The organism is Candidatus Limnocylindria bacterium, assembly GCA_036523395.1.
Lineage (GTDB): Bacteria > Chloroflexota > Limnocylindria > P2-11E > P2-11E > CF-39.
On record DATDEH010000083.1, the window covers coordinates 1 to 56764 of the forward strand.

60 protein-coding genes, 1 tRNA gene, 2 pseudogenes and 1 riboswitch (1 of these 64 cut by a window edge) are annotated in these 56764 nt (G+C 66.3%); of the genes and pseudogenes, 43 read left to right on the forward strand and 20 right to left on the reverse strand.

Annotated elements, in window-relative coordinates; translation table 11 throughout:
• Nucleotides 1-261, forward strand: a 261-nt coding sequence (locus VI056_10580; protein ID HEY6203477.1) for an NUDIX hydrolase, incomplete at its 5' end; no start/stop codon positions are given.
• Between the two features lie 77 nt (nt 262-338).
• Here VI056_10580 and VI056_10585 read toward each other — a convergent pair.
• From VI056_10585 to VI056_10595, 3 genes are read right to left on the reverse strand one after another with little or no spacing between them, the layout of a single operon-like run.
• Nucleotides 339-1424 (reverse strand): ABC transporter permease, encoded by a 1086-nt coding sequence (locus tag VI056_10585; GenBank protein ID HEY6203478.1) that lies wholly within the window; start codon nt 1422-1424, stop codon nt 339-341.
• Nucleotides 1424-2182: an ABC transporter ATP-binding protein gene (locus VI056_10590; GenBank protein ID HEY6203479.1), complete on the reverse strand. Its 759-nt coding sequence runs from the start codon at nt 2180-2182 to the stop codon at nt 1424-1426. The genes VI056_10585 and VI056_10590 overlap by 1 nt, the downstream gene beginning before the upstream one ends.
• Nucleotides 2183-2219: 37 nt before the next feature.
• A complete protein-coding gene (locus VI056_10595) occupies nt 2220-2708 on the reverse strand; it encodes a hypothetical protein (GenBank protein ID HEY6203480.1) in 489 nt (162 codons plus the stop codon).
• Between the two features lie 30 nt (nt 2709-2738).
• Between VI056_10595 and VI056_10600 the strand changes: the two genes are divergently transcribed.
• Nucleotides 2739-4328 carry an LCP family protein gene (locus VI056_10600; protein HEY6203481.1) on the forward strand — a complete coding sequence of 530 codons (1590 nt, stop codon included), beginning with the start codon at nt 2739-2741 and terminating at the stop codon, nt 4326-4328.
• On the opposite strand, the gene VI056_10605 is transcribed toward VI056_10600, so the two are convergent.
• Nucleotides 4317-5291 carry a branched-chain amino acid transaminase gene (locus VI056_10605; GenBank protein ID HEY6203482.1) on the reverse strand — a complete coding sequence of 325 codons (975 nt, stop codon included), beginning with the start codon at nt 5289-5291 and terminating at the stop codon, nt 4317-4319. The two genes, VI056_10600 and VI056_10605, sit on opposite strands and share 12 nt — an antisense overlap.
• Nucleotides 5292-5500: 209 nt before the next feature.
• On the opposite strand from VI056_10605, the gene VI056_10610 reads away from it, so the two are divergent.
• From VI056_10610 to VI056_10685, 16 genes are all read left to right on the forward strand, one after another.
• The gene (locus VI056_10610) at nt 5501-6535 is read left to right on the forward strand and encodes a tripartite tricarboxylate transporter substrate-binding protein (GenBank protein ID HEY6203483.1); all 1035 of its coding nucleotides are present in this window, start codon (nt 5501-5503) and stop codon (nt 6533-6535) included.
• A 10-nt stretch (nt 6536-6545) separates the two neighbouring features.
• Nucleotides 6546-7028 (forward strand): tripartite tricarboxylate transporter TctB family protein, encoded by a 483-nt coding sequence (locus VI056_10615; GenBank protein ID HEY6203484.1) that lies wholly within the window; start codon nt 6546-6548, stop codon nt 7026-7028.
• A 12-nt stretch (nt 7029-7040) separates the two neighbouring features.
• Nucleotides 7041-8606, forward strand: coding sequence for a tripartite tricarboxylate transporter permease (locus tag VI056_10620; protein ID HEY6203485.1), 1566 nt, complete (start codon nt 7041-7043; stop codon nt 8604-8606).
• Nucleotides 8603-9688, forward strand: coding sequence for a sodium:calcium antiporter (locus tag VI056_10625; protein ID HEY6203486.1), 1086 nt, complete (start codon nt 8603-8605; stop codon nt 9686-9688). The genes VI056_10620 and VI056_10625 overlap by 4 nt, the downstream gene beginning before the upstream one ends.
• Before the next feature lie 87 nt (nt 9689-9775).
• A complete protein-coding gene (locus tag VI056_10630; protein ID HEY6203487.1) occupies nt 9776-10765 on the forward strand; it encodes a BMP family ABC transporter substrate-binding protein in 990 nt (329 codons plus the stop codon).
• A gap of 85 nt (nt 10766-10850) precedes the next feature.
• Complete coding sequence (locus VI056_10635; GenBank protein ID HEY6203488.1) at nt 10851-12362, forward strand: ABC transporter ATP-binding protein; 1512 nt, start codon at nt 10851-10853, stop codon at nt 12360-12362.
• Nucleotides 12359-13504: an ABC transporter permease gene (locus tag VI056_10640; protein ID HEY6203489.1), complete on the forward strand. Its 1146-nt coding sequence runs from the start codon at nt 12359-12361 to the stop codon at nt 13502-13504. The genes VI056_10635 and VI056_10640 overlap by 4 nt, the downstream gene beginning before the upstream one ends.
• Nucleotides 13504-14538: an ABC transporter permease gene (locus tag VI056_10645; protein ID HEY6203490.1), complete on the forward strand. Its 1035-nt coding sequence runs from the start codon at nt 13504-13506 to the stop codon at nt 14536-14538. Before VI056_10640 ends, VI056_10645 begins: the two co-directional genes overlap by 1 nt.
• 77 nt (nt 14539-14615) lie before the next feature.
• On the forward strand, nt 14616-15332 hold the full coding sequence (locus tag VI056_10650) for a FadR/GntR family transcriptional regulator (GenBank protein HEY6203491.1): 717 nt from the start codon (nt 14616-14618) through the stop codon (nt 15330-15332).
• Nucleotides 15332-16510, forward strand: coding sequence for a 4Fe-4S dicluster-binding protein (locus tag VI056_10655; protein HEY6203492.1), 1179 nt, complete (start codon nt 15332-15334; stop codon nt 16508-16510). The genes VI056_10650 and VI056_10655 overlap by 1 nt, the downstream gene beginning before the upstream one ends.
• Nucleotides 16510-17745, forward strand: coding sequence for a pyruvate ferredoxin oxidoreductase (locus VI056_10660; protein HEY6203493.1), 1236 nt, complete (start codon nt 16510-16512; stop codon nt 17743-17745). The genes VI056_10655 and VI056_10660 overlap by 1 nt, the downstream gene beginning before the upstream one ends.
• Before the next feature lie 3 nt (nt 17746-17748).
• Nucleotides 17749-18804 carry a thiamine pyrophosphate-dependent enzyme gene (locus tag VI056_10665; protein HEY6203494.1) on the forward strand — a complete coding sequence of 352 codons (1056 nt, stop codon included), beginning with the start codon at nt 17749-17751 and terminating at the stop codon, nt 18802-18804.
• Between the two features lie 125 nt (nt 18805-18929).
• Complete coding sequence (locus VI056_10670; GenBank protein ID HEY6203495.1) at nt 18930-19151, forward strand: hypothetical protein; 222 nt, start codon at nt 18930-18932, stop codon at nt 19149-19151.
• A gap of 432 nt (nt 19152-19583) precedes the next feature.
• Nucleotides 19584-20216 carry a hypothetical protein gene (locus VI056_10675; GenBank protein HEY6203496.1) on the forward strand — a complete coding sequence of 211 codons (633 nt, stop codon included), beginning with the start codon at nt 19584-19586 and terminating at the stop codon, nt 20214-20216.
• 154 nt (nt 20217-20370) lie between these two features.
• Entirely contained in the window at nt 20371-20601 is a 231-nt protein-coding gene (locus VI056_10680; GenBank protein ID HEY6203497.1) for a hypothetical protein, read from the forward strand.
• A gap of 79 nt (nt 20602-20680) precedes the next feature.
• The gene (locus tag VI056_10685) at nt 20681-21304 is read left to right on the forward strand and encodes a hypothetical protein (GenBank protein ID HEY6203498.1); all 624 of its coding nucleotides are present in this window, start codon (nt 20681-20683) and stop codon (nt 21302-21304) included.
• Between the two features lie 5 nt (nt 21305-21309).
• Here VI056_10685 and rpsR read toward each other — a convergent pair whose 3' ends face one another.
• The 3 genes from rpsR to rpsF are packed head-to-tail and all read right to left on the reverse strand — an operon-like array spanning nt 21310 to nt 22721.
• The gene (rpsR, locus tag VI056_10690; GenBank protein ID HEY6203499.1) at nt 21310-21993 is read right to left on the reverse strand and encodes a 30S ribosomal protein S18; all 684 of its coding nucleotides are present in this window, start codon (nt 21991-21993) and stop codon (nt 21310-21312) included.
• Nucleotides 21994-22005: 12 nt separating this feature from the next.
• On the reverse strand, nt 22006-22431 hold the full coding sequence (locus tag VI056_10695) for a single-stranded DNA-binding protein (GenBank protein HEY6203500.1): 426 nt from the start codon (nt 22429-22431) through the stop codon (nt 22006-22008).
• A 2-nt stretch (nt 22432-22433) separates the two neighbouring features.
• Nucleotides 22434-22721, reverse strand: coding sequence for a 30S ribosomal protein S6 (rpsF, locus tag VI056_10700; GenBank protein ID HEY6203501.1), 288 nt, complete (start codon nt 22719-22721; stop codon nt 22434-22436).
• A 155-nt stretch (nt 22722-22876) separates the two neighbouring features.
• Between rpsF and VI056_10705 the strand changes: the two genes are divergently transcribed.
• Together VI056_10705 and VI056_10710 are read left to right on the forward strand one after the other, a co-directional pair.
• Nucleotides 22877-23110, forward strand: coding sequence for a hypothetical protein (locus VI056_10705; GenBank protein HEY6203502.1), 234 nt, complete (start codon nt 22877-22879; stop codon nt 23108-23110).
• A gap of 32 nt (nt 23111-23142) precedes the next feature.
• A complete protein-coding gene (locus tag VI056_10710; GenBank protein ID HEY6203503.1) occupies nt 23143-23475 on the forward strand; it encodes a cupin domain-containing protein in 333 nt (110 codons plus the stop codon).
• On the opposite strand, the gene VI056_10715 is transcribed toward VI056_10710, so the two are convergent.
• The 4 genes from VI056_10715 to VI056_10730 all read right to left on the reverse strand — a co-directional run bounded on the left by VI056_10715 (nt 23436) and on the right by VI056_10730 (nt 25116).
• Nucleotides 23436-24008: a hypothetical protein gene (locus VI056_10715; protein HEY6203504.1), complete on the reverse strand. Its 573-nt coding sequence runs from the start codon at nt 24006-24008 to the stop codon at nt 23436-23438. The genes VI056_10710 and VI056_10715 overlap by 40 nt on opposite strands.
• Before the next feature lie 26 nt (nt 24009-24034).
• Nucleotides 24035-24454, reverse strand: a complete 420-nt coding sequence (locus tag VI056_10720; protein HEY6203505.1) for a cyclic nucleotide-binding domain-containing protein — start codon at nt 24452-24454, stop codon at nt 24035-24037.
• A 131-nt stretch (nt 24455-24585) separates the two neighbouring features.
• Nucleotides 24586-24659 (reverse strand) — tRNA-Leu (locus tag VI056_10725).
• 76 nt (nt 24660-24735) lie between these two features.
• Complete coding sequence (locus VI056_10730) at nt 24736-25116, reverse strand: hypothetical protein (GenBank protein HEY6203506.1); 381 nt, start codon at nt 25114-25116, stop codon at nt 24736-24738.
• A 24-nt stretch (nt 25117-25140) separates the two neighbouring features.
• On the opposite strand from VI056_10730, the gene VI056_10735 reads away from it, so the two are divergent.
• From VI056_10735 to VI056_10765, 7 genes and pseudogenes are all read left to right on the forward strand, one after another.
• Nucleotides 25141-26433, forward strand: a complete 1293-nt coding sequence (locus tag VI056_10735; GenBank protein HEY6203507.1) for an MFS transporter — start codon at nt 25141-25143, stop codon at nt 26431-26433.
• Nucleotides 26434-26502: 69 nt separating this feature from the next.
• A complete protein-coding gene (locus tag VI056_10740) occupies nt 26503-27753 on the forward strand; it encodes an FAD-dependent oxidoreductase (protein HEY6203508.1) in 1251 nt (416 codons plus the stop codon).
• Entirely contained in the window at nt 27750-28400 is a 651-nt protein-coding gene (locus VI056_10745; protein HEY6203509.1) for an alpha/beta family hydrolase, read from the forward strand. Before VI056_10740 ends, VI056_10745 begins: the two co-directional genes overlap by 4 nt.
• Nucleotides 28397-28984, forward strand: a complete 588-nt coding sequence (locus tag VI056_10750; protein ID HEY6203510.1) for a dienelactone hydrolase family protein — start codon at nt 28397-28399, stop codon at nt 28982-28984. Before VI056_10745 ends, VI056_10750 begins: the two co-directional genes overlap by 4 nt.
• 123 nt (nt 28985-29107) lie before the next feature.
• Nucleotides 29108-29425: pseudogene (locus VI056_10755) on the forward strand (RDD family protein).
• Between the two features lie 58 nt (nt 29426-29483).
• Nucleotides 29484-29837 (forward strand): nitroreductase family deazaflavin-dependent oxidoreductase, encoded by a 354-nt coding sequence (locus VI056_10760; protein ID HEY6203511.1) that lies wholly within the window; start codon nt 29484-29486, stop codon nt 29835-29837.
• 33 nt (nt 29838-29870) lie between these two features.
• Nucleotides 29871-30641, forward strand: a complete 771-nt coding sequence (locus tag VI056_10765; GenBank protein HEY6203512.1) for a hypothetical protein — start codon at nt 29871-29873, stop codon at nt 30639-30641.
• Here VI056_10765 and VI056_10770 read toward each other — a convergent pair.
• Genes VI056_10770 through lysS form a run of 4 tightly spaced genes read right to left on the reverse strand, consistent with a single transcriptional unit; the run spans nt 30638 to nt 34084 of the window.
• A complete protein-coding gene (locus tag VI056_10770; protein HEY6203513.1) occupies nt 30638-31099 on the reverse strand; it encodes a GyrI-like domain-containing protein in 462 nt (153 codons plus the stop codon). The genes VI056_10765 and VI056_10770 overlap by 4 nt on opposite strands.
• Entirely contained in the window at nt 31099-31590 is a 492-nt protein-coding gene (locus VI056_10775) for a homoaconitate hydratase (GenBank protein ID HEY6203514.1), read from the reverse strand. The genes VI056_10770 and VI056_10775 overlap by 1 nt, the downstream gene beginning before the upstream one ends.
• Entirely contained in the window at nt 31590-32957 is a 1368-nt protein-coding gene (locus VI056_10780) for a 3-isopropylmalate dehydratase large subunit (protein ID HEY6203515.1), read from the reverse strand. Before VI056_10780 ends, VI056_10775 begins: the two co-directional genes overlap by 1 nt.
• Nucleotides 32954-34084, reverse strand: coding sequence for a homocitrate synthase (gene lysS / locus VI056_10785; protein HEY6203516.1), 1131 nt, complete (start codon nt 34082-34084; stop codon nt 32954-32956). The genes VI056_10780 and lysS overlap by 4 nt, the downstream gene beginning before the upstream one ends.
• Before the next feature lie 100 nt (nt 34085-34184).
• Nucleotides 34185-34370: riboswitch (Lysine riboswitch) on the reverse strand.
• 38 nt (nt 34371-34408) lie between these two features.
• On the opposite strand from lysS, the gene VI056_10790 reads away from it, so the two are divergent.
• From VI056_10790 to VI056_10820, 7 genes are all read left to right on the forward strand, one after another.
• A complete protein-coding gene (locus VI056_10790) occupies nt 34409-34906 on the forward strand; it encodes an arsinothricin resistance N-acetyltransferase ArsN1 family A (GenBank protein HEY6203517.1) in 498 nt (165 codons plus the stop codon).
• A gap of 142 nt (nt 34907-35048) precedes the next feature.
• Nucleotides 35049-35660, forward strand: a complete 612-nt coding sequence (locus VI056_10795) for an RNA polymerase sigma factor (protein HEY6203518.1) — start codon at nt 35049-35051, stop codon at nt 35658-35660.
• The gene (locus VI056_10800) at nt 35657-36547 is read left to right on the forward strand and encodes a DUF5667 domain-containing protein (GenBank protein ID HEY6203519.1); all 891 of its coding nucleotides are present in this window, start codon (nt 35657-35659) and stop codon (nt 36545-36547) included. The genes VI056_10795 and VI056_10800 overlap by 4 nt, the downstream gene beginning before the upstream one ends.
• A gap of 77 nt (nt 36548-36624) precedes the next feature.
• Nucleotides 36625-37263 (forward strand): hypothetical protein, encoded by a 639-nt coding sequence (locus VI056_10805; GenBank protein ID HEY6203520.1) that lies wholly within the window; start codon nt 36625-36627, stop codon nt 37261-37263.
• A gap of 167 nt (nt 37264-37430) precedes the next feature.
• A complete protein-coding gene (locus VI056_10810; GenBank protein HEY6203521.1) occupies nt 37431-38489 on the forward strand; it encodes a hypothetical protein in 1059 nt (352 codons plus the stop codon).
• A 55-nt stretch (nt 38490-38544) separates the two neighbouring features.
• A complete protein-coding gene (locus tag VI056_10815; protein HEY6203522.1) occupies nt 38545-39738 on the forward strand; it encodes a 6-phosphofructokinase in 1194 nt (397 codons plus the stop codon).
• Nucleotides 39738-40988: a hypothetical protein gene (locus VI056_10820; GenBank protein HEY6203523.1), complete on the forward strand. Its 1251-nt coding sequence runs from the start codon at nt 39738-39740 to the stop codon at nt 40986-40988. The genes VI056_10815 and VI056_10820 overlap by 1 nt, the downstream gene beginning before the upstream one ends.
• A 3-nt stretch (nt 40989-40991) precedes the next feature.
• Here VI056_10820 and VI056_10825 read toward each other — a convergent pair whose 3' ends face one another.
• Nucleotides 40992-41855, reverse strand: coding sequence for a hypothetical protein (locus VI056_10825; GenBank protein HEY6203524.1), 864 nt, complete (start codon nt 41853-41855; stop codon nt 40992-40994).
• Nucleotides 41856-42004: 149 nt separating this feature from the next.
• Between VI056_10825 and VI056_10830 the strand changes: the two genes are divergently transcribed.
• From VI056_10830 to VI056_10860, 7 genes are all read left to right on the forward strand, one after another.
• Complete coding sequence (locus tag VI056_10830; GenBank protein ID HEY6203525.1) at nt 42005-43075, forward strand: LacI family DNA-binding transcriptional regulator; 1071 nt, start codon at nt 42005-42007, stop codon at nt 43073-43075.
• Nucleotides 43076-43135: 60 nt separating this feature from the next.
• Complete coding sequence (locus VI056_10835; GenBank protein HEY6203526.1) at nt 43136-44617, forward strand: hypothetical protein; 1482 nt, start codon at nt 43136-43138, stop codon at nt 44615-44617.
• 88 nt (nt 44618-44705) lie between these two features.
• Nucleotides 44706-45608 (forward strand): sugar ABC transporter permease, encoded by a 903-nt coding sequence (locus tag VI056_10840; GenBank protein HEY6203527.1) that lies wholly within the window; start codon nt 44706-44708, stop codon nt 45606-45608.
• Complete coding sequence (locus VI056_10845; protein ID HEY6203528.1) at nt 45605-46687, forward strand: carbohydrate ABC transporter permease; 1083 nt, start codon at nt 45605-45607, stop codon at nt 46685-46687. Before VI056_10840 ends, VI056_10845 begins: the two co-directional genes overlap by 4 nt.
• 14 nt (nt 46688-46701) lie before the next feature.
• Nucleotides 46702-48066: a GH1 family beta-glucosidase gene (locus VI056_10850; GenBank protein HEY6203529.1), complete on the forward strand. Its 1365-nt coding sequence runs from the start codon at nt 46702-46704 to the stop codon at nt 48064-48066.
• Nucleotides 48067-48376: 310 nt separating this feature from the next.
• Nucleotides 48377-49264, forward strand: coding sequence for a hypothetical protein (locus VI056_10855; GenBank protein HEY6203530.1), 888 nt, complete (start codon nt 48377-48379; stop codon nt 49262-49264).
• The gene (locus VI056_10860) at nt 49257-51146 is read left to right on the forward strand and encodes a hypothetical protein (GenBank protein HEY6203531.1); all 1890 of its coding nucleotides are present in this window, start codon (nt 49257-49259) and stop codon (nt 51144-51146) included. The genes VI056_10855 and VI056_10860 overlap by 8 nt, the downstream gene beginning before the upstream one ends.
• A 69-nt stretch (nt 51147-51215) precedes the next feature.
• Here the strand turns inward: VI056_10860 and VI056_10865 are convergent, their stop codons facing one another.
• Nucleotides 51216-52097 (reverse strand): hypothetical protein, encoded by an 882-nt coding sequence (locus VI056_10865; protein HEY6203532.1) that lies wholly within the window; start codon nt 52095-52097, stop codon nt 51216-51218.
• Between the two features lie 445 nt (nt 52098-52542).
• Nucleotides 52543-52644, reverse strand: a pseudogene (locus VI056_10870) (alpha/beta hydrolase).
• A gap of 98 nt (nt 52645-52742) precedes the next feature.
• Here VI056_10870 and VI056_10875 point away from each other — a divergent pair.
• Nucleotides 52743-53768 (forward strand): NAD(P)-dependent alcohol dehydrogenase, encoded by a 1026-nt coding sequence (locus tag VI056_10875; protein HEY6203533.1) that lies wholly within the window; start codon nt 52743-52745, stop codon nt 53766-53768.
• Nucleotides 53769-53858: 90 nt separating this feature from the next.
• Here VI056_10875 and VI056_10880 read toward each other — a convergent pair whose 3' ends face one another.
• Nucleotides 53859-54269: a hypothetical protein gene (locus tag VI056_10880; protein HEY6203534.1), complete on the reverse strand. Its 411-nt coding sequence runs from the start codon at nt 54267-54269 to the stop codon at nt 53859-53861.
• Between the two features lie 336 nt (nt 54270-54605).
• Nucleotides 54606-55754, reverse strand: coding sequence for a DUF2652 domain-containing protein (locus tag VI056_10885; protein ID HEY6203535.1), 1149 nt, complete (start codon nt 55752-55754; stop codon nt 54606-54608).
• Nucleotides 55755-56557: 803 nt separating this feature from the next.
• Here VI056_10885 and VI056_10890 point away from each other — a divergent pair.
• A protein-coding gene (locus VI056_10890; protein HEY6203536.1) for a hypothetical protein crosses the window boundary here: on the forward strand, nt 56558-56764 show its 5' portion. It continues 135 nt past the right edge of the window; 207 of the gene's 342 nt are visible here — the first part of the coding sequence; the start codon lies at nt 56558-56560; its stop codon lies off the right edge, out of view.

Below are 56764 nucleotides of genomic sequence, written 5' to 3' on the forward strand. Positions count from 1 at the left end.
CGCTCAGCCCCCGGCGCGCCGCCGCTCTTCCACACCTTCGCGTTCCTGCTCGAGGAGCTCGGCGGGACGCTCGGCGCCATCGACACCGAAGAGCAGATCGAGGACTGGCGCGAGATGACGCCAGCGGAGCTCCGCACACAAGCCAGTGCGTTGGAGAACCTCAGCACCGACGGGAAGAAGAGCATCGGCGGAAGCTGGGCCGATTGGGGTCGCTTTCGGGCGGTCGCGCACCGCGCCGTCGCCGATGCGCTCGACGCCTAGGCACACGGGGGGTTGCAGGGGGTTCGCCCCCTGCGATGAACAGGCGGGTTCGCAGGGTGTTCTCCCCCTGCGATGAATCAGTCGAGCCGGAACAGACGGTAGGCAAGGACGAAGGAGACGATCGCCCACACCACGAGGCCGACGATCTGGCCACTCACGTCTGCGAGCGAGGCTCCCGTCGTCGCGATCGCGCGCAGCGCGTCGTTGAGGAACGTGAGCGGCAGGTAGTCAGCGACCGGCTTCAAGAACGCGGGCACCGCGTCGCGCGAGAAGAAGACTCCCGATAGGAATAACTGCGGGAGCGTGACGATCTGCGTCGCGACCGCGGCCTGGTTCTCGGTGGAGAGCAGGCCGGTGACCGCGAAGCCGAGGCACAGGAAGACGACGGCACCCAGGATGGCCACCGCAAGCAAGGATCCGAGCCCGCCAACGACGGTGACCTTGAAGGCGAGCACTGCGACCCCGAGCAGGATGAGCACCTGCACGACCGCGAGGATCAGGCGCTGGAGCACATGCGCCGCGATGTAGTTCCTTCGCGGGATCGGCGTGGCCATGATCCGGCGGATGACACCACGCGAGCGCTCCGCGACGAACGCGAACGCCACGCTCGAGATGCCGAGCTGCATGATCGTCATGCCGAGGATGCCGGGCGTCAGGAAGTCAACGTACTTGAGATTGCGTCCGGTCACCTCCTCGCTCTTGAGGCTTACGACCGGCGCCGTCCGGGTTACGGCGAATGACAGCTGATCGATCACGGAATTGAGGACCGCGACGCCTACCGCACCCTGCTCCGGGCGCGAGCTGTTCCGAAACAGGGTCAGCGTCGGTACGCTGCTCGAAGGCGCTGCGGGCGCGATGCGGAAGTTGCTCGGGATGACGAGGACGAGATCCAGATCGCCGGCGGTGAGCTTCGCGAGCTGCCCGTCGCGGTCGCCACTGGTGATCTTGAGCGTGTCGATCTTTCCCAGTGTCGCGATGAACGACGCGCTCTGGTCGTTCTTCGCCTCGTCGACCATGCCCAGGTTCACGCGCACCGACCCACCGAAGTTGAGGACGCCGAACAGGACCATGAACAGGAGCGGGAAGAAGAAGCCGAAGAACAGCGCGGTGCGGTCACGCGCGTACGCGCGGAGCAGCATCAACGTGTAGCGAGGTATCTGCACTAGTCCTCCCGCAGCGCGTGGCCGGTGACGTCGAGGAACACGTCGTCGAGATTCGCCTGCTGCTGGACGACCGGTTTCCGGAATCCTCGTTTCAGCAGGGCCTCGATGAGCGCAGGCGGCGAATCGAGCGCGACGATCCGGCCCGCGTCCATGATCGCGACGCGGTCGCAGAGCGCCTCCGCCTCGTCCAGGTAGTGGGTCGTGAGGAACACTGTCGTGCCCCGCGCGCGGATCGCGCGCACCAGCTCCCAGAGATTGCGACGCGCCTGCGGATCGAGTCCGGTGGTCGGCTCGTCCAGGAACAGCACGCGCGGCTCGTTGACCAGCGCGACGGCGATAGAGAGACGCTGGCGCTGCCCACCGGACAGCTTGTCCTGCTTCTGCTTCGCCTTGTCCTCGAGGCCGACCGATCTCAGGATGGCCATCGAGTCGACCTTCTTGCCGTAGAAGAGCGCGAAGAGATCGACGATCTCGCGCGCCAGGAAGTTCTCGGGGAACGCGCTCTGCTGCAGCTGCACGCCGATCCGTTCCTTCACGCCCGACGGATCCTTTCGGACGTCGACACCGGCAACTATCGCCGTTCCGCTGTCGGCCGACCGCAACCCCTCGAGGATCTCCACGGTCGTCGTCTTTCCCGCCCCGTTCGGACCCAGGAGCGCGAAGATCTCGCGCTCCTCGACATCGAAGCTCACTCCGTCGACCGCCTTGATCTGGCCATAGCTCTTACGGAGCTCGCGAACGGAGACGATGGGCGGCATCAGGGCCTCACGAAGGTCGCGGGAACACTGCGTCCCATCACGGCCTCACGAAAGCCCGGTACGCCGCATCGTGCAGGTAGAGGGCGACCGGGAGCAGCGCGACCGCCGCGATGACGATCCGCACGACGACCGGATGCGGCCGCCGCAGCCGCGTGTAGGTCACGACGAGCGCGACCGATATCGCGGCGAGCAGCGGGACCGTGGTCACCCAGTGTGAGGCAGCTGCGCTGTCGAACACGAGGGAATAGATGGTCGCCGCCCCGAGCGAACCCGCCGTGAGCCCGATGACGGCGAAGACTCCGGCGTTGCGGGCCGGGTCGCGGAGCGCCAGAAGGAGGCCGATCCCCAGCGACCCGAAGATCGTCCCGAGCAGACGCTCGTAGGTGCGGTGGTACGGGGCGAACAGGAACCAGTCCGGGAACGCGAGCGAGAACACGACCGGAGCGAAGAAGAGCGCCGCGCAGGCGATGCCGACCGCCCGGGCGCCGCGCAGGGTGGTCGTGCTCACGTGCGGCTGGCGTTCCACGGCTGGCGAGTCTCTTACGCTAGGTGTTGTATGTCGAATGTGGGGAGTCGGCAGCGCCCGCTCATGCTCGCCGCGGGATCGCCGCTCGGGTCTCCCGGCTTCGCCGCGCTCCTCTCCGCTCTCCTCCCTGGCCTTGGTCAGGCCTATCAGGACCGCTGGGTCAAGGGCCTGCTCATGCTGCTCCTGCCGATCTTCGCGTTCGCGCTCGCGGGCGCGTTCGTCGTTAATGCGGATCCGCTCACCGCGTGGGTGCTGCGCAACGCGACCTACGTGACGCTCCTGGTGATCGCGACCGCGCTCGTCTACCACGTCTTCGTCGTGGTCGATGCGTTCGCGGGGCGCATGCGTCGTCTTCGCGGTCGCAATGTCATCGACTACGCGGTCCTCGCGCTCGTGACGACGACGCTGATCGTCACCTACGGAACGATCTATCGCGAGTCGGCGCCGTGGGCATCGTTCTTCGCCAAGATGTTCGCGCCGATCACCCGCCCGCAGGTCGCTCCGACGCCGGTCGGCCAGGAGCCCGCACCGGTGTGGACGGGTAACGACCGCTTGAACGTGCTCGTCCTCGGGATCGATACACGCGACGGCGACCGCACCACGCAGAACACCGACACCATGATCGTCGTCTCGCTCGACCCGTTGAACGAGACCGCCGCGATGCTCTCGATCCCGCGCGATGTCTACATCAACAAGCCCGGCACGTTCCAGGGAAAGATCAACGGGGCGTTCGCGTTCGGCGGACCCGACCTGGTGCGAAGACTCACGAGCGACCTGCTCGGGATCAAGATCCACTCGTACGCGCTGGTGAACTTCGACGCATTCAACAAGATCGTGAACGGCGTCGGTGGGGTGATCGTCGACGTGAAGCGGCCGGTGCGCGACGAGACCTACCCTACGATCGACTACGGCGTCGAGCGCGTGAACATCACACCTGGACCGCAGCTCATGTTCGGCGAGACCGCGCTGAAGTACGCGCGATCTCGTCACGACACGAACGACTACAGCCGCGCGCGGCGCCAGCAGGATGTCCTCGGCGCGCTCCGCGTGAAGCTTTCGACGCCGCAGGCGCTGCGGACCATCCCGTCGCTCATGGAGGGGGTCGGCACGACGATCGAGACCGACTTCGATCCGGCCAACGTCCTGCCGCTTGCGCGCGCGGCCGCGAGCATCGACAGCGGTGACATCACGAGCGACGTGCTCTACCCGTGCGGCGGCGACTATCCGCGTTGCGAGCTGACGTACGACAGTGAGGGCGGCTTCTTCCTCATACCTGACGTCGCGAAGATCCGAGACCTCGCCGCGTCGCTCTTCTACGATCCGAAGGTCCGGCAGGAAGGCGCGCGCGTCGAGGTACAGAACACCGGCGCACGGAGTGGCGTCGCGAGGGATGTGGCAGACCGGCTCGAGGCACGCGCGTTCGGCGTCAGCGCGGTGACCGATGGCTCATCCGCGAAATCGGCGGTCGTGCTCCGGAATCCTGGCAAGCGCTACACCGCCGAGCAGCTCCGCGCGCAGCTGGGTCTCCCGATCGAAACGGCCGAGGGTTCCGGCGGGCCCGACATCGTCGTCCGCATCGGCAACGACTTCCGAAGCTTCGCTAGCGACTCAGCTCGCTGACTTGTAAATAGGTGTGAGCCAGTCGCGGTAGCGTTCGTTCTTGCCACGCACCGCGTCGAAGTAGATCTTCGAGATCCGCTTCGTGATCGTGCCGACCTCGCCCGTGCCGACATCGCGGTGGTCGACGCTCGTCACCGGGGAGATCTGCACGCCGGTCCCGCACATGAACATCTCATCGCAGATGTAGAGCTCGGTGCGGTCGATGACCCGTATCTCGACGGTCAGGCCGAGATCGCCGGCGATGCGAATCACGTTGTCGCGCACGATCCCCTCAAGGATGTTCTCCGTGGCTGGCGGCGTCATGAGCTTGCCGTCGCGCACGAGGAACAGGTTCGCGGCGCTTCCCTCGGATACGTGGCCCTCCTGGGTCAGCACGATCGCCTCGGCGAAACCGGCCTCCTCGGCCTCGCTCTTGGCCAGAGCCGCGTTCACGTAGGAGCCGGTGATCTTCGCGCGCGCCGGGATCGCGTTGTCGTCCACCCGGCGCCACGACGAGACGTGGCAGGCGATGCCCTTGTCGATATCGATGTAGTTACCGAATGGGACGGCGAACATCGTGAAGCCGTCCTCGAGGTTGTGGAGCCGGACGCCGATCACCGGGCTCGCCTTGTAGGCGACGGGCCGGACGTAGGCGTCCTCTCTGTAGCCGCACTTTCGGAGCAGGTCGACGGAGATGGCGACGAGCTCGTCCACGCTGTGGGGGATGGCGATCCGCATGATCTTGCCCGAGCGGCGGAGCCGCGTGAAGTGCTGGCGCAGATGGAGGCCGTAGAGCTGCTCCTGCTCGGCGTTCCAGTAGGCCCGGATCCCCTCGAAGACGCCCGTTCCGTAGTTGAAACCGTGCGTCATGACCGAGATCTTCGCCTCGCGGATGGGTACGAACTTGCCATCCAGGTAGGCCCACGCGCTGTCGGGCGCGGCACCTCTGGGCAGCTTGGCGGGCCGGACTAGCTCCTGCACCATCACCCACTCCTTAGGGATCGCCTGAGGCGATCCCGACCAGCCGACCGCACGCCCCGTGCCGACCTCGTTCCCGCATTGTGACACGCGGCCTCGCCGCGCTGGTGGCGATTGTTGGTCAGACCGCTAGGATGCCGCTGGTCAGACCGCTGTTGAGCCATTCGCGGGCGAACGGCGTACGAGTCCGTGGAGGTGCAGACAAAATGTGGCCAGTGACCCGTAGGCGTTTCGTATCCCTTCTCGGTGCCGGCATGCTCGTCGCGACGGCGTGCGGCGGCGGTGCTACCACTGCGAGCCCGACGCCAGCTGCGTCGACCGCGGCGTCGGCCTCGGTGGAGACGATGACCCAGCCGACGCGTCCGATCGAGTTCGTGATCAGCACCGCGGTCGGCGGCGGCTCGGACATCTACGCGCGCGCGATGCAGGCGATCATCGAAGAGCAGAAGCTCTCGCCGCAGCCGGTGCAGCCGGTCAACAAGGAAGGTGGGTCCGGCGCGGTCGCCTTCACCTACGTGTTCGAGAAGAAGGGTGACATGCACTACATCATGATCACCCTCAACAGCTTCTTCACCACGATCGTCACTCAGCCGGCGCTCCCGTACAAGGCGACGGACTTCACGCCAGTCGCCAACCTCGCGCTCGACCCGTTCTTCCTGTGGGTCAATGAGGACAGTCCGTGGAAGACTGCGGGCGATGTCATCAAGGCGGCACAGGGCAAGGAGCTCGTCGTCGCTGGAACCGGCTCGAAGCAGGAGGACGAGGTGATGTTCCTCCGCATCGCCGACCTCGCGAAGACGAAGCCGTTCCGCTACGTGCCGCAGTCCGGCGGTGGCGCGGTCGCGACCGCGCTCGCCGGCCACCAGGGCGGCGTCGAGGTCACGGTGAACAACCCGAGCGAAGGGCTTGGTCTGTATCAGCAGAAGAAGCTTCGTCCGCTCTGCGCGTTCACGCCTGCGAGCCCGACGACTGGCGTCTACTCGGGCCTCGCGACATGCAAGTCGCAGGGCCTTGCGATCGACGACTACTACATCATGCGAGCGGTCATGGCTCCGCCCGGCCTCACGCCGGCGCAGCAGGCGTTCTGGGTCGACGTGTTCAAGAAGGTCTTCGAGTCCGCGAAGTGGAAGACGTTCATGGACACCAACGCCCTCGTCCCTGACTTCCGATCGGGCATCGACTTCCGCACGTTCATCAACAACTACCAGAAGCTCCACCAAGACATCGCGACCAAGAACAAGTGGGTGTGACCCAGAGCGCGTGAGGCCCTATCAGGTCGCGACGGCGGCGGTCATGATCCTGATCGCCGCCGTCGCCATGTTCGACAGCCGCGCGTCCGCGCTGCCTGACCTCAGCGGAAGATTCCCTGGTGGTCTTGGGCCGGGCTTCTATCCCTTCTGGTCCGCGGCGATGATCGCCGGAGCCGCCGTTGTCGTGATCTACCGGTGGTACGTGACGGCCGAGACCGGCGAGGGCGTATTCGCGCGGCGCGAAGCATGGACCGCACCGCTGAAGATCGCGGTGCCGATGATCGTCGCGGTCACCTTGATCAGATGGCTCGGCTTCTACATTGTCACCGGGCTCTACATGGGTTTCTTCGCCGCGTACCTTGGCCGGTACCGCTGGGTGTGGGTCGTCCTCATCGCGGTCATGTTTCCCGCGCTGATCTATCTGTCCTTCGAGAAGGGGTTCCGCGTCTCGCTGCCGAAGAGTCTCTTCTACGACCAGGGCTTTCCCTTCTAGCGCGGGGCTGCGATGGACATCCTCAACGGATTCACGAGCACGCTGGGCAGCCTCGCCGGAGGCTTCGGCACAGCGCTCCATCCGATCAACCTGCTGCTCCTCACGATCGGCTGCTTCCTCGGTCTCGTCATCGGGGTCCTCCCGGGTCTCGGTGGGACGAGCGGTGTCGCCATCCTGCTGCCGATCACGGTCTTCATCGCGAACACCGGTCCGGGCGGATCGACGAGCGCGGTCATCTTCCTCTGCGGCATCTACTGGGGCGCTCTGTTCGGCGGCGTCATCACCTCGATCTTGTTCAACATCCCCGGCGAGCCGTGGTCGGTCGTGCTTCTCTTCGACGGCTTCCCGCTCGCGAAGAAACTGGGCAAACCCGCGCTCGCACTATCGTCGTCGTTCTTCGCGTCGTTCATCGGAGCGTTCATCGCCACGGTCTTGTTCACGTTCTTCGCGCGCGCGCTCGCAGACGTGGCGCTCGCGTTCGGCCCGGCCGAGCTCTTCGCGGTCTTCATCATGTCGTTCGCGACGCTGATCGGACTCGGCTCGGAGTCGCCCGCGAAGAGCGTGATGATGATCGGCTTCGGCCTGCTGCTTGCGGCCGTCGGGTTCGACACGCTCACCGGCGCCCCGCGCCTCACGTTCGGGCGCATCGAGATCCTTTCGGGCATCGGCTTCGTGCCGGTCACGATCGGACTCTTCGGGATGGGCGAGATCCTCGCGTCGGCCGAAGAGCAGGGCATCGGTTTCGTCGAGCGCCTCTCCGCGAAGGTCGGCCTCAAGGACATCCTCGAGACGCTGCGCGAGCTTCGTAAGCGCATCTGGACCGTGGTGATCACCGCCGTGATCGGTTTCTGGTTCGGCGTCCTCCCGGGCCACGGCGCGACCGCGGGCTCGTTCCTCGGCTACGGCCTCGCGCGCCAGTACTCGAAGAACAAGGCGAACTTCGGCAAGGGCGAGATCACCGGCATCATGGCGCCGCAGGCGGCCGCCGACGCATCGGCGGTCGGGTCGCTCGTTCCGATGGTCGCGCTGGGTGTGCCGGGCTCGCCGACATCCGCCGTGATCATGGCCGGCCTCTTCATCTGGGGGCTGCAGCCCGGGCCGCTGCTCTTCATCGACCACCCGGATTTCGTGTGGGGCCTGACCGCGAGCATCTACCTCGGGCACCTGATCACGTTCACGATGTGCCTGCTCGCGGTGCCGCTCCTCGCGAAGATCATGCACATCCCCTACGCGATCATCACGCCGTTCATCGTCATCATCTCGATCATCGGCTCATACTCGCTCAACAACAGCATGTTCGACGTGTTCATCACGATCACGTTCGGCTTCGTCGGCTACTGGCTGCGCAAGATGAAGTACCCGCTCGCCCCGCTCGTCGTCGCGATCGTGCTCGGCGACTCGACCGAGCGCGAGCTCCGGAAGGCACTCATCGCGAGCGGCGGCAGCCCGCTCATCTTCGTCGGCAGCCCGCTGGCCGCGACGCTGATGATCCTCGCGATCATCCTGCTGCTTCTGCCCGTCATCCGAAACGTGCGCGAGCGTCGCGCGCGACCCGTGTCCGTCGATCCAGCGGCGTGACGCCTCTCGACGTCGCGCTCATCGTCCTCGCGTTCGGGCTGATCCTCGTCGGCGCCGAGGTCTTCACCAACGGGATCGAGTGGCTAGGGATCAAGCTCAACATGTCCGAGGGCGCCACGGGCAGCATCCTCGCTGCGCTCGGCACCGCGACGCCGGAGACGCTCATCCCGGTCGTGGCGATCCTGTTCACCAACACGAGCGACTCCGATGAGATCGGCGTGGGGGCCATCCTCGGCGCGCCATTCATGCTCGCGACCCTGGTCATGCTCCTGATCGGCGTGACCGCATACGTCCTGCGTAAGCGGAGGGGCCGCGACACGCTCCGCGTGGACGCGGCGCACGCGTCACGCGACATGTCGTTCTTCCTCGTCCTCTATACGATCGCGCTCGGACTCGCGCTCCTGCCGCGCGACCTGCACTTCCTGAAGGGCTACCTCGGGTGGATCTTCCTGCCGGCGTACTTCCTCTATCTCTTCCTCGTCCTCCGGACGCCGAAGGTCACGCCTGAAGACGTCGAGGAGCAGGAGGAGGAGCACGAGGCGTTCGACGAGCTCACCTTCGCGACGCAGCTGCAGCGGTTCGGAGCGAGCATCGTGCCGACTGCCCCTCCGCTGTGGCTCGTGCTGGTACAAACGCTCGTCTCGTTCGGGGCGATCCTCCTGGGAGCGCGGTTCTTCGCGACCTTTGTCGAGGACTTTTCGCATGCGATGCAGTTCAACACGCTTCTCGTCGCGCTGGTCCTCGCGCCCCTCGCGACGGAGCTGCCGGAGGCGGCGAACAGCCTGATCTGGACGAAGGACGGAAAGGACGTCATCGCGCTCGGCAACGTCGCGGGCGCGATGGTCTTCCAATCGACGATCCCGGTCACGATCGGAGTGCTGCTCACGCCCTGGGAGCTGGGGCGGTTCGGCACCATCGCCGCGGTGTTCGCCCTCCTGTCGGGCTTGCTGATCTGGATCCAGTTGCGTTTGCGCGCGCGCGACAACTCGCTGCCGCCGTCCTCTCTCATGCTCGGCGGAAGCCTGTACGTGGTCTTCCTCGTCTACGTGGTCTGGAGCGTCATCGCGGGGCTGCCAGCCTGATCCCGCACACCTGACTAGAATCCCCGAATCGCGCTGTGAGCAGCTTCCAAGCGCCGCGCGACGATGAGAGGGAGGTCGGACGGACCAATGAAACGTGTGCTCGCGATCTATGTTGCCGTCGCGCTCGTCTTTGCCGCCTGTGGCGTTATTCCCGGCACCGGTAGCTCGCTCAAGATCGGGATCGTCACCGACATCGGCCAGCTCGAGGACAAGTCGTTCAACGAGTTCTCCTGGAAGGGCGTCCAGGACGGCGCCAGCGCGATCGGCGCGCCGAAGCCGGTGGCGATCGTGACCAAGGACATCGCCGACTACAAGCAGAATATCCAACAGCTCGTCGACCAGAAGTACGACATCATCGTGACAGTCGGATTCCTGATCAGCAGCGACACGCTTGCTGCCGCAAAAGCGAATCCGACGATCCAGTTCTTCGGCGTCGACCAGTTCATCGCCGACCCCGTGCCCGCCAACTATCAAGGTCTCTTGTTCAACGAGGCGCAGGCGGGCTACCTCGCCGGGATCGTCGCCGGCACCATCACGAAGAGCGGGAAGATCGGCGCGGTCGGCGGACGGTCGGACGTCCCGCCGGTCGTGAACTACATCAAGGGCTACGAGAACGGCGCGAAGTCGATCAAGGCCAACGTCCAGGTCAGCATCAACTACGTCGAGGACTTCAACGCTCCCGACAAAGGCGAGGCTTCGGCGAAGACGATGATCGGCCAGGGTGTTGACGTCCTCTTCCAGGTCGCTGGCCTCACCGGTGCGGGCGTTCTGCGCGCCGCCTGCAACGCGAAGGTCTACGGCATCGGCGTCGACGTTGACCAGTACCTGTCTCTTCCCGATTCGAAGGGCTGCATCATCACCAGCGCCGAGAAGCACCTGCAGAACGCGACGCGCGACGCGATCAAGCGCTTCAAAGACAAAGGCAAGCAAACGGGCAACTTCACCAACGACGCGACGAACGACGGTATCGGCGCGTCCGAGATCCGCAACCTAAGCCCGATCCCCGCGGGTCTGCAGGACAAGATCAAGCAGGCCACTGCGGATATGAAGTCGGGCAAGCTCAAGCCGATCCCGTGATCCAGATCCGGTAAATGGGAAGGAAGCGGGCCGACCACTCGGGTCGGCCCGCTTTGTTATGAGCGAAGAGACGCCGGTCCTCGAAATGCGCGACGTCAGTAAGCGCTTTCCGACCGGCACGCTCGCCACCGACGCGATCGATCTCGACCTCGGCCAGCGTGAGATCCACGCGCTCCTGGGCGAGAACGGGGCCGGGAAGTCAACGCTCATGAACATCCTCTATGGGCTGGTAGAGCCCGACTCGGGCGAGATCCGCATCGACGGCGCGGCAGTGACCATCCAGAGCCCGGCGGACGCCATCGCGCGTGGCATCGGCATGGTCCACCAGCACTTCATGCTCGTGCCGGTCCTCTCCGTCGCGGAGAACGTCGTTCTAGGTCAGGAGATCACCCGCGGCGGACAGGTCCTCGATCTGGGCGCGGCCGAGCGCCGGATCCAGGATCTCGCGGAACGGCTCGGGTTCACGATCGATCCGCATGCGCGCGTCGATCAGCTATCACTCGGCCAACAGCAGCGCGTCGAGATCCTGAAGGCGATCTACCGGGGAGCGCGGATCCTGGTGCTCGATGAGCCGACGGCGGTACTGACGCCGCAAGAGACGCGTGAGATCTTCGGCGTGCTGCGCCGGCTTCGCGAGGACGGCACGAGCATCATCTTCATCAGCCACAAGCTCGACGAGGTCCTCGAGATCGCCGACCGGATCACCGTGATCCGCCGCGGCAAGGTCGTCGGCAGCCGAAAGCCGGCGGAGACGAACGAGAGCGAGCTCGCGGAGCTCATGGTCGGACGGGCCGTGTCGCTCCGCGTCGATCGCGGCCAGTCGCACGCCGGCGAGGTCGTCCTGGAGATCGCGGGGCTCCGCGCCACGGACGACCGACGCCGCGAGGTATGCAGTGGCGTCGATCTCACCGTCCGCGCAGGCGAGATCGTCGGCATCGCGGGCGTCGGCGGCAACGGGCAGGACGAGCTCGTCGAGTGCATCGTCGGCATGCGAAAGCCCATCGCTGGGACGATCCGCATCGCGGGCCGCGATCTGACCCACCTCAGCGTTGACGCTCGACGGGATCTCGGCATCGCGTACGTGCCCGCCGACCGCCAGCGCTTCGGGCTGGTGCTTCCCTTCCGCCTTCCGGACAACTTCGTGCTCACGCGTTACGCCGAAGCTCCCTATGCAGCGGGATTCGGTGGCTTCGTGCGCCAGGAGCGGCCGATCCGCGACGAGGCCAGTCGCCTGGCCAAGGAGTTCGACGTCCGGACGTCCTCCCTCGATGTCACGGCTGCCACGCTGTCGGGAGGCAACCAGCAGAAGGTGGTCGTGGCGCGCGAGTTCCGACACGACCTGAAGGTGCTGGTCATCGACCAACCGACGCGCGGGCTGGACGTTGGCAGCGTCGAGTTCATTCACAAGCAGGTGATCGAGCGCCGCAACGCGGGCGTCGCGGTGCTTCTGGTCTCGGCCGAGCTCGACGAGGTGCTTGACCTCTCGGACCGCATCCTCGTGATGTTCCGCGGCCAGATCGTGGGGAGCTTCGCCGCGGCTGAGGTCCAGCGTGAAAAGGTCGGGCTCCTCATGGCGACCGGCCAGGCGCGCGCGTGAAAGTCTGGCGCACGCAGCTCGCCCCGACCTGGTCGAAGGCATCGGTCCCCGTTTATTCGATCGTCCTCGCGTTCGCAGTGGCCGCCGTCGTCGTCATCGTGTCGAGCGCTTTCACCGAGACCGGCTTCGACCCGCTGCTCCCGTTCGCCGCGTACGCCCGTTTGCTCGCCGGATCGTTCGGAAGCGGCAACGCCATCGCGAACACGCTGGTGTCCGCCGCCCCGCTGATGTTCGGCGGTCTCGCGGTCGGCCTCGGATTGAAGGCCGGCCTCTTCAACATCGGGGTCGCCGGACAGTTCCTCGTCGGGGCGTTCGCCGCGGCGGTTGCGGGCGCGTCGCTCGCCACCGCGCCGACGATCGTCGGCATGCCGCTCGCCATGCTCGCCGGCGCGTTCGCCGGCGCGGCGTACGGCTTCGTACCCGGTTACCTCAAAGCGCGTACCGGCGCGCACGAGGTCGTGACGACCATCATGCTCAACAACGCAGCCGCGCTGCTGCTCACGTGGGCGGTCAACGACCTCGTACGCGCGCCGGGCTTCTCGTTCCCGCGGACCGCCGACATCGGGCAGAGCGCCCTCCCGATCCTCGCCGGTCGCAACCTGCACCTCGGCATCGTCTTCGCGGTGGCCGCCATCTTCGTGATCCGCTGGATCCTCGACCGCACCGTCCTCGGCTTCGAGATCCGCACCGTCGGCACGAACCCCAACGCCGCGCGATACGCGGGCATGCGGCCGATCTTCATCACCGCGCTCACGATGACGATCTCCGGTCTCCTCGCGGGTCTCGCCGGTGCGATCCAGATGCTCGGCGTCATCGGCTTTTACGCGCCGGGCATCACCGCATCGGTCGGCTTCGACTCGATCGCGGTCGCGTTGCTGGGCCGATCCGATCCGATCGGCATCCTGTTCGCGGCGCTCCTCTTCGGCGCATTCCGCGCCGGCGCGCCGCTCATGCAGATCGAGACCAGCGTGCCGATCGAGGTGATCGACATCATCCAGGCGCTGGTCATCCTGTTCCTCGCTGCGGACGTCATCGTGCGGAAGGTCTTCCGCGTGCGCGCGCCGAAGGTCGAGATCACGGAAATGGCGACGGTGACGGGGTCCTGGGGCACGGGCACGCCACCGCCTGGATCGGCACGCTGATGGATCTGCTCGCCGTACCGCGGCTCATCTGGGAGTTCCTGGTCTACCTCTTCACGGTGATGCCGGACCTGCTGCCGATCATCCTCTCGCTTGCGACACCGCTCGCCCTGGGCGCGCTCTGCGGCGTGCTCGGCGAACGGTCCGGCGTCGTGAACATCGGCATCGAGGGCATCATGCTCATGGCCGCGTTCTTCGGCTACCTCACCGGTTTCGCACTGCATGAGCCGCTCGGGACCGGTGTCGCGCTCGCGCTCGGCATCGTGGTCGCCGTCGCCACCGGAGCACTCCTTGGGCTTCTGTACGCGTGGCTCACGGTGACCGTGCGCGCGGATCAGATCATCGCCGGCACGATGATGAACATCGCCGCCTTCGGTATGACGGGCTATCTCAACCGCCTCGTCATCACGCCGTCCGGCCGCGGAGGCGCCGGCGTGATCACGCCGTTCCATTTGCCGGACCAGCTCGCCGCCATACCATTCCTCGGCCCGATCCTCGCGATGTTCCTCGACCAGGGGCCGATCGCTATGAGCGTCATCGTGCTCGTCCTTGTTTCGCAGTTCGCCCTGTTCCGCACGCGGTGGGGACTCCGCACCCGCGCCGTCGGCGAGCATCCAAAGGCCGCGGACACCGTCGGCATCAACGTCTTCCGCCAGCGCTACATGAACGTGATCATCGGCTGTGCCATCGCCGGTCTCGCGGGCGCGTACCTCACCCTCGAGTCGACCGGCTCGTTCCAGAACGGCATGACCAACGGGCGCGGCTTCATCGCGCTTGCCGCGGTGATATTCGGACGCTGGACTCCGGTGGGTGCGTTCCTCGGGGCGCTCCTGTTCGGCACCGCCACGGCCTTCGGCATCATCGTCAACGTCCGGCCGGCCGAGGGGGATCTCGGCGCGCTCATGAAGTCGATCCCGACGTTCTGGTACGCGGCCCTTCCCTACCTCATCACGGTCGTGATCCTGGCCGGCGTGGTCGGCCGGTCGACCCCGCCGGCTGCCGATGGCATCCCGTACGCGAAAGAGGGCAAGGGCTAGGCCGGGCGGACCCTTTGACGGCTCCTCCTAACCGTCGTAGCCTCTTGTCCGTTCTGGTCAGACCACCTGACCAGCCATTGGGGAGGTCCGAACTGGCCGTCATCGAGCCCATACGGCGCAGCAGGCTCTACCAGAGCATCGTCGAGCAGATCGAGTCGCTCCTGGAGAAGGGCGAGCTTCGGCCGGGCGATCAGCTCCCGCCCGAGCGCGCGCTCGCCGAGCAGTTCCAGGTGTCGCGCGCCTCCGTCCGCGAGGCGCTCCGAACCCTCGAGCTCCTCGGCGTCATCGAGACCCACGCCGGCGGCGGCACGTTCGTCCGTCAGGTGGCACCGGACGATCTCGTGCGCCCGCTGCACAGCCTCATCGCCCGTGGTCACAGCGTCCCCGATGTGATCGAGTTCCGCGGCCTCATCGAGCCGGCACTCGCCGCGCTCGCTGCGACGCGCATCAGCGACGCGCAGCTGGCCGAGCTCCGCGAGATCCTCGCGGCTCAGGAGCGGAAGGTCGCCGCGGGCGAGACGTACGTGGAAGAGGACACGCGCTTCCACGAGGTCATCGGCGACGCCGCGAAGAACGAGCTCCTCACGACGATGCTCGCGGTCATCTGGGACGTCCTCCGCGCATCGCGCGAGCAGTGGCTGCAGACGAACCAGCGCGCGCACACATCTCTCGACGCGCACCGCCGAATCCTTGACGCACTCTCCCGCCACGACGTCGAGGGCGCGCGGACCGCATCGGCTGAGCACATCCGCGCCGTCGGCGAAGGCATCCTGAAGCTCCTTGGAGGTAAATGATGGCTGAGGAACGCAGCGTTTCCATCGAGGTCGTGTACCGGGGCATCTTCCAGAAGACGCTGGCGCAGCGCATCTGCCGTTCGGTCGTGCTCGCCGCACGCAAGCGAGGACACACCGGCACGGCATTCGCGCGCTACGGGGACTCGCCGGAACGCAACGGGGTGCCGGCGAAGCAGTTCGCTGTCGTTGCCGCCGACGAGCTCGAGCTCGAGGCCTCGATGGCGAAGTACGAGCCGAGCGTCGTGGACGTGAGCATCGCCGTCGATGACACGCTCGTGAAAGGCGTTGAGTCGTGGGCCTGGTACGGGCGCCAGCCGATCTGGAAGCCCGTACGCGCGAACGGCTGGCTCCTAGTCACGAGCGACAAGAAACCCGACGAAGTGCTGGCGCAGACCGACAAGGCGGAGCGACCGTACACGCTTGGGATCGTCCCGGGGGGCGCATCGTTCGCCGGACTCTGGGTCTACAAGGACGACCACACCGACTTCCGCGTGCTCGGAGCGCTCGCCAAGATCCTCCCGCAGTGGATCGCCCTCGACGACGCGAAGGCCGCCTCTCTCGAGCTCGCGAAAGGTGACCAGTCCGCCGTCGCATCGGTCCAATACGGCTACGACGCGACGACGATGCGCCGGGTCAAGGACGGCGAGGGAACGAGCGGCCACGAGGTACTGCAGTTCAAGAAGCCCGGCTGGACCAAGATGCGACCGGGGGTCATCGTCGAGGCCCGCAAGCCCGGCGAACGCAACCCGTATTACAAGAAGTACGGGGCCCGCACGATGCGGCCGGTCGTGAACTTCGACACGTGCATCAAGTGCACGATGTGCTGGCTCGACTGCCCGGACGAATGCTTCGAGGTCACGCCCGAGGGCCATTACGAGGTCGTGTACGAGGCTTGCATCGGCTGCGGCATCTGCGCGCAGGTCTGCCCGGTGAAGGACTGCATCGTCATGGTCGACGAGCTCAAATTCACTGACAACAAGGACAAGTGGCAGCTCTGGAAGACGGATCACTCCAAATACAACTCGTGGTTCGAGGACATGAGCGGCGTGTCGGCCGACCCGAAGAAGGGCGCGTCCGGCAGCGTCCCACCGAACGCGAACCCCGCCGCCAACGCGGCGACGAATCCAGGTGCGGACCCTGCGGCGAATCCCACGACTTCGGCGGGAGGTGACGAGTAATGGCAGTCGAGGTCAAGACCAAAGAAACGAATGAGATCGAGACCGAGCAGCTCGCGACGGGCTGCGAGGCCATCGCCGAGGCCATCCGGCTGGCTGACGTCGACGTTATGGCCGCATACCCGATCCGCCCGTACGACGGCGTGATGCAGGCGGCAGCGAAGCTCATCGCCAACGGCAAGATGGACGTCGAGTACATCGTCGCCGACGGAGAGCACAGCCAGTTCGAGATCGTGAAGCACGCCTGCGCGGTTGGTGCGCGAGTGTTCGTCGGCTCGTCGGGCGTCGGCTGGTTCTACGCTTTTGAGGCGATCGCGGTCACCGCGGGCCTGCGCCTACCGGTCGTGGCGATCTGCGGCAACCGCGCCCTCGATGACCCCGGCGCGTTCGGCACCGAACACAACGACTCGCTCGCGGTGCGCGACCTCGGCTGGCTTCTGCCGTGGGCCGAGACGGCGCAGGAAGCACTCGACCTCGCGCTCATGGCCTGGCGCGTCGCCGAGGACAAGCGCGTGTCGCTCCCGGTCGCGATCGGGCTCGACGGCGCCTTCCTCACCCACTCGCAGCACATCGTGAAGATCCCGACACAAGCTGCGGTCGACAGGTTCCTGCCCAAGTTCGACCTCGGCGACCGCCTGCTGCACCCGGACAACCCGATCACCATCGCGCCGCAGGTCGACCAGGACTGGCTCATGGAGATCCGGCGCCAGAACGACGCGGCGATGCGCAATGCGCTCGGCGTGATCCGCGAGGCGCACGCGGACTTCAAGAGGATCTTCGGCCGCGGCGGCGAGAGCCCGTTCCTCGACGAGTACATGACCGACGACGCCGAAGTCGTCGTCATCGGCCAGGGGACGCTCTCGCTCCCGATGAAGGTCGCGATCCGCCGTCTGCGGAAGGAGCGCGGCCTCAAGATCGGTCTCGTCCGCCTCAAGTGGTTCCGGCCGTTCCCGACCGAGGAGGTCGTGAAGAGCCTCCGCAGGTTCAAGGCCGTCGGCGTCATCGACCGCGACTACAGCTTTGGCTCGCCGTATTACGGCGGCGTCCTCTACAACGAGATCCGCTCAGCGCTGTACTCACAGGAGAAACGCCCGGTCATCGTCGGGTTCATCGCGGGACTCGGCGGTCGCGAGATCGAGCAACCGATGGCGACCGAGATCTTCGAGAAGACCATGGCAGCCGGCAAGGGCGACCTCGCCGCCGGCGACACGTGCCATTGGATCGGCGTACGGGAGTAAGAGATGACGACTGAGATCATGCCCGCCCAGGACCTGCCACAGATCAAGGGGGTCAAGGACGTCCCGTACGACGAGCTCTTCGTCTCGGGCCACCGCACCTGTCAGGGCTGCGAGTCCGCGCTCGTGATGCGGCACATGGTGAAGGCATCGGGCCCGCGCACGATCGTGCTGGGGTCGACCGGCTGCATGTACGTCGCGAACACGACGTACTACACGACACCATGGGTCGTGCCGTGGATGCACACGCAGCTCGGCGCGTCCGGGTCCGCGGCGCTCGGCACCGCGGCCGGTCTCAAGGTGCTGATGCGCAAGGGAAAACTGAAGAACGAGAAGATCAACGTCATCGCGTTCTGCGGCGACGGCGGTGGCGCCGACATGGGCATCGGTGCGATCTCCGCCACCCTCACGCATAAGGACTACAACTGCCTCGTCCTGCTGTACGACAACGAGTCGTACGCGAATACCGACATCCAGCTGTCGAGCCAGACGCCGTACGGCGCGGTCACGACGTTCTCGCCTTCGGGCGATAAGAAGCGGCTTATGCACACGCGCTGGAAGAAGAACGTGCCTGGCATGCTCGCGGCCGGTCATCCGGAATCCCGCTACATCGCGGCAGGATGCGCCGCGTACGCCGTGGATCTCATGAACAAGATCCGCAAGGCGCTCGAGCTCGGCGGGCCCACGTTCGTGCACACGCTCGACCCGTGCCCGAAGGGTTGGGACTATCACCCGCAGTACAGCCAGGAGCTCGGCCACCTCGCCGTGGAGACCGGGATCTGGCCGCTGTACGAAGTCGTCGACGGCGTGTGCAACCTCACCGGCCCGACGCGTCAGATCGCGGAGGGTCGCAAGAAGCGCAAGCCGGTGTATGAGTACCTGAAGCGGCAGGGCCGCTTCGCGCACTTCATCGACGAGGACGTCGAGCACTTCCAGGCGCAGGTCGACAAGATGTGGACGGACTGGCTCATTCCCGGCGTGATCCCCTTCACCGTGCCGGCGAAGGACGTTGCGATCCTGAAGATCGACAAGAAGCCCATGCACGAGCAGAAGACCGCGTAGCGCGGCACCTCACAAGGTCGTCGAAGGGCCGCCGCAAGGCGGCCCTTTTCTTTGGGGTCTTTCGTAGCCTTGCCGGTGGCGACACCGGCGTCGGTCGTGGTGCTGTCGATGAGGAGGGGATCGACGTGCGAAGGTCAGTTCTCGCCCTGGCTTGGGCTGTTTCGATCACGTGCAGCGGGGGCGCGGTACCGGCAGCATCGCCCACCACAGTTGCCGGGGTCCAGCTGTCGGGCGACGCGGAGATCCCGAACAAGGCGCGGATGAACGTCCAGATGGCGCTCCTCGGCATGTCCTTCAACGTCGACACGATCACCATCGACGGAAAGCAGTTCACGAAGGCGCGGTAACGGGCAACGGACCGAAGGCTCGAAGAGCTCGTCGATGAACGGCGTGCTTGATCCTCTCGGCAACGTCGATATGTCCTTCATCCACGACGTGGTCGAGGTCGATCGCCCAGAGGTCGATGGCCGCAAGACGCGGCACCGAACCCCGTCGGCACGGGTGAGCTCTGGATCCGCATCGACGACTCGCAGATCGTCCGTCAGCTGGTGAAGGTGTCGCTTGACGTCGATGGACTCGCGGGGATCAGCTTGCCCGGGTCGACCTCGAACATTGACATGGCGTCGGTGGAGATGTCGCGCGACATGCACTTTTCATCACGGGAGGCGCTCCCGCAGATCACAGCGCCGCCGGCGGGACGCTGAAGCCGTGCCGCGACAGAACGGTAGCAACGCGGTTGCGGCATCGCGCGACGATGTCGGCCTGGCGTTAACAGCGGCGTGAGCCTCCTGGCTGGACTGGTCGCCGGTCTCGTCATCGCTGGGCTCTACCTGCTGGCCGGACACTTCCGCATCGAAACGCCCCAGTTCACGATCGCCGGCAACCCGACGCTCGCGCTGGCCACGGCATCCGTCCTGGTACCTTTGGCCATCCTCTGGGGATGGACCTGGGTGTCGGATCGTTGGTCGGGCCGGAGCGGGCCGCGTCTCCTGCTCTACACCCTCGGCCTCGCGCTCGCGACGGCGGCTGCCTTCCCACTCGACTCGATCCTGAGTGCGTCCGCGCCGAACCGCATCGTCTTCGACCCGAGCGTGTCGATCGTGGCCGTCGACGGCGTGCTCTGGATCGTTCCGGTCGTCGCGATCGCGGCGATCCTCTACTGGCTCTTCGGTTCGGGCAAGCTGCCGGTCGGCCTGCCGGCGCTCGCGTTCGGATATCTGATCGGACTTCCGCTCGGACTCCTGTTCCCCCCGGCCGCGATGGGCGCCGTCGCCGGCACTGCTGCGGGTCACGCCTGGCGCGAACCCGGCGCGCGGGCGCTGATCGTCGTGCTCGTCGTCTTCATCATGCTCATCGCCGCGGTCGAGCTGCCGCTCGCAGCCGCGACCGTCGACAGTCCCCTCCTCAAATAGCGGAACTCTCGTAGCGGAACTCTCGAGTGCGACGGGCGACGCGTTCGCTGCTCCATCGAATTGACAGCCGGCGCGCCACCCGCTGCATCGCGAGCGCTGGCCGCGACCCCTAGCTTCGCCTCCAGAGGCTCGGAGGTGTCTTGTGAAGCGCATCGTGATCGCCCCGCTTCTCGGCTCACTGCTCGCTCTGGGCGCGGTCTCACTGGCCGCCCCCGACACCGGCTCGACTCGCACCGTCATCGACACGGGCTCGAGGCTCGACACGCGCCTGCGCGCCATCGACGGAGTGCTCTTCCCAGACTCGATCGGCGCCGAGCATCGGCAGATGCCCGACGTCGGATGTGAGGCGCCGACCACTGACCAGTGCTTCGGCTCTGGCGTCTGATCGACATACCCGGACCGAGGCCGGTGAGCCACGCTCCCGGCCTCGGCCCTCCCGCACTGCCTCTAGCATCGCTCGCCTAGTGGCAATCGCGGTCCTCGCCGGCTACCTCGCCGGGCTGATCATCGCGGTCATCGCGTTCACGGCCGAGAACTCACGGATCACGTTCGGCGGTTACGCGCTGTATGGGAACGGCGCGCTCATCGTGCCAGCGATACTCGCGCCGTTCGCGCTCTATCCCGGGTGGGTTTGGCTGCTGGCGCGGGAAGGCGATCGCCGACTGGAGGCCGCGCTGTACACACTTGGGCTCCATTTCGGCGTCGGCACGTGGGCTCTCCTCGAGGTCGTCCTGAACCCCCAGTCGGCGACCGTGACGCTTCTCAGCGCGGTGCCAGGATTTCTGCTTTCGGGCGCCCTCTTCGTGCTCCCCGCGGCCCTGCTCGCCGCGGCGACCCTCTGGCTCGTCCGGTCCAGACACGTCGCGATCACGCCGTTGACCGCGGCCTTCGGGTTCGTCATCGCCGCGCTCACGGGCCTGTTCTTCGGCCTCGGCCTCGGGATCCTCAGTGGAGGCGCTGTCGCGCTCGCTCTGGACAGACCCGCACGCAGGACGGCGATCGGCATCGCTCTCCTCGTGCTGCTGATCGTGGCCGCCAACGCGCCGATCGTCGCGGCGATCGCGACAAGCAGCGGCCCGACGCGCTGACGCGCCTAGGAGCTCGGCGTCTCCCCTTCAGGCCGACGCGGCGCTGGCTGCGGAGCCGCGGGCGCTGTTGCCGTTGACTGTGGAGGCGGCTGAGGCGCGTTCGCGCCCGGCGGAGTGCCGGGAGGCGCCGGGGTGAACGGCCGCGGCGGTCCGGCGGGCCGGAACTCGCCCGCAGGACGGAACTCACCCGCGGGCCGGAACTCGCCGGCCGGCCGCCAGGGACCGCGCTCGGGCTTCGGCGGTGGCGGACCGCCCGCCATCGCGCGTGCCTGCGGTGACATCAGACCGCGCACGTGCTCGGCGGTGTACGGCAGAAGCGCCATGAAGCGCGCGCGCTTCAGCGCGGTCGTGAGCATCCGCTGGTGCTTCGCGCACGAGCCGCTCTTGCGACGCGGGTCGATCTTGCCGCGCTCGCTGATGTAGCGGCGGATGCGGCCTACGTCCTTGTAGTCGATCTTCTGCACCTTATCGACGCAGAACGAGCACACCTTCCGGCGCGGGCGACGCGGACCGCCAGGTCCGCCCGAACCACGGTCGCCACCACCGCCACCACTGCCGTAAGACGGACGACCGCCGCCGTACGACGGGCGCGGTCCGCGCGGCGCCATCGGCGCGGGCGGACGCGGCGCGCCGCCTTCGACCGCGGCTTCGGGATGCGCCTGCGGGTTTGGAGGGGTCTCGTTCGTCATCTGCACTCGCTCCTAGAACGGGATCTCGTCGGGATCGAAGCCGGGAGCCGACTTCTCACCGTCCGCAGCACGGTCACCAGCGACCGGCGCGGTCATGCCCTCGCGACCGGGCCGCGGATCGAGCATCTGGAAGTCGTTCGCGCTGATGTCCAGGCTGAGGCGCTCCTTGCCCTCGCGATCGGTGTACGTGCGGGGCGTGAAGCGGCCCTCGACCAGCACCAGACGACCCTTCGTGATCATCTGCTGTGCGCGCTCGGCGAGACCCGACCAGCAGCTCACGCGGTACCAGTCGGTCTGCTCGACGCGCTCCTCGGCGCGACCGCTCACGCGGTTCACCGCGACGCTGAACTCACATACCGGCTTGCCGTTCGGTGTCATCTTGAGCTCCGGATCGCGGCCGACGTTCCCCACGATGATGATCTTGCTGAATGAAGCCATTTCTATTCGTCCCTTCTCACAACGATGTGGCGCAGGATCTCCTCCGTGAGACGGATGGTGCGCTCGAACTCGCGCGCTTGGTCCGGCGGGAGCGAGAACTCGAGCACGCCGTAATGGCCGTCGCGGTGGTGGGCGAGCTCGTATGCGAGCCGGCGGCGTGCCGGAGGGGTCACTTTGTCGATCTTGCCCCCGAGGGTCGTGATCGTGTGCTGCAGCCGGTCGCTCACCGCGGTCAGCCGCTCTTCGTCGGCGCTCGGGGGGAGGAGATACATGAGCTCGTATGGGCGCATTCGGTCCGGCTTCCTTTCCCTGGGCTTGCCGCGGACCTTTGGTCCGGGGCGAAAAGGCGCCGTGGCACATATCCACGGCGGTAGCGAACATTGTACGGGATGAGACGGCCGGAGGCATCACACAGGAGCGTTCGGCGCAGCCTTGCGAGGGTGCCGTGACGCTTCGGCCAGACGCGACGGTCGAATGCGCGGAGTGCGGCCTGCCGATGACACCGATCTCCGAGTCGTCCACGACGGTCACGGTCGAGTGCGCCAATCGCCATCGTGTCGTCACTGCACTGCCGGACGACCGAGCGACCCGCGCGCTCGTCGACAACTGGATCGCAAAGAAAGGCGCCCAGCTGCACGTTCAGCACGAACGCTGGGAACGCGAGGAGGACGAGGAGTGAGACCCCATGTCGTTACGGCCAACAAGCGCCATGTGCAGACCACCCAGACGAGCGGCATGGTCCGCGAGGAAGCGGTGCACAGCGACAAGATGTGGGCGGGGATCGCGCACAACGCCCCTCAGGCGTTCTCTGGATGGCATCATCACGGCGACTACGAATCCGCGATCTACGTCCTGACCGGCCATGTCCGCATCGAGTGCGGACCAGGTGGCCGCACCGTTCTCGACGGCGGCCCGGGCGATTTCCTGCTCATCCCGGCGCGCGAGATCCACCGCGAAGGCAACCCGACCGATGCGACGACGGACGTTGTCCTGGTGCGGGCCGGTCAGGGCGAAGTCGTGGTCAACGTCGACGGGCCGGCATAGCCGCGCGCGAAGAGCGCGCCTGCGAGCGCGACCGCGGCAATGACGAGGGCGCCCAGCGCGAGCGGAGTGTTGTCTTTCGGCGCGGTCGGCGTCGCCGCCGTGCCGGAGCCGAAGAACGACGCTTCCTCCGCGTTCGGCGCGCCGGCGTGGCTGCCGCTGCACGCATCTGTCTGCCACGCGCCGTTGCCCGCCGCCCGGAGATACAGCGTGTGTCCCTCACCGCGGATCACCGCTGAGTAGTCGACGCTCGTGATCGCGCCACCCTTCGTCGGCCCGAGGTAGACCTCGACCTCGCCGAGAAGCGTTCCCTTCAGGAATCGCTCCGGGCGGAAGCGGATGACGCCGCCCGCCGGCGCGAACGTCTGCCGCGTCCCGGTGACGGAGCCGTATACGACGACCTCTGCCAGCGCGGCGCGCTCGGCCACGGTCATCTGGACGCACGATGCGAGCGCCGGCGACGACGCCCAGCTCATGCCGAACAGCACCGCGGTGACGAACATCAGACAGCGCACGAGGTCTCCCACTCCAGGCATGACGCCGGAAGTTGGGCCGCGGTTCCCTAAGTGGCCTGCCCGGCGAGCAGCGTGCGCAGTCGCTCACCAAGGGTCTGCAGGACGGACACGGCGATCAGGGCGTTCTGACGGATGACGTTGTGGAACTCCCCACGTGACAGCACCAGACATTTCATGGGCGACAGCGCCGTCACGGTCGCGGTCCGCGGCCCGCCGTCGAGGAGGGCGATCTCACCGAAGAAGTCGCCTGCGCCGAGCTCGCGGAGGTGGCGCCCCTGGCGGCGCACCTCGGCGGTGCCGGAGATGATCACGAAGAACTCGCCGCCAGCCGAACCCTCGCGGCACAGATCGCGCCCTGCGACGAAGTCGACCTCGTCGACCTGCGTCGCGATGAAGGCGAGTTGCTTGTCGTCGCACTCCGCGAAGAGTGGAACGGACTTCAGCATCTTGACTCGCGGATCAGCCATTGGCGCCGAGGCTACGTCGCAGTGAAGAAGGTCGCAAGGCCGCCGCCCTGTCACTCGACCAAGGCGGATGACCGCGCTCCAGGCCCGTACGGCGCCAGTTCTTGAGGCGCAATAGTCCGCAGGTCGTTCGGTGCTGGCGGCGGGATTCGAACCCGCACTGAACTCCTCTTAAGGGAGTGGTCTCTGCCGATTGGACTACGCCAGCTCGCTAAGGATACGAAGGGGCTTAAACGCTCTGCCCGAACGCCGTGGGGATTCGAGTCCCTCCTCCGGCACCGCGGTCAGCGTGACGTTGGCGTCGGGCTCGCTCGAGGCCGAATGACCAGGCGCGCGACCATCCCGAGCGATTCGTGCCCGAGGACGGTGCAGACGATCCGCACCTCCGCGGGCTCCGCCGGAGCTGTCCAGTCGTTGCTCGCGCTGCCGCCCGGTGCGAGATGGACGTGGGCCAACCCAAGCGCGCGGCCCCGGTCGTCGGGCATCAGGTCGTGCTCGAGGCGTCCGACATTCCGAACGACGAGCCGGACCCGCTCTGCTGCCGTCACCTCGATCGTCGGCGGGATGAATCCGTACTCGGTCATCGCGACGACGATCTCCCGCTCCGGCGGTGGGGCGCATCCGACGAGGAGCGCGCAGCACATCACAAGATGTAGTCGGAGCACGGGCGGTCATCTTAGAGTGGGCGCGTGCAAGCGCGAGGAGACCTCGCGGAGTACGCGCTAGCGGTCCGGAGCTTCAGTCGGAACGCACGGCTGTTCATCGTCCACGTCATCGGGATGGACACCGTCCACGGCACGTCCCTCGTCCTCGTGAACCTCTATTTCCTCGCGGTCGGCCTTCCGATCGAGTTCATCGGCCTGCGACTGCTGCTCGGCGGCATCGCCGGCGCCGCGTTCTCGGTACCCGCGGGGCTCATCTCCGACCGCATCGGTCGCAAGTGGTCGTTCATCATCGGCGACGGCGCGGGCGCGGCGCTGTATATGATCACCATCTTCTCGGTAGACCAGGGCATCCTGCTCGGGACAGGTGTGCTCAGTGCCATCGCCGGAACGCTCCACGGCGTATCCGAGCCCGCCTTCATGGCCGAGAACAGCGAGCGGCGCGAGCGAGTACATCTGTTCTCGGTCTCCGACGGCCTGCGCACGCTGTCTGCGATGGTCGGGAGCCTCCTTGGAGGATTCGTGCCGCTGCTCGCTGCGTCACTCGCGGACAAAGTCACGCTCTACCGGGCGTCGATCTTCATCGGCATTGCGATCTGGGCGCTTTCGTTGATCCCCGCGCTCATGCTGCGTGGCCGCGACCGTCCGATGGAGCGTGGACCCTCAGGCATCCGCGGGATCTTCGCGGGCGTGCGCCATCCGGACCGAGTGCTCCGTCTCGTGGCCATCGGAGGGCTGGTCGCCCTCGGCTTCGGTTTCGTTGGTCCGCTCTTCAACGTGTTCTTCTACGAGGGCCTGCACGCGCACACGCACGACATCGGCGTGACCTTCGCGTCCGGGTCGCTGTTCGTCGCGCTGGCCGCGCTCGCCGCGCCTTTCCTGGCGGCGCGCATGACGAAGGTGCAGGCGGTCGTGAGCACACGACTGCTCGCGGTGCCTTTCATCCTGCTGATCGGCCTCTCCCCCAACCTCGCCACGATGACCACCGTTCTGACGCTGGCCGGCGTCGCGTACGTCATCCGCAGCGTTCTCGCAAACGCGGCAAGTCCGATCGCGGAGGCATTCGCAATGGAGATCCTCGATCCAGGCGAGCGCGGCACGATGGTCGGTCTTCGGTCGGCCGCTCAGCAAATACTCAGCGGGCTCGGCGCGTTCCTTGGCGCTCGGCTCATGGCGGGAGGCGACTACGTGACGCCGTTCCTCGTGATGGGCGCGACGTACGGAGCCTCCGCTGCCCTCTTCTGGGTGTGGTTCAGGCCCGTCGAGCGCGGCGCGCAGACCGTCGCTTCGATCGCGATCGCCGGTGAGCCCGCCGACTGACTGACCCATCCCGGCGGCTGGCGGCGCGTTCAGCGAGACTAGGCGCACCCCAAACGAGGAGTGCGCGGATTGGCTGATCCCACGCGTTTCGTGATCATCGGCAACGGCGCTGCCGGAACGTACGCGGCCGAGCAGCTGCGGAAAGAGGACGCGGCGGCCGAGATCGTCATGATCGACGACGAGAAATACACCCTCTACAACCGCGTGTCGCTCCCCCGCTACCTCAAGGGCGTGCTCCTCGAACAGCGTGTGCAGGTCCGCGACATGGAATGGCACGTGAAGAACCGGATCGACCTGCGCCTCGAGACGAAGGTGACGCAGGTCAACTTCGAAGAGAAGACCGTCGCGATCGACCCGGGCGGTGAGCTGAAGTACGACAAGCTCCTCATCGCGACCGGCGGGCGTCCAAACCCTCTGCGTGTGCCCGGCTCCGACAACGCGCCCTACCTCTTCAACTTCCAGTACTTCGACGAGACCAAGGCGATGGTCGATCGGATCCCCGAGTCCAAGGTCGCGGTCGTCCTCGGCGGGTCGTTCATCGGTTACGAGCTCACGGAGGCGTTCGCGTTCCGGAAGCTGGAGACGCACTGGCTCCAGCGCGGCCCATGGTTTCTGCGGCGTGCGCTCGACGAGCCGGGCGGGAAGGTGGTCTCGCTCCTAGCGGAGGACGCCGGCGTGCACCTCCACTACGAGGAGTCGATCGAGAAGCTCGAGCGGAGCAACGGCCAACTGAAGGTCACAGGGTCGAAGGGCTTCAGCGCGACGGCCGACCTCGTCGGTGTGGGGTTGGGATTGACGATGAACATCGACATCTTCAAGGGCACCGCGCTCGACACAAAGGTCGGCGTCCTCACGAACGAGTTCCTCGAAACGAATGTACCGGACGTGTGGGCTGCGGGCGACGTCGCCGAGTTCTACGACGTCGTCTCCGAGCGCCACCATCGCATGGGCACATGGGACAACTCGCTGAATCACGGGCGACACGTCGCGAAGAACATGCTCGGCGCGAAGCAGCCGTACGTAGAGGTGCCGACGTACGCATCCGGGATGTTCAACTCGAACATCTCGGTGATGGGCGTGACGACCGAAGAGGAGCCGGACGCCGAATCGCTGTTCGAGGTCGACTACGATGCGCGCAATTACAAGCGCCTCTTCTTCCTCGGGGACAAGCTGGTCGGCGCGATCCTCATCGGCAAGATGAAGGGCCGCAAGAAGGTGCTCGAGCTCATCAGCTCGCGCACGCCGATCGAGGAACGGCCAAAGGTCTTCGAGCTCCTTGCGATGCCGGAGGTGCCTGCCAAGGCGGCCGCCTCCCAGTGACGCTGCAGCGAGTCTCGTTCGTCGTTCCCGGTGGCGAGCTCGAGGGAACGCTTCATCTCCCGCAGACGCGCGCCGTGGGCGGCGCTCTGGTGCTGCACGGGTTCGGCGGGCATCCGGATCAGCCGCACATCATCGCGACGTGCGAGGCGCTCGAAGCCGCCGGCGTCGCAGCGCTCCGCTTCGCCTATCGCGACCACCAACCGCCGCGAATGACGCTCGCGAGCGGACTCGCTGATGCGAGCGGCGCGATCCGGCTTCTGAAGGCGCATCCAGACATCCCCGAGTCGTTGGGCGTCGTTGGCTTCTCGTTCGGCGGCGCGGTCGCCGCGCTCGTCGCGGGCCGCGACTCGCGCATCCGTGTCGCTGTGCTCGCCGCCGCGCCGGCGCGCTTCGGCGACGACGACAAGCTCAAGCCGATCGCCGAGGTCACGCGCACTCGCGCGCGCGTGCTGCTCATCTGGGGCAGTCGCGACACGGCAGTGCCGCTGACGAGCGCGGAGCGCTACGCGGCTGTGCTATCACAGGCACGCGTGACACATCGGACCGTCATCATCGAAGGAGGCGACCATGATTTTTCGCCCGCGGGTCCTCGCGCGATGATGGCGCAGCGAGTCGCCGAGTGGTGCCGGGAGAGCCTCACAACATGACGGCCGGGGTACTCGTGCTGCATCCGTGGTGGGGACTCAACCAGGACGTGCGCGCGTCCGCCGAACGGCTGCGCCGCGAGGGCCATGAGATCGCGGCTCCTGACCTCTTCCACGGCCGGGTCGCGACGACCCGGGACGAGGCGCAGGCGCTCAGCGGCGAGGTGAGCAAGAACTGGAAGGGCGCGATGACCGAGATCGAATCCGCATTCGAAAAGATGCGGGCCGACCGTGTCGCGGTGATCGCCTGGAGCATGGGCGTGTGGTTCAGCTGGCAGCTCGCGCAGGCACGCGCGGACCGGATCCGTGGTCTCGTGAGCTACTACGGGTACGGCGAGTTCGAACCGGGCGCGACCTTACCACCGATCCTCGGACACTTCGCGGAGAACGACGAATTCGATTCCGTCGAGGACGTGCGCGGCGTGGAGCGAAAGCTGATCGAAGCCAAGCATGTCGCGCAGTTCCACGTCTACCCCGGCACGAAGCACTGGTTCGACGAGCCCTCGCGACCTGAGTACGACAAGGCCGCCAGCGAGCTGGCATGGCAGCGGACCATCGCTTTTCTCGACACGCATCTGCGACGCTGAAGAGGCCGTCTCCGCCTAGCCTTACGCCCGCATGGCAGCGCGTGCGCGCCGCGATCATCGACTCGATCCTCATCAGTCTCGCAGTGGCGGTGCTCGTCTTCGGCCTGTCGGTCTTTCGCGGCGCGTGGCGGGCCGTTCGCGAACTTCCTGAACACGCTCGCGTATCTGATCTACCTGGCCGGCGCGACGCTGTACTACACGGTGTGCTACGCCGAGGGCGGTCAGACATTCGGCAAGATCGCGACGCACACTGCGGTCCGGCTCGACGGCGACGAGGACCGCCCGCTCGGGTATGTGCGCGCGTTCATTCGGGCGCTCTTCCCGCCGTTCATGTGGGTGTTGATCATCTCCGGCTTGCTCGATGTCCTCTGGCCGCTGTGGGACAGCAAGCATCAGACGCTGCACGACAAGTTGGTGGGCAGCGTCGTCATCCACGTCTGAGCGCGGGAATGGATCGGACTTAGCGGAAGTGCAGCGCTGACTTCGCTATCTTCGATCGGTGGCGCCATTCGAGCGGCTCGCAGACGAGGACTTCTGCTACCTCACGACAGTCGGTCGAAAGAGCGGCAAGCCTCACACGATCGAGATCTGGTTCGCACGCGAGAACGGCAACCTCTATCTCCTGTCCGGCGGTGGCGACTCCGCGGACTGGGTGCGGAACCTGCGCAAGACACCGAACGTCCGCGTGCGCATCGGATCGCGGACGGTAGACGCAAGGGCGCGTGACGTCAGCGCGCCCGAAGAGGATGCGCTCGCGCGCCGGCTTCTCGATGAGAAGTACATGGGGTGGAAGGCTGGTAAGCGCCTGAGTTCGTGGGCGCGGAACGCACTCCCGGTGAAGATCGAGCTCTAGTCCCGACGGCGCGTGTTCCTTTACGGTGTCGCAGTGCCACTCGAGTACGTCGATGACTTGACGCCGGCGAAGTGGATCGCGGAGCGACTACATCCATTCGCGCAGGACGCGGGCGCCATCATTCCGCCGGGTTTCGATGCATACGCGCGGATCTTTCATCCGGCGATGCGGCGCGTGGATCAGGTGGACGTCCCCGTGCGATGGCGAGAGATCGCCAACTCGAACCTACGGGTGCATCACTCAGAGATGCAATTCGGCGCGATCGCCGGCGGCTCGGCGCTGAAACGTGGATCGCAGCCGGGCCTGTGGGACCGCCCGCCCACGACCGGCACACTGCCGCTGGACATCGCTCGCGTTCTCGTCGGCCTACTGCGCGGCCAGACCACGACACCCGAGCGTTGTTGGTTCGCGGCCTGGGAAGGTTGGGGCGACCCGGTATTCATGACGTCTCGAGGGTCGATGGACAGTCCGGCTCCACCGCTGCCGGGGGTCAGTTCGAGGCCGAAGACGCGGACGTTCAAGGTGCCGGGTCGCGGCTACTACATCGCACGAGGTCCACTCTCGGCCGCATTGGAAACGGTCTACGGCGCGACGGTCAATTACCGGTCAGCGAGCATCTGGTGGCCCGATGATCGGGCGTGGTGTGTGGCCACGGAGGTCGATTTCGACTGGACTTACGTCGGCGGCTCGAACGAGTGCGTCGCGGCGGTGCTCGGCCATCCCGACCTCGAGGCCCTTCCCGCCCGGATCAGCGACGGCGTCAGCTACGCCAGCGATCCGATCAATCCCAAGCCACTGGCTTAACGCTTCAGCGGCCAGTACACCTCGGTCCGCACCTTGTCGTGCGGTGTCGTCGCCGAGTCGTCCACGTAGGACTCCCACGGACCTTCGCCCGCACCTAGACCGTGCTCCTTGAGGTACGCCTCGATGCGCCGGTACTCCGCCGACAGCGTTTCGTACGAACCGATATGGACCGTCTTCGCGGCGCGACCACCGGGCAAGGTCGTGACGCGCGCACCGTTCGCCCCGGTCACCGTTCCGGTGAATGGGAAGCCCGCCTCGGTGTCGAACGCGGCGGGATCGCTGTTGTAGTAGCGCGCGAATGGCGGTCCCGAGGGTGTCGCTCCCTGCGCGACGATCGCCGTGCGCAGCCTCGGGAACAGCTCCATGAAGAAGGCCCCGAGACCGCTCTGGGGCATCTTGCGGCGGACCGTCAGCGCGCGCCGAGGCTGCAGTTCGACGATCTCGATGGGCGCGTCCATCAGACCCGTGGGAAGTCTCCGTGCTCGCGGAGATAGGCGACGACTCCACCCGCGGAGAGGATCTCCTGCGCGAACGAAGCGAGCGGTCGCAGCGTGGCGCTGCCAAGTGGACCGCGCAACACACCCGCGGCGGCCTCGAGCGTGACGTCATCGCCGTCGCGCACGATCTGCACGGCGTCGACGGACTCGATCACAGGGATACCCAGATTAATGCAGTTGCGGAAGAAGATGCGGGCGAAGCTCTTCGCGACAACGGCGCCGATACCGAGCTTCTTCAATGCCGCGACCGCGTACTCGCGCGACGAGCCGCAGCCGAAGTTCTCGCCGCCGACGAGGATGTCGCCCGGCCGCACCTCCTTCGCGAAGCCGGGGCGCGCATCGCAGAACGCGTAGGTGTGGAATTTGTCCTGGCCGACCATGAACGGTGCGTAGCGGCCTGGCACCATCTGGTCGGTGTCGAGGTCGTCGCCGAAGACCCAGGCGCGGGCCATCAGTCATCGATCTCCTGTGAGGGTCCGCTACGCGCGCTCGCCAGCACGAGCTCGCGCGAACGGTCACCTGATCGCGATGACGCCGCGCCGCGCTCCGGACGGTCAGCGCGACGGCCCGCGACGAGTTCGTCGAACTCGGCGTCCGTCGCCTCGAGATACGGACGCGGATCGTCGATGACGCCGGTCAGCGCCGCGACCGCCGCGACGTACGGCGAGCCGATGAAGATCGACGCGTCTGGCGAACCCATCCGGCCTTTGTAGTTGCGGTTCGCGGTGGAAAGGCAGATCTCCTGCGCCGCGAGCACGCCGCCGGTCCGCCCGAGACATGGACCGCAACCCGAGGAGCCGATGACGGCGCCCGCCGCCGAGAGAGCCTGCATCGTGCCGTCCTGCATCGCGAGCTCGAACTGTCTGCGCGATGAGGGCACCACCTCGAGGCGGACATGCGGAGCGATGCGCCGTCCGCGCAGCACCTTCGCGGCCTGCTGCATGTCGACGAGGCGGCCGTTCGTGCACGAGCCGAGGAAGACGATGTCGACCGGCTGGCCGATCGCGGCCGAGACGTCGACGACCTGGTCGACGCGCGGCGGCACCGCGATCTGTGGCTCGAGCGTCGTGAGGTCGATCGTGACCTCACGCGAGTACCGCGCGCCTTCGTCGGGGCGAAGCCACGCCGGCGCCTCCGGCGTGCCGACCACGATCCCGGCCTTCGCGCCCATCTCGGTCGTCATGCCCGCGAGGGTGATGCGGTCGCCCTGCGGCAGATCGCCCACGCCGTGGAACTCGACGCACGCGTAGCGAGCGCCGTCGGTGCCGATCTCGCGGACGACTCGCATGATCGCGTCTTTCATGGTGACGCCCCTGCGCAGACGGCCGGTGAAGTCGACCTTGATGGACTCGGGTACGCGAAGCCAGGTCCGGCCGAGAGCGAGCGCCACGGCGATGTCGGTCGCGCCCATGCCCGCTCCGAAGGCGCCGACCGCTCCGTACGAGTTCGAGTGCGAGTCGCTGCCGACGATGACCGTGCCCGGCTCGCAGTACCCCTCCTCGACCATGATCTGGTGGCAGACCCCCTCGCCCGCGTCGTAGAAGGTCGGGATGCGCTGCTCGCGCACCCATTCGCGTAATACGCGATGGGAGTCGGCCACGACGGGCGTCGGTGCGGGCGCGGCGTGGTCGACGAAGACGCAGACCTTCGACGTGTCCCAGACCTGCTCGCGGCCGAGGTCCCGCAGCCCGGCGATGACAGCGTCGATGACGGAGTCGTGGACCATGACGCGCGACACCGGGACGATGACCAGATCGCCCGCCCGGACGTCGCGCCCGGAGACGCGCGACAGGATGACCTCGGCGAGAGTTCGCGTCATGCCACCACCCATTCGCGTAGCAGCGCGTCGAGCTGGTCCATCGATAGCGGCCCCGAATCGGCCAGGGTCTTGATCCGCGTCGTGATCGCGCGGAGCTCGTCCTTGCCGAACTGTAGCCCGAGCTCCTCGGCCCTGCGACCCACCGCGTTGTGCCCGGTGAGCCGGTGCGCGATGTTCATCGTGCGCGTCAGCCCGAAGTCCGCGGGATCGAGGATCTCGTAGCTGTTCGGGTTGATGTAGATCGCCTTCGTATGCATGCCGGCCTTGTGATGGAACGCGTACTTCCCCGTCACGAAATTGTTGTATGGGATCTCGATGTTGACCAGCGAGGCGACGAGCTCGTCAAGCTCCTTCAGCTTCCGCAGGTCGTACTTCCGTTTGATGGCGGCGGGGTCGTCCGCGTACATCCGCGCGACGAAGCCGCCGAGGGGCGTGATCCCGTTGCGCTCACCGATCCCGAGAACGCTCGTGTCGATATGCGTCGCACCACCCTCGAGGATGCTGTAGGAGTTCGCGATCGCGCAGCCGGCGTCGTTGTGGCCATGGAACTCGATGTCGCAGTGCACGTGATGGCGTAGCTCGGTCGCCAGCGCGTAGCACTGCCGTGGCGTTGCGATGCCGACCGTATCCGCCACGCCGACGCGGTCGACTCCCATCTTGTCGACGGCGGTGTAGACCTTGAGCAGGTCGCCCTCGGTGGAGCGGAAGCTGTCCTCGCTCGAGAAGCGGACCTCCTTGCCGTGGTCCTTGATGAACTCGATGACCGTGCCGGCCTCGCGGATGATGTCGTCGACGCTCTTCCCGTGAGAGAACTCGCGTAGGTACGAAGACGTCCCGAAGAGGATGTCGATGCCGGTCACCGCGGTCTGCACCGCGACGCGCGCGTCGTCCATGTGGCAACGCACGTGTGTCAGCACCTTCGCGTTGAGGCCGAGGCCGGCGATGATCTTCAGGTCCTCGCATGACTGCGGCGAGGCGACCGGCGATGTGAGTTCGATGTACTCGACGCCGAACTCGTCGAGCATCCGCGCGATCTGGACCTTCTCGGCGGTCGTGAAGTGAGCGTTGGAGAACTGCTCCCCCTCGCGGAGCGTCGAATCGATGATCGCGAAGCGCTCGACCGGCATCGTCACGTCCCTTTCCCCACGCGCCGATCAGACGCCACCGGGCCTCAATGAAGAAGCCCGGCAGCGCATACGCGCACACCGAGCCTCACACGAAGCTTGGTCGCACGGTAGCGCTTCGACCCGGGGTCGCCCCCGAGCCGACAGCCCGTCTCCTTCCGGTGGACGAGCCAGCCGGTGATCGCGAAACCGATCACCGACTTCGGCGATCGCCCCGTTCCCGTCGCTTCGGTGGAAGCTCGTTCCTCCGCGAGCGGTACTCCTGGCGATCGCGCCTCTGGCCGGCAACGCGATATGAAGTTGTTCCGCGGACTATAACCTCAAGCGGTGGTGGTCCGCCAGTTTTCCGTGCGACGGGCGCGCGCGGAAGACGCCGACGCCATCTGCGCGATCTATAACGAGGGCATCGAGGATCGTGCGACGCTCGAGACCGAGCGCCGCACGGTCGATGAGCGTCGCAGTTGGCTCGCAGCCCGCGACGCGCGCCATCCGGTCGTCGTTGTCGAGTCTGACGGTGTGGTCATCGGGTGGGCGAGCCTCAATCTCTTCAACGCGCGCGATGCGTACCGACACGTCGCGGACATCTCGGTATACGTCGCGCGCGCGTCGCGCGGGAAGGGCGCCGGCACCGCGCTCCTCAAGCAGCTCGTCGAGCTCGGCCGCGAGATCGGCTTCCACAAGCTGGTGCTGGCGGGATTCCCCTGGAACTCCGCGAGCGTCGCGCTCTACCGGCGGCTCGGTTTCCGGGAGGTCGGGATTTACCGGGAGCAGGGCCTCCTGGATGGCCGCTGGGTGGACGTCGTGCTCATGGAGAGGCTCCTCTAGCCGCACAGCGCTTTGGAATGGGCCTCAAATAGCCCGTTCGGGGGCCTTACGGCCCGCGGATGGCACCCCTAGCGTGCCTCCGATGAGCCGGGGTGAACGGGTTCCCGCGCCCTTTCGTTAGGTGAAGCAAGGCGACGCCGACGTGGCAGTAGGCCGGGCGCGCCCTGTCGACCTGACAGGAGGTGAGGCCGGAACCGATGGAGCGCTCGTTCGCGCAGCGAAGTCCGGGGACGCCTCTGCGTTCGGTGAGCTCTACGAGCGCTACCGCGACGCGATCTACCGCTACTGCCTCTCTCGGACGGGTACGGCGCACGACGCCGAGGACCTCACGTCGGACGTGTTCGTGAAGGCGCTGCACTCGATCGACCGGTACCAGGAGCGCGGGCTTCCGTTCGTCGCGTTCCTTTACCGCATCGCGCGCAACGCCGCGATCGACCGCGCACGCACCATGAAGCAGCCACTGTCTGTAGACGAGCTCGTGACCGAGCCCGCGTCGCGGCAGAACGTCGAAGCCGACGCGACGCTCGCCGTCGACCGCAGCATCCTCCTCGCGGCGCTCACAAAGCTGAAGCCCGAGCATCGCGACGTCATCGTCATGCGCTTCATCGAGGGTTACAGCGCGCTCGAAGTAGCCGCGGCGCTGGGCAAGACCGAAGGGGCGGTGCGCACGCTGCAGCACCGCGCGCTCGAGCGACTGCGCAAGGAATTCGACGACGCGCAGCGCGATATGGCGCGCAAGGGCCAACGCTCATGAACGACGACAAACTCGTTGGCCTGCTGTCCGCGCTGCGGACCGAGCGGATGGAGCGCACCGCCGACCAGAAGCTGCGCGCGCGGCTCGAGAACGCGTGGACCGTCCGCGAGAACCAAAGCGGGCTCGCGTGGCGTGCGCGCCGGCCGGTGTTGGTCATCGCCACGGCCGCGCTCGTGCTCGGCAGCATCGCCACGACGCTCTCGGCTCCTGGCGACAGCGCGCTCTACACGCTGCGTGTGACGATCGAGGACCTCGCGATCCAGCTGCACAGGGATCCGGAAGACCGCGCCGAATACCTCGTGTCGCTGCTCGAGCAGCGGACCGCCGAAGCGGCACGGCTCGAGGCGACGGGCAATGCGCTCGCGGCGAGTCACGCGCGAGACATCGAACGCGACACGCTCCGCATGGTCCAGCAGAACCTCCCGGTCGCGCCCGAGGTCGTTGAGCCGGCGCCGACGGAGTCTCCGTCGCCGAGTCCGACGCCATCGCCTACGCCGTCACCGACTCCATCACCCGCCCCGACCGCCACGCAGCGTCCAGCAACACCGCGGCCGACCACGGCGCTGACGAGCGCGCCACCGACCGCGACGGCGACTCCGCGACCGACGACGGCCGCGACGCCGCAGGCGGTCAGCTTCGCCGGCGCGGTGAAGAACCCTGACGGCACGTACGCGACCAACGTGTGCATACAGTTGAGCCCGAATATGTCGTGCTTGACGGTGACCTCGTCCGCTACTTTCCGGGTCACTTTCTCCGCAAAGATCGGACAATCAGTGACCCTGAACTTCACTCGGTCGGACGGGATCAAGACCTACAAGGCGACGATCACCAAGACGGTGACGAGCACATACATGGATGTCGGGATCGTCCTGCTCAGGGTGCAGTGACCGCGCGTTAGGGGCTCAGTACCGCACTGGTACTTCCGGGTCTGTAAGGTCAGCGCCCACCCCTCGTTCTCAGGACCATGAAGGTTTTCAGCACGCTCATCATGGCGACCCTTGCCCTGGCGTTGGTCCTGGTCGCGAGCGCATCCGCGGCGACCGTCGGTGGTGGGGCGGCTGTCGTCAGCCCGAATGGACCCGACGAGTTCGGTCGAGCGTGGGCCGCATGCCTCGAGACCAGGGACGCAAACAGCGACGAGTGCTACCGCGCGCAAGAGCTGAGCGGGCTTGCACCCGACGAGTTCTTCGACAAGCTGACGCGCAAGCTGGAGCTGCTCGCCGAGCAGCCCAAACCCGAGAAGAAGCCGGACGCGTGGGCGCTCATGAAGGAATGCGCCGGCACACGCGATCTCGAGAGCGACGCGTGCCGCCGTTTCATCGACGCGACCGGCCTCAGCGGCGACGAGGTCGCTCGCCTCGCCGATGGCCTGGCCTCGCCACGTAGCGAGCATACGGCGACCGCCGACAAGAAGAACAGCACGACCGCGATGACCGACACGATGCAGGCCTGCGTCGATCTCCGTTCCGAGATGAAGGGTCGGCAATCGGTGGAGGAGCTGAGCGCACTCGCCGAGAAGATCAACTCCGTCTGCCCGAAAGCGATCAAAGAGTCACGGTTAACGCCCGGCCAGTTCTGGGCGAAGTTCGCCGCCTACCGATAGTTCCTCTCCCCCTCCCCGCGACGTGAACAGCGCGTCCCCGTCCAGGACGCGCTGTTCCATGTTCAGGTCCGACGTCCGGAGTAGCACCGTCGGGGGAGACATGACCGAGAGCACGAACCGTTCTGAGTGGCAAGGACCACACACCGGGTCCATGGAAAGGAACGAAAGTGCTCTGGTACATCTTCAGCGCGCTATCCCTGGCCCGGCACGCGGTAGTCCTCACGCTCATCGCAGGCGCCGCCGCGACAACGATGGTGGCCGGTTCCGTAGATCAGATCGGAACGCAGGTCCAGCAACAGACGGCGCCGACCACCGCATCTTTCGCGCCCACGAGCAAGCCGGAGCCGACGGCCAAGCCGGAGCCGACGGCCAAGCCCGATGAGGCTCCCGTCATCACCTCGCAGTCAACGACGCCCGAGGTGAGCGCGAGACCGCAGACAACAACGCGGAACATCGACACGCTCGTCAAGGATTGCCTCACCAAGTACGCCGCCGTGAAGACGAGCCCGACCGCGGGGACGGCCGCCTCCGAGGCATGCCGCGGTGCGATCGAAGCCTCAGGCCTGACGTCGGCCGAGTTCTGGGGTCGGTTCGGTCCGAAGGTGGAGCCAACGACGCAGCCCCAGAAGCCAACGACAGATCTCGACGCGCTCGTCAAGGAGTGCCTCGGCAAATACGCCGCCCTCAAGACGAATCCGACTGCGGGGACCGCGGCGTCTGACGCGTGCCGTCGCGCCATCGAGGCGTCGGGCCTCACGTCGACCGAGTTCTGGATGCGGTTCGCTCCGAAGGTTGAGCCGAGCACCGCTCCCGTGGGACCCTCGACGTCTGCTTCGGCGAAGCCATCCAACCCTACGACGAACATCGAGTCGCTCGTGAAGGACTGCTTCGCGAAGTACATCGCCGCGAAGGACAGCTCCACGGGCGGGACGGCCGCGTCGGAGGCATGCCGTCGCGCGATCGAGGCGTCCGGTCTGAGCGCGACCGAGTTCTGGGCCAGGTTCGGGACGCCGCAGGCTCCGAAGTCGACGCCCAAGGCCACCGCCACACCGACCACGAAGGAGCTGACCCAGCTGACCCGGTATTGCCTGACGATGCACGCCGCGCTGACCACGACATCGAGCTCTGAGCAGGTCGAGCGGACGACCACGGTCTGCAACCAGGCGATCGCGGAGTCAAGGCTCACGCCTACGGAGTTCTGGTCGAAGTTCTCCGCCAACCGGTAGGTCCTCCGCCCTCCCCGCGACGTGAACAGCGCGTCCCTCCAGGACGCGCTGTTCCATGTCTAGCATTGGGTCCGTGAAGCGCCGCATCGGCATCCTCACCGGAGGCGGTGACGTGCCTGGGCTCAATCCGGTGATCAAGAGCGTCGTGTACCGCTCGACGGAGCTCGGGTACGACGTGCTCGGCATACGCCGCGGCTGGCAGGGCCTCACACACATGCGGCCAGGCGAGGAACTGGACCCCGAGTACGTGCGGCCCCTCGATCGTGCGAACACTCGCGCCATCGACCGCACCGGCGGCACCATCCTCCACACCTCGCGAACGAATCCGCGCAGGATGAGCGAAGCACGCCTCCCACCGTTCCTCGAGAAGTCGGAGCGCGGGGGTTTGGCCGTTGCGGAGGGCCTCTATGACCTCACGCCGCTCGTGCTGCGCAACATCGCGGCGCTCGGTCTCGACTATCTCGTGACGATCGGCGGTGACGACACGCTCTCGTATTCGGAGGTGCTCGTCAGCCAGGGTATTCCGCTCATCGCCGTGCCCAAGACGATGGACAACGACGTCCAGGGCACCGAGTACTGCATCGGATTCTCGACCGCGATCACACGCGCGAAGGAGCTCATCGACCGGCAGCGCACGACACTTGGCTCGCACGAGCGCATCGGCGTGTTCCGCATCTTCGGACGCGACGCCGGCTTCAGCGCGCTGCATGCCGCATACGTGACGTCGGGGCGGTGCCTGATCCCCGAGTCGCCCTTCGATCTCGATCGGCTCGTCACGATCCTCGCCGAGGACAAGCGCCACAACCCGTCGCGGTACGCCTTCGTGATCGCGGCCGAGGGCGCGGTGTGGGTCGGCGGAACGATCCCTGAGTACGGACCGGCGGACGCCTTCGGGCACCGACACAAGACGAACATCGCCGAAACGCTCGCGGACGAGATCCGCAAACGCTCCGGCGAGGAGACCATCGCGAGCGAGCTCACGTACGACCTACGCAGCGGCGACCCCGACGCGCTCGATCAGACCGTCGCGATCACGTTCGCGAATATCGCCATCGACCTCATCCGCGACGGCGTCACCGGTCGGATGGTGGCGATCCAGGGCGGCAACTTCGTGCACACGACCCTTCCGGATCCGAAGCTCGGGCCACGCCGCGTCGATGTCGCTCACCAGTACAACGCCGAGCGCTTCCGACCACAGTACGCCGAGCGCCTCGGAGCATCGATCTTTCTCTCCGCGCCCGGGGATTGATGCGCGCGGCGTTCGTCGCCCTCGCGGCGGTACTCGCGCTGCAGGGCTGCGCGCCACCGGTCTCGACCTCGACGCCGTTGCCCGCCCCCACCGTCGCCAGCGCGGAACCCACGCCCAGCGAGAGACCCGTAACGGTGCCGCCATCGCCGGTGCCGACCGCCACGCCGTTCGCTCGATGCCCCGCGCCGCAGGCATCCGTGGCAGAGGTCTCGCTGGTGCCGCTCTGCGTTCCGGGCGCGAACGTACGCGTGGAGAACGGGGTCGAGTACTCGGATCTGCATGTCCTCTACGACCAGGTCGTCGAAGACCTCGCGGCGGTCCAGCGCGAATTCGCGTGGACGCTGCGCAGGCCACCCGCGATCGACGTCTTCGCGACGACCGCGAGCTACACCACAGGTCTCGTCCGCGAGCTCGGCTACTCCGGCGCGACCGCGGACTTGGTGGCGGAGAACTCCGTCGCGTTCTTCGAGCCCGACCTGCGCCTCATCCTCGTCAACTGGGAAGTGGTGCGCGACCGCCGACCGATCGCCGCGATACGCCACGAGCTCACGCACGTCGTGACGCTCGAGGCATGCGCGCCGCGCTGCGACCTCGTGCCCGCCTGGCTGAACGAGGGCCAGGCGCGGCTCGCGGAGGCCACGCTCGCGGGCAGCGAGTGGCGTCTGGTGCGCGTCCGGTACGAGGCTGCATCGATGGTCGCCACGAAGACGCTCATGCCGCTGTCGACACTCGTGTCGCAGGGGCAGTGGAACGCGATCACGAGCTGGGGCGGCTACTACAAGTACCAGGAGGCCGCTCGGGCGACGGAGCTGCTTCGCCAGGACATCGGGGGCCCACAGCCAATGGCACTGCTGTACGACCGGATGCGGCGCGGCGAGGATGTCGCGCGTGCCTACGCGACGCTCACCGGGCGCTCCTTCGACTCATTCGTCGGCGGGCTCGCGGCTCGGATCGCTGAAGGCGCGCCCGCGGGTCCGGCGATCGTGACGACCGCGGGGCCGCAGGCCGGCCACGGTGTCGGCTACCTGCTCTACGGCTTCGGCTCCGAGGAGAAGATCACGCTCCGCACCGTCGGCCGCCGCAGCGAGGAGACCGAGGAGATCACAGTGTCGCCGCAGGGCGCGCACTTTTCGGAGCTCGCCGATCGCTATCCGCCGGGAACGTATGTGATCGCCGCAATGTCGGGCGACACCGTCGTCGCGTCGACGAGATTCGAGAAGCGCGGTGGCCGACCTCTCTCGGTCGACTAGGTCCTAGGGGATCCGGCGTATCGACCGGCGCGGCCTGCGCGCGGCCATGATCACGATGCCGATGAGCACGCCGAGTCCGATCAGCCCGGCGGTCACGAGGAAGTCCGAATTGCCATTTCCTGCCGCCGGCGCACCTGACCCGCTCGCGGCGGAGGGGCTCGCGGCGGCCACCACTGATCGCGTCGGCCCGGCCGTCGTACTGACCGTCGGCGCCGCGGTGGTGGGCGCGGCGGTCGTCGGCGCGGCGCTGCGTGATGCGGTCGGGCTCGCGGCGATCGTCGGCACTGCCGTAGTTGCTGCGGTCGGGCTCGCGGAAGCCGCGGTCGGCGCGGGCGACGGTGAAGTGGCGCTCGTGCCGACAGATGCGCAGGCGCGTGAATCGCTCACGCCCGGCGCCGACGCGCACACCGATCGCGCCGGCGTGACCCACGAGCTACCGTCGGCCGCGGTGCGCGAGAGCGACACAAGGATGAACGGGTAGCGCGCGCTGCTCGGCGCGCCGCACGTGCCCGACTCGAATAGCAGGTCGAGCGTGGTCGTGTCCCCGTCGAGCGTCGCGCTCGGCCCGGTGCGGAGGCAGCGGCCGCCCGCGTCGTTGCCCCGCGTGTAGAGGGCGAGGATGTCCTTGTCGAAGCTCATGAACATATTCGACGACGCCGGGAACACATTCGCCTCGCCGAGGCTCGTCCGGAAGCTGTCGTACGCCGCCTGTGTCTGGAACACGCGCATCGCAGGCCGCTCGCCGAGCTCGGGCAGGTGGCCACGCAGCTGCAGCTTCGAAGCAACAGCTGTTGCCGCAGCGGCGGGCGCGGTGAGGAGCGAGAGTCCGAGCACGAGCAAGCCGAGGATCGCGATGAGCCTGCGCACTGCGCCAGACTCTAGGGCTCGCCCGTAGCGACCAGCGGTCGCGGCAGTGCCAGTTACGACGCTCCGCCGGTCCGTGGGAGCGTTTGCCGCACTTCACGCCTCACGGCCATTGACAGCCCAGGCCGAGGCCTCTACATTGCCGGTTCTCTATGAGAGCGCTCTCACCAAATGGGGCTTCTGGGCGCGCGGACGGCCGCAGGAGGGCCGACGCTAAGACGCTCGAGGCCGTCGCCCTCGCGGCGGGCGTTTCCCGAGCAACGGTGTCACGCGTCGTGAACGGGAGCAGCCGTGTCACACCGGCGACGCGAAAAGTCGTCGAAAAGGCGATCCAGAGGCTCGGCTATGTCCCGAATCGCGCGGCACGCAGCCTCGTCACAAGGCGGACCGAATCGGTGGGCCTCGTCATCCCGGAGCCCACGACCAAGCTTTTCGGTGATCCGTTCTTCCCTCGGCTGATCCGGGGGATCAACGCCGTGCTCAGCGAGGCCGACCAGGTCCTCGTCCTGCTCACACCCCAATCGGCGCACGACGAAGAGCAGCTGGGCCGCTACCTCGTATCGGGCCACCTCGACGGCGCCATGCTCGTGTCACTCCACGGCGCGGACCCCCTTCCGACGCTCCTGGCTGAGCGCGGCATCCCCGTCGTCGTTGGCGGGCGGCCGTCCCGCGGTATCGGTGTCGACGTCGTCGATGTGGACAACGTCCAGGGAGCGCTCCAGGCGGTCCGCCACCTCATCGCGCTCGGACGTCGGCACATCGTCACCGTGACGGGTCCTCTCGACATGGCTCCAGCTAAGGATCGCCTTGCGGGCTATCGGAGCGCGCTCGCAGAAGCGGGTATCGAGCCCGATCCCACTCTCGAGCTCGCCGGAGACTTCGAACAGGCGGCCGCACGCGAGACCGTCGAGCGGTTCATCGCCGCGGGAGGCAGGTTCGACGCACTCTTCGCCGCCTCCGACACGATGGCTCTTGGCGCGATGTCCGCGATCCGTCGAGCTGGTCTGCGTGTGCCCCAGGACGTTGCGGTGGTTGGTTACGACGACTCCGCGCTTGCGCTGTCGTCGGATCCACCCCTGTCCAGCGTGCGCCAGCCGATCGAGGAGATGGGACGAGAGATGGCGCGAGCCATGTTGGCGCAGCTTGGGGGCGCACCACGACAGGTAGCGCGAAGCGTCGTGCTCGCGACAGAGCTCGTCGTGCGCGGTTCGAGTGGGGGGTGATGCCACTGTACGCATCGAATGATCGACAGGGGTCTTGATATGAAAGGGAGGAGGCAACAGATGCAACAGAACAGTTCGCGGAGACGGATCGCGCTCGGCCTCGCGGCGCTTCTCATCGCAGGCGCCTGCACGCAGGCCGCCGCGCCAGCGCCGAGCTCAACGCCCAGACCGACCGGAGCCCTCGTCACGGCACAGCCCTCGAGCGCTGGCGGGCTGACCTCCGACGGGAAGATCCTCGTCCGCTGGTTCGTTGGCCTGGGTACGGGCGGCAACCCCGAGCAGCTCGGCGCGGAGAGCGCCGCCGTGGCGAAGTGCAACGCTGCGGACGGGCCGTGCACGAAGGCGGGCATCAAGCTCGCTCTCGAGGTCTACCAGAACGACGCCGCGTACGACACGCTTGCCACACAGATCGCGACGCGCAACGCGCCGGACATCATCGGACCGATCGGAGTCCGCGCGCTCAACGGTTTCGGCGATCAGCTGCTCGATCTCTCCAAGTACGTTCAGGCCAAGACCCTGGACACAACCGGGATCGAGAAGAACCTCGTCGACACCTACATCGTGAACGGCAAACAGATCGGGATCCCATACGCCGTGTACCCCTCTTACATGTACTACAACAAGGCCCTCTTCAAAGAGGCCGGCCTCAAAGAGCCGCCGCACAAGGTCGGCGACAAGTACACGATGCCGAACGGCAGCCAGGTCGACTGGAACTGGGACACCGTCGCGCAAATCGCGAAGATCCTGACGGTCGACAGCAAGGGCAACGACGCTACGAAGGCGGGTTTCGACCCGAAGAACATCACGCAGTTCGGCTTCGACTTCCAGTGGACGGACCCGAGGGGATGGGCGACTGTCATCGGTGGCTCGGGAAGTGCTGTCGCGGCTGACGGCAAGACCGCGCAGTGGCCGGGCAACTGGAAGAAGGCTATCCAGTGGTACTACGACCGACTGTGGAAGGACCACACCGCACCGACGCAGGATTACATCACGGCCCTCGCCGGCGGAAACACGTTCCAGTCCGGTAAGGTCGCGATGGACTTCGTCCACACGTGGTACACGTGCTGCGTCTACCCCGGCGACAACACCAGCCCGGTGAAGGACTGGGACATCGCCGTCGCCCCGATATCCCTCGACGGCAAGGTCACCGCAAAGTTGCACGCAGATACGATGGGGATCCTCTCGTCGACCGTGCACGCGGATGCGGCAGTCCTCGCGATGAACTTCATCATGACCCAACCGGACATCGTCGTGACCTACGGCGCGATGCCGGCTAAGGTGGCCGACCGCAAGGCGTTCTTCACCGCGCTCGACAAGAAGTTCCAGAAGCTGAATCCAACGAAGATCGACTGGCAGGTCGCTTCTTCAATGCTCAGCTACACGGAGTCGATCAACCACGAAGCCAACATGCCCAACTTCCTCAAGTCGGACGCGGCGATCAAGACTTTGCAGTCCGACATGCTCACCAACGCGACGCTCAACATCGACACCAGGCTGGGTGACCTCGTGAAGACGCTTCAGGGGACATTCGGCGGGAGCTAGGTCATCGTATGGTGGCGCCCGGTACGCACGGGCCGCCGGGCGCCACCCGCCTCTCGACGAACGGTGCTGATATGAAAGGGTCTCGACGATGATGCTCACCCTCGCCCGTCGCGAATCGTTCTGGGGCTTTGCCTTCATCGCACCGTGGATCCTCGGTGCCCTCGTCTTCACGCTCCTTCCGATGGGAGCATCGTTCGTCATTTCGCTCACGAACTTCGATCCGCGCTATCCCGACGCGGTCCAATCTGTCGGTTTCGCCAACTACCAACGGATGTTCAGCGACCCGCTCGTGCTCCAATCGCTCGCCGTCACTGTCAAGTTCGCGGCTCTGATGCTGCCGCTCACCCTCGGGGTCTCCCTCGGCCTGGCCATGCTCGTGAACAACCCAAAGCTGCTCGGTCGCAACGTCTTCCGCACGCTCTTCTACATGCCGACGCAAATCCCGATCGTCGCGACAACGCTCATCTGGCAAGGTGTCCTCAACCTGCACACCGGCTGGGTCAACTACGTCCTCGGCGCATTCGGCATCGCGGGACCTGACTGGCTCAACAGCACGGTCTGGGTCTACCCGGGTCTCTCGCTGATCTCGGTCTGGGGCACGGGGACCATGATGCTCATCGCCCTCGCCGGGTTACAGAGCATCCCGACGGAGCTCTACGAGGCTGCGCGGATCGACGGCGCCGGCAAGTGGGCGCAATTCCGCAACGTGACGCTCCCGATGGTGTCGCCGGTCTTCTTCTACAACCTCATCATCGCCCTCATCGGCACGTTCCAGTACTTCACACAGGCGTACGTGCTGACGAACGGGCGCGGCGATCCAGACAACGCCACCCTCTTCTTCAACCTCAACCTCTACCGCGAGGGCTGGCGCTACTACGACATGGGCTACGCCGCTACGCTCGCGTGGCTGCTCTTCGTGATCGTGCTTGCGCTCACGGTGATCCTGTTCCGCACGCGGAGCCGGTGGGTCTTCGAGGGTGCCGCCCGATGACGCTCGCCGCCGCGCAACAGCTTCCCCACATCGGCCTGCGCGGTCTCCTCGGCCGACGCCTCCGTAAGTGGACCGCGATCTCAAGCGTCACGTTCCTCGGCCTTGTGGTCGTGAGCGCGTATCTGATGCCGCTCGGCTACATGGCCGCGACGGCCCTGAAGGACGCCGCCCAGATGTCGGAAACGGGTGCGCCGCTCTACCCTGCGAAACCCTCGACATTCACTTGGCAGGGGCAGGACTACGCGGTCTACAACGTTCCGACCGCAGACGGCGTGCGCCAGTGGGCGCTCGTCGATCCACGCCGAGAGGACGCTACGTTCGTGGATCCTGCGCATCCTGAGAGCGGCACGATCGAGTGGCAGGGCCGCTGGCGCACGCTCGAGCAGGCCTGGCAGTTCGGTCTCGAGCTCGAGAACTTCGTCACCGTCTGGAACCAGATCAACTTTGGCCGCCTTCTCCTCAACACATTCGCGATCGCGATGATCAGCACGCTGGGAACGCTCCTGTCGTCCACCGTCGTCGCTTACGGTTTCAGTCGCTTCCGCTTTCCTGGCAAAAACGGGCTCTTCCTGCTGCTTCTGGCGACGATCATCCTTCCGTTCCAGATCACGCTCATCCCCACCTTCGCCGTCTTCCTGGCCCTGGGATGGACCGGGACCTGGCTGCCATTACTCGTACCGCACTTCTTCGCCAACGCCTACAACGTCTTCCTGCTGCGCCAGTACTTCGTGACGATCCCGCGCGAGCTGGACGAGGCGGCGATGATGGACGGTGCCAGCCCGTTCCGCGTCCTCATTTCGGTGATCGTCCCACAGTCCATCCCGGTGCTCACCGCGGTGGGCCTCTTTCATTTCTTCTTCGCGTGGAACGACTTCTTCCAGCCGCTCATCTACCTCCAGGGGAACATCGACCTGCAGCCGCTCTCCGTGGGCATCGCTGTGTTCAACGCGCTCTACTCGCAAAAGCCGACCCTCATCCAGGCCGCGGCGGTCATGTCCATCGTCGTGCCGGTGGCGATCTTCTTCTTCGCGCAGCGAGCGTTCATGCGCGGCATCGTCATCACGGGCGTCGAGAAGTGATGGCTCGGGAACGAGTGAGCATCGTCGCCACGGTCGCGCGGGTGGACGACCCGATCGCTGCGGCCCGTGCGTTCCCACGCACCTTCGTTTTCGGCGTCGCGACGAGCGCGTACCAGATCGAAGGAGCCCATGACGCAGACGGCAAGGAGCCGTCCATCTGGGACGTCTTCTGTGGACGGCCGGGCGCGGTCGATGACGGCTCGACCGGCAACGTCGCATGCGACCACTACCACCGCTACCGGGAAGATGTCGCGCACATGGCCGCGCTCGGTGTGGATGCCTATCGCTTCTCAATCTCGTGGCCGCGTGTCTTGACAAGCGGCTCAAGGGTGAACGCCGCAGGCCTCGACTTCTACGACCGCCTCGTCGATGCGCTCCTCGAGCGCGGCATCCGGCCCTTCGCGACGCTCTATCACTGGGACCTCCCGCAGGCGCTGCAGGAGGCCGGCGGCTGGGCGGCGCCGGAGACGATCGAACGCTTCGCGGAGCTTGCCCATGTGGTGGGAGCCCGGCTGGGAGACCGCGTGCGCGACTGGATCACGGTCAATGAGCCGGAGGTGATTGCGTTCGTCGGGCACGCGCAAGGCAGGCATGCGCCCGGGCTCCGCGATCCCCGGCTCGCGCTGCGCGTTGCGCACAACGTGCTCCTCGCGCACCGCGCCGCCTCGGTCGCGCTTCGGGCCGAGGTCCGGGACGCCCGCGTTGGTATATCGCTGAACCTCGCTCCCGTGCATCCCGCCAGCGGGGCCGAGGCGGATGTCGCGGCGGCGCACCGCGTCGATGGTTACTTCAACCGCTGGTATCTGGACGCGCTCGGTGGGCGCGGCTACCCGAGCGATATGGTGGCGTGGTACGGAGCGCTGATCGACACGCAACTGGTCAACGACATGCGCGACTATGACGGCGACCTGGACTTCCTGGGTATCAACTACTACTCGCGGCAGGTCGTGCGCGCCGCGCCGGCCGAGCTCCTTGCCAGTGAGCAGGTGCAGGTGCGCGGCACGGCGCATACAACGATGGGCTGGGAGGTCTACCCCGAGGGTCTTTCAGAGATTCTGATGCGCGTCGCACGCGACTATCGACCTCGTGCGATCTATGTGACTGAGAACGGAGCCTCCTTCGACGATCACCCGCGGCACGGCCGCGTAAGCGATCCCGACCGTACCCGTTACCTCGCGCAGCACTTCGCGGAGGCGGCCCGGTCGATCTCCTCCGGCGTGCCGCTTGAGGGCTACTTCGTATGGTCTCTGATGGACAACTTCGAGTGGAACAGCGGGTACACGAAACGATTCGGGATCGTCTACGTCGACTACGCCACGCAGCAGCGCACCGATAAGGAGAGCGCGCGCTGGTATCGGGAGTTCCTGGCCGCGCGATAAACCCTAGACTCTGGCGCCTCGCGACTGGCATCAATGAGGGAGGGCTCTATGGGCGCGTCGTCCTTCTTCCCGTATCCCGTGCCGTCCGGCGACGAACGCCCTGACGAGCTCGTCTTCATGCCCGAGCGCAGTCCTGCTCAGTGGGACAGGCTGCTCGCGTTCGTTGAACGACGTGGATGCGCCAGCGCGTGCCGCCCCGGGTCTGGTCGGCGGCACGCATCGTGGGATTGATCGTGGCGGGAGCCGTCGTCGTCGCGCTCTTCGTAGATCCGCCTTCCTCGCGCCGGGTCGCTGGCGCAACGTGTACCCGATGGCGACACTGAACCAGACGCCCCGCCGCTTTGACTTCACATGCGCGTTGACGATGCCGAAGTGGTTCCGGGAGTATGGATATGTGATCGGAGTCGCGTTGTTTCTCGTGATCGTTCCCGCTCGCAAGATCGTCTTCGACGACAGCGGCCCCGCTCTTGGTCTGCTGATCATCGTGTACCTGGCAGCGGCGTTCGCCGGTGGCGTTCTCCTGAAAGGCAAGAGCGGCTGGTTCAGGACGATGTGCCCGCTGCTACCTGTACAGCGTCTCTATGGACAGACGCCGTTCCTCACCGTGCGCAATGCGCATTGCCGACCGTGCGTCGGCTGTGTGAAGAACTGCTACGACTTCAATCCAGCCGCGGCGCACATGGCCGACCTCTATGACACCGATCCGCACCGCAGCGGCCACCGGAAATTCTTCGCGGCGGTGTTCCCAGGACTCATCATCGCGTTGTACACCGTCGACGCTTCCGTGACGCGGCCCGCGCTTGCGATCTACGCGCAGTTCGCGAGCGTCCTGCTCTTGAGCGCCGGCCTCTTCTACGGCCTCACGGTCTTCCTGAAGGTCACCGCGGTCAGGATCACCACCGTCTACGCCGCGGCGGCGCTGGGCCTGTACTACTGGTTCGGCCTTCCGTTCACGGCCGATCGAGTGGGCGGCACGTTCGGCGTGTCGATCCCCATCGAGCTCGTCTGGATCGTCCAGGGCGCGATCGCGGCGCTGGCGTTCCTGTGGATCCTGCGTACGCTCCGCAAAGAGACTCCCTATGTCGAGCAGGCCATCGCGCCGAAGCCCGCACGCGTCGCGTCCGGCGAGGCTCTTGCACGGCTGCGCGCCGCGCCGGAGCGGACACAGACATCGAAGACGGAGGTTGGACATGCCTGACGTGAAGGGTCCGCCCGCGGCGGAGCAGTTCGAGAAGCTCGGCGTCTTCTATCTGGGGCGGCCATACGACCCCGCGAAGAAAGCGGCCCAGCCCGGCCTCATCCTCTACGACTCCAAGGACCTGGTGACGCACGCCGTCTGTGTCGGAATGACCGGCAGCGGCAAGACCGGCCTGTGCATCGCGCTGCTCGAGGAAGCCGCTCTCGACGGCGTGCCGGCGATAGCGATCGATCCGAAGGGCGACCTCACGAATCTCATGCTCACGTTCCCGCAGCTGCGGCCCGAAGACTTCCGGCCGTGGATCAACGAGGACGATGCGCGGGCGAAGTCGCTCTCGCCCGACGACTACGCGGCGCAGCAGGCGAAGCTCTGGAAAGACGGCCTCGCCGGGTGGGGCGAGGACGGCGACCGCATCCGGCGCCTGAAGGAGGCGGCCGACTTCGCGATCTACACCCCCGGCTCGAGCGCCGGCATCCCCATCTCGATCGTCGCGTCGTTCGCGGCGCCGCCGCAAGGCGTGCGCGACGACAGCGAGCTCCTGCGAGACCGCGTGACGACGGCGGCGAGCAGCCTGCTCGGCCTGCTTGGCATCGAAGCCGACCCGATCCAGAGCCGCGAGCACATCCTCCTCGCGAACCTCTTCACACGCGCGTGGAGCGCGGGCGAAGACCTGGACCTGAAAGCGCTCATCGGACAGATCCAGAAGCCGCCCATGACGCAGGTCGGTGCGCTGGACCTCGAGTCCTTCTATCCGGCAAAGGACCGCGCGCAGCTCGCCGTGAAGATGAACAACCTGCTCGCCTCACCCGGCTTCAACGCCTGGCTCGAGGGCGTGCCGCTCGATGTCGGACAGCTGCTGCGGTCCGAGAGCGGCAAGCCCCGCGTCGCGATCGTCTCGATCGCACATCTATCCGACGCGGAGCGGATGTTCTTCGTCTCGCTGTTGCTGAACCAGATCCTCGACTGGACACGCGCTCAGTCAGGCACCACGAGCCTGCGCGCGATCCTCTACATGGACGAGATCTTCGGGTTCTTCCCGCCGGTTGCGGAGCCGCCCTCCAAACGGCCGCTCCTCACTCTCCTGAAGCAGGCGCGCGCGTTCGGCCTCGGCATCATGCTCACCACGCAGAACCCGGTCGATCTCGATTACAAGGGCCTCGCGAACACCGGGACGTGGCTCCTGGGCCGCCTCCAGACCGAACGCGACAAGGCCCGCGTGCTCGAGGGCCTCGAGAGCGCCTCGGCAGCGGCGCACTCGGAGTTCGACAAGGGCAAGCTCGACGCGATGCTGTCGGGGCTCTCGCAGCGCATCTTCCTCATGAACAACGTGCACGAGGACGCGCCGGTCGTTTTCGAGTCACGCTGGGCGATGAGCTACCTGCGCGGGCCGCTCACGCGCGATCAGATCAAGAAGCTCATGGACGGGAAGCGACCCGCGGTGGCAGCGACAACCCGCGCGCCGACCGGGACCGCCGGCTCGGCGAGCGACGCAGTCGCTGAGTCCGATCAGAAGGCACGCGAGCAGCGAGACGCGGCGGTCGAGAAGCTACGCGCGGAGTACGCGCCAAAGCTGCACAGGCTCGAGGAGAAAGTGCGCAACGCCGAGCAGGTCGTGCAGCGCGAGGAGGGACAGGCCAGCGGAGCGAAGGCCCAGACCGCGATCTCCGCCGGCGCGACGATCCTCGACGCCCTGCTGGGGCGCAAGATCACCCGAACATCGCTGGGCCGCGCCACGACTGCTGCGCGCGGCGCGCAGCGCGCGATGCAGCAGGAGCAGGACGTGAAGGCCGCGAAGGAAGACCTCGCCGCAGCGCAGGCGGACTTCGAACGCCTGGAGCAGGAGCTCACGGCGAAGATCGCGGCGATACAGGCACAGGCCTAGCCCAAAGAGGCTGTCGGGGCCGGCATCGCTGCCGGCCCCGACGCTCGCTCTGCGTGAACACGTTTCGGATTACGGTCCGAAGAAGCTGATCACCCGCTTCAGGAGATCGCTCTGGTCCGCAGCGACACCGTACTCCTCGAATGCGAATGCCATGAAGACGACCTTGTACGTAGCGTTGCTGAAGGAGAGCGCGTCGGGCGCACCGGTGTCGTCGGTGAATGCCGCCACCGCTCCGCCGTTGGGCGTGATCCGGTCCTCGAATGGTGGTAGGCCGAGCACCGAGTGGTTCAGCGTGACCGCGCCGACCGCGGGCGGCTGCGTCGTCCCCGTCACCGGGCTCGTCGCTACGCCGTGGACCTGTGTCGTTGGCTTGTCGTTCTGAGTCTCAGTGCCGTCCCAGGTCACGTGCAGGTAGTCGCGGACGAATGTGGTCGTCCCCGCAGCCTGGTCGAGTAGGTCTTGGCCGTTGAGGAAGAGCCGTCCGCCGTTGTCGAGGTACGCCTCGAGCCTCGCCTCGTACGGCAGGATCGGACCCGGATACGAGTTGCCCGTGAACCACACGATGGTCCGGAACGCCTTCATGTAGTTCTGCGGCAGGTTCGCGTCGGTCTTCAGATCCCAGACGCTTCCTCCGGCCGCGATGACCGGTGTCGTTGTCTGCGCCGTGGTGCAGGTCGAGTCAAACAAGGTGGCGGTCCACGCGCTGGTCGCTGACATTGTGTAGCCGTCGCTGTTGAAGCCGAGGTTCTTGACGGTGACGTTGTACGACACGCTCGTGCCGACCTTTCCACCGTCTGTCTGTGTCGCTGGCGTGACCGACACCGCGTACGGCGGTGCGATCGGCGTGATGAACGGCGAGCCCGTCGTGTATGGACCTTGCGTCGAGGTCACGGTCACGCCGTCATTGACGATGGACTTCACCTTGTTCTTGATGGCGTCGGCGATGCTCACGGTGAAATGAACCGAAGGCAGCTGCCCGCAGCAATGGACAGGCCTGTCCAGGTAACGGTTCCAGTTGCGTAGGTACCCCCGCTATCCGCGGAGACGAAGGTCGTATTCGCGGGTAGGGGTTCGTGATGGTCACACCCGTGGCCGGGGCATTCCCGATGTTCTTGACGGTGAGCGTGTAGGTCACGTTGCTCGAGGGGCCGACCGGCGTACCGGCGTCGACCTTCGAGAGAACGAGAGCGGGGACCGTGGCCGCGTCTTGGATGCTGAAAGCACCCCTGCCGTGCGTGCCTGCGGCCAGAAGCCGGTGCGAGGGGTCAAGGTCGAGCTGCCAGATCGCGACGATCGGGAAGCTCGAAGGCGTGCCGAGTGGCGTCCAGTTCAGGCCGCCATCGACCGTCTTGAAAGGACCCACGTTTGGAGAAGTCGAAGTCGAGCTTCATCGACCCGCATCGCGCCGGATCGGCGTCGACACGATGACGAGCTTGCCCACAGCTTCCGGGTGCCGGATGGCTGTATGGGGAGCGACGCCGCCACCAAGGGAGAAGCCCCTAGTGACGATGCCGCGACATTTCCCGACGAACTCGCCGTTCATGACTGCTTCACAAGTGGAGTTCACGCTGGCCCCGAGCGAAAGGAGTCGGAAAGATGAGTGCCCTGGGAGTGAGCGAGAAAACTGACGAGGCGGAAGAACGAGGCGTGACGATGAAGGCGCTCGTGCAGGAGGGGTACGGGTCGGCGGACTGCCTGCATCTGCGGAACATCCCGCGGCCCGAGCTGATGGAGGGCCGCGTGCTGGTGCGCATGCGCGGCGCGTCGGTGAACGCTCTCGACTGGCACAGCACACACGGTGGACTACTTCTTGAGATCGTCTCGAAGCTGATGCGGCAGAAAGACGAACCGGTCCGAGGTGTGGATCTCGCCGGCGTCGTCGAAGCCGTTGGTCCTGGCGTCACCCAGTTCAAGCCTGGCGACGAGGTCTTTGGCGGCGCGCCTGCTTGCTTCGCGGAATACGTGCGAGCGCGCGAGGATCGCCTGCTGCTGAAGCCGCGCGATCTGTCGTTCGAGCAGGCCGCGACCATCAACGTCGCCGGGCGCACCGCACTCCAAGGTCTTCGCGACCACGCCCAGGTCAAGCCGGGGCAACGCGTGCTCATCCACGGCGCGGGCGGCGGCGTCGGCACGTTCGCGGTGCAGATCGCGAAGGCGCTGGGCGCGCACGTCACAGCAGTGACAGGTCCGCGGAACATCGACATCACCAGGTCGCTGGGCGCGGACGAGGTCATCGACTACACCAAAGAGGACTTCACGCGCCGTCCCGAGCGCTACGACGCGGTACTCGACATCGCGGCGACGCGGTCAATTTCCGATCTCCGGCGCGTTCTGGTGCCGAACGGCATGTTCGTCCAGGTCGGCGCGGCGAAGAACGGCGGTTGGATCGGGCTCTTCGGGCGGATCATCAGTGTGATGGTGCGCTCGCGGTTGCTAGGCCAGCGCGTGAAGTTCTACGTCGCGCAGACCGTCCCTGAGGATCTCGTGTACATCAGAGACCTGATCGAGTCCGGCCAGCTGCGACCGGCGATCGATCGGACCTATCCGCTCTCCGAGGCACGCGAGGCGGTGCGCTACGTCGGCACCGGTCAGGCTCGAGCAAAAGTCGTGATCACCGCGTAGGCTCTGCGGCGACCGCGGGGATCGAACAACCCGACCATAGATCGGACAGCGGCTCGTGATCGAGAGTCAGCGCCCCGCCGTGGGCGAAGGTCAAGGATGTCCAGCCGCCACGGCGAGGGCGGTCTCATATTCGTTAGCCGTGATCCGGACGACGCCCGCTTGGAAGTCGGCCCTGGCATTCCCTGCCGGGTCGATGTGCGACAGCACGGTATTCATCGGTACCGGCGGGTCCCATTCCTCGACCTGAGCCAGCAACACTCCGCTACGGGAATCGCCGGGGCACATCTGTGCCTCGGACGGCGTCCAAACATGGACCGCTGAGGCAAGCTCAGCGCAGCCGATGAACTCCCGCTCGGGTGCGCCCAGGTAGATGAGGATCAGGTCGCCGGAGGCAAGCGCGTCGCGGTGCGGCTCGTCTGCGTCGATGCCCCACATCTTGACGCGCAGGAACCCAGCGGCCTGTTCGCGCCGCGGCGGCCCCTTCGCTGCGTCCTCCTTCACGAAGTTGCGCGATCCAATCGCGCGACAGAGGTCAAACGTACCTCTGTCTTTGGACCTCGGACCCTCGCGATTTGCACGGAACTGAGGCGACGGCGGGAATCGAACCCGCGATGAAGGTTTTGCAGACTTCTCGCTGAATTTTGGAACCGACTCGCGAATTCCTTAGCAATATTGCAGATAGCGCTCCTGGCTGACCCAACTCTTACTCCACAGACTTCTGTCGTTTGTGTAGATGATCAGCGCGGTCACGATGGCGTCGACGATGAAGTAGGCGACCGTTGCGAGCCACTTTGTAGTAGCGGGCCGTTAATTCGACTAAGAGCACCGTCTCGAGTGCTATTGCCCTTCGAAGCGAGTGCCCTCGCTTGTGCGGCTGGGGGCCGCTACAGCAGCGAGCTGATCCAGTTGCTCCTGGACGAACTCGGCGAGCCATTCCGGCACGCGGACGGTTGGATCGCCGAGCGGTTCCCAGGCATAGCGAAGCTCAAGGAGACACCCACTCGGCGTCGCCGACAGGATCTGCGTTACGTAGAAATTCTCTGTATCGCCGAGGACATGCATGGTTGTGCGGCTTTGGTTTGGATCGCGCTCGGAACGGATCACGCGCAGGACACTCCCTCGCGCCCCGTCCGCGCGGTGATGGCAGTGCGTCTCCTGGCCGAGTGCCGTGCCTCGGGCTCCCCTCTGCGCGAGCACGTGCTTCATGCCGGTACGAGGCACGAAGGGCGTGCGCGCGTTGCTGCGATCGGCCTCGTCCTCTAGCCCCTGCGGATCCTCAAGAAGCTCGAAATGCTCGCCAATGCCGTGGAGGGACTCGTCCCGCATCACGCGGCGGATTCGTTCCGGCGACATAGGGAAAGAGCGCTCGAAACACACCTGCGCTTCACGCCGCCCGAGATGTTCCGTGCGCTCCGCCAGGGCGCGAGCGCGGAGGCTGGTGAGCTCGATGTAGGCGCAGCGGACCGCCCCGAGATGCTCGACCCGCTCCTCATGAGCCACCGATCCCTCCGCGGCCACAGCTGCGAGCGCCGCCTCGGTGAGCAGGATGTACTCGTGAGATGGCACCTTGTTCTTCAGCAGCCGGTGCGCCAGGACGATGTCGCTCCCGACGAAGTGATCGCTCCCGCCGACACGCTGTTGGACGTACTCGCCACGATGGACGACGAACTTGAGGGTCAACGAACCCACGGAGGCGCACGCTCGGCAGAGACAGGTCGTCGCCAGGGTCATGAAGCGCAGACGTCGGTGGAACTCGACGAACTTCTCTTTCAAACACTCTGCTAGGCCTGCACCGTGCTCGTCGGACAGCCAGAAGACGGCATCCCCCTCCAGCTGCGCAACCCTGAGATTCCCGGGTGCGCACTCGCAGAGCGTCCCGAGGAGTTCGGCGAGGATCTCCCGTGAGTGCTCGAGCTCGGTGGTCGCGATGAACTCGGTGTATCCGGAGACATCGCCGAGGACGATCAGTCCGTGGTCCACTGTCATCCCAACGATTATCGGCGCGGGCCGCTCACTGCACCTGTGAATCCTCGTCGACACGCATGACTTGTCTGACGCTGGTGTATCGCTGATGCCACACTGCAGTCGCAGCCAGGAAGACCTCTGTCCCGCAGGCTTCTGCGTTTCGCCGGCGGACTTCTGCGCCGCCCGCGCCAAACGCCAATGAAATCCGCGTGGCGCGAGCTGGTCGCGCGGCAGAGGTCTGATCGACCTCTGCCATACGACCTCGCGACATCGCGATTTGTTCCGAATCTGAGGCGACGGCGGGAATCGAACCCGCGATGAAGGTTTTGCAGACATGTCGCGCATTTGTCGCTCAAGCTCGCGAGAACATTCGGAAATCGAGAAAGTCGCGCTCCCGGCTGACCAATTCGGGTGCGCAGACCTCTGCGGGTAACTGCACGCGACAACGTCGATGAACGCGTTGTTGTCGCCTCGGCGGCGATGCACCAACTCGTCGCGCAGCCAGCGATTTCACGTTGCTGTGATGAGCGCCAGGTGATCCACCGTGCTGCTGATGCTCCGCCCTCGCTTGCCATGCGAAACGGCCGACGACGAATACCAGGATGACTGCCGTCCTTGCGTAGAAATTCGGCCCACGCCGAGTGCCCGTGACTGTCGCGGGAAGTCCATCCGTCATCACTTCTCTGCACACGAGTACCGCAGGTTCAAGCACGCGGGAAATGCCTTTCCGCTGTGGTTCCCGGGGTATTCGTGCTCTAGGTCCCGGCTGCCTGAAGACGACGTCAGGTGGCTGACGTCGATGTTTGGCGCCTCAGTCCTCACCGATGCCGAGCCATGTTCCACACAGCAATCCGCTGGTCAGAGCAGTTGGCGGGGTCGTTTGTGGCGCCCTTGCCGACGGCGAAATGGGTCCCGACTTGTGCCACGCTAACCCTCAGGTCGTACTCAAAGTCACGGCTCGAGTTGGCCTGTCCCCGCGCGAGATCGAAGCGCTCGCCCGCAGCGCGGCGGTCGAGGAAGTACCGCACTAT

Excerpts from the sequence above, each read along its gene's own strand:
- VI056_10720 (HEY6203505.1), bottom strand. The coding sequence starts at position 24,454 with ATGGCTGATCCGCGAGTCAAGATGCTGAAGTCCGTTCCACTCTTCGCG.
- VI056_10750 (HEY6203510.1), top strand. The coding sequence starts at position 28,397 with ATGACGGCCGGGGTACTCGTGCTGCATCCGTGGTGGGGACTCAACCAG.
- VI056_10665 (HEY6203494.1), top strand. The coding sequence starts at position 17,749 with ATGACGACTGAGATCATGCCCGCCCAGGACCTGCCACAGATCAAGGGG.
- VI056_10875 (HEY6203533.1), top strand. The coding sequence starts at position 52,743 with ATGAGTGCCCTGGGAGTGAGCGAGAAAACTGACGAGGCGGAAGAACGA.
- VI056_10805 (HEY6203520.1), top strand. The coding sequence starts at position 36,625 with ATGAAGGTTTTCAGCACGCTCATCATGGCGACCCTTGCCCTGGCGTTG.
- VI056_10800 (HEY6203519.1), top strand. The coding sequence starts at position 35,657 with ATGAACGACGACAAACTCGTTGGCCTGCTGTCCGCGCTGCGGACCGAG.
- VI056_10815 (HEY6203522.1), top strand. The coding sequence starts at position 38,545 with ATGTCTAGCATTGGGTCCGTGAAGCGCCGCATCGGCATCCTCACCGGA.
- VI056_10715 (HEY6203504.1), bottom strand. The coding sequence starts at position 24,008 with ATGCCTGGAGTGGGAGACCTCGTGCGCTGTCTGATGTTCGTCACCGCG.
- VI056_10885 (HEY6203535.1), bottom strand. The coding sequence starts at position 55,754 with ATGACAGTGGACCACGGACTGATCGTCCTCGGCGATGTCTCCGGATAC.
- VI056_10620 (HEY6203485.1), top strand. The coding sequence starts at position 7,041 with ATGGACATCCTCAACGGATTCACGAGCACGCTGGGCAGCCTCGCCGGA.
- VI056_10770 (HEY6203513.1), bottom strand. The coding sequence starts at position 31,099 with ATGGACGCGCCCATCGAGATCGTCGAACTGCAGCCTCGGCGCGCGCTG.
- VI056_10820 (HEY6203523.1), top strand. The coding sequence starts at position 39,738 with ATGCGCGCGGCGTTCGTCGCCCTCGCGGCGGTACTCGCGCTGCAGGGC.
- VI056_10860 (HEY6203531.1), top strand. The coding sequence starts at position 49,257 with ATGCCTGACGTGAAGGGTCCGCCCGCGGCGGAGCAGTTCGAGAAGCTC.
- VI056_10605 (HEY6203482.1), bottom strand. The coding sequence starts at position 5,291 with ATGGTGCAGGAGCTAGTCCGGCCCGCCAAGCTGCCCAGAGGTGCCGCG.
- VI056_10600 (HEY6203481.1), top strand. The coding sequence starts at position 2,739 with ATGTCGAATGTGGGGAGTCGGCAGCGCCCGCTCATGCTCGCCGCGGGA.
- VI056_10655 (HEY6203492.1), top strand. The coding sequence starts at position 15,332 with ATGGCTGAGGAACGCAGCGTTTCCATCGAGGTCGTGTACCGGGGCATC.
- VI056_10835 (HEY6203526.1), top strand. The coding sequence starts at position 43,136 with ATGCAACAGAACAGTTCGCGGAGACGGATCGCGCTCGGCCTCGCGGCG.
- VI056_10855 (HEY6203530.1), top strand. The coding sequence starts at position 48,377 with ATGGCGACACTGAACCAGACGCCCCGCCGCTTTGACTTCACATGCGCG.
- VI056_10645 (HEY6203490.1), top strand. The coding sequence starts at position 13,504 with ATGGATCTGCTCGCCGTACCGCGGCTCATCTGGGAGTTCCTGGTCTAC.
- VI056_10845 (HEY6203528.1), top strand. The coding sequence starts at position 45,605 with ATGACGCTCGCCGCCGCGCAACAGCTTCCCCACATCGGCCTGCGCGGT.
- rpsR (HEY6203499.1), bottom strand. The coding sequence starts at position 21,993 with ATGACGAACGAGACCCCTCCAAACCCGCAGGCGCATCCCGAAGCCGCG.
- VI056_10635 (HEY6203488.1), top strand. The coding sequence starts at position 10,851 with ATGCGCGACGTCAGTAAGCGCTTTCCGACCGGCACGCTCGCCACCGAC.
- VI056_10780 (HEY6203515.1), bottom strand. The coding sequence starts at position 32,957 with ATGACGCGAACTCTCGCCGAGGTCATCCTGTCGCGCGTCTCCGGGCGC.
- rpsF (HEY6203501.1), bottom strand. The coding sequence starts at position 22,721 with ATGCGCCCATACGAGCTCATGTATCTCCTCCCCCCGAGCGCCGACGAA.
- VI056_10830 (HEY6203525.1), top strand. The coding sequence starts at position 42,005 with ATGAGAGCGCTCTCACCAAATGGGGCTTCTGGGCGCGCGGACGGCCGC.
- VI056_10840 (HEY6203527.1), top strand. The coding sequence starts at position 44,706 with ATGATGCTCACCCTCGCCCGTCGCGAATCGTTCTGGGGCTTTGCCTTC.
- lysS (HEY6203516.1), bottom strand. The coding sequence starts at position 34,084 with ATGCCGGTCGAGCGCTTCGCGATCATCGATTCGACGCTCCGCGAGGGG.
- VI056_10695 (HEY6203500.1), bottom strand. The coding sequence starts at position 22,431 with ATGGCTTCATTCAGCAAGATCATCATCGTGGGGAACGTCGGCCGCGAT.
- VI056_10630 (HEY6203487.1), top strand. The coding sequence starts at position 9,776 with ATGAAACGTGTGCTCGCGATCTATGTTGCCGTCGCGCTCGTCTTTGCC.
- VI056_10775 (HEY6203514.1), bottom strand. The coding sequence starts at position 31,590 with ATGGCCCGCGCCTGGGTCTTCGGCGACGACCTCGACACCGACCAGATG.
- VI056_10590 (HEY6203479.1), bottom strand. The coding sequence starts at position 2,182 with ATGCCGCCCATCGTCTCCGTTCGCGAGCTCCGTAAGAGCTATGGCCAG.
- VI056_10660 (HEY6203493.1), top strand. The coding sequence starts at position 16,510 with ATGGCAGTCGAGGTCAAGACCAAAGAAACGAATGAGATCGAGACCGAG.